58 protein-coding genes and 2 pseudogenes (2 of these 60 only partly in view) are annotated in these 57671 nt (G+C 44.6%); 27 read left to right on the top strand and 33 right to left on the bottom strand.

Translation table 11 applies throughout. From position 1 onward, the window contains the following. From mtnN to DXX93_RS02535, 4 genes are all read left to right on the top strand, one after another. Positions 1–627: the 3' portion of a 5'-methylthioadenosine/S-adenosylhomocysteine nucleosidase gene (mtnN, locus tag DXX93_RS02550; RefSeq protein WP_116006669.1), read on the top strand. The gene continues 84 nt to the left of window position 1, outside the view; 627 of the gene's 711 nt are visible here — the last part of the coding sequence; the start codon falls outside the window, past its left edge; the stop codon is at positions 625–627. Further along, entirely contained in the window at positions 627–1598 is a 972-nt protein-coding gene (locus DXX93_RS02545) for a cobalamin biosynthesis protein CobD/CbiB (RefSeq protein ID WP_116006668.1), read from the top strand. The genes mtnN and DXX93_RS02545 overlap by 1 nt, the downstream gene beginning before the upstream one ends. Before the next feature lie 128 nt (positions 1599–1726). Beyond that, entirely contained in the window at positions 1727–2116 is a 390-nt protein-coding gene (locus DXX93_RS02540) for a rhodanese-like domain-containing protein (protein ID WP_116006667.1), read from the top strand. A gap of 28 nt (positions 2117–2144) precedes the next feature. Continuing rightward, positions 2145–2771 carry a trimeric intracellular cation channel family protein gene (locus DXX93_RS02535; RefSeq protein ID WP_116006666.1) on the top strand — a complete coding sequence of 209 codons (627 nt, stop codon included), beginning with the start codon at positions 2145–2147 and terminating at the stop codon, positions 2769–2771. Between the two features lie 36 nt (positions 2772–2807). On the opposite strand, the gene DXX93_RS02530 is transcribed toward DXX93_RS02535, so the two are convergent. The 4 genes from DXX93_RS02530 to tyrS all read right to left on the bottom strand — a co-directional run bounded on the left by DXX93_RS02530 (position 2808) and on the right by tyrS (position 5875). Further along, positions 2808–3131 carry a ribonuclease E inhibitor RraB gene (locus tag DXX93_RS02530; RefSeq protein WP_116006665.1) on the bottom strand — a complete coding sequence of 108 codons (324 nt, stop codon included), beginning with the start codon at positions 3129–3131 and terminating at the stop codon, positions 2808–2810. 140 nt (positions 3132–3271) lie between these two features. Beyond that, positions 3272–3901 carry a hypothetical protein gene (locus DXX93_RS02525; protein WP_116006664.1) on the bottom strand — a complete coding sequence of 210 codons (630 nt, stop codon included), beginning with the start codon at positions 3899–3901 and terminating at the stop codon, positions 3272–3274. Next, complete coding sequence (locus DXX93_RS02520) at positions 3894–4391, bottom strand: DUF4136 domain-containing protein (RefSeq protein ID WP_181902120.1); 498 nt, start codon at positions 4389–4391, stop codon at positions 3894–3896. Before DXX93_RS02520 ends, DXX93_RS02525 begins: the two co-directional genes overlap by 8 nt. A gap of 284 nt (positions 4392–4675) precedes the next feature. Beyond that, on the bottom strand, positions 4676–5875 hold the full coding sequence (gene tyrS, locus DXX93_RS02515; RefSeq protein WP_116006662.1) for a tyrosine--tRNA ligase: 1200 nt from the start codon (positions 5873–5875) through the stop codon (positions 4676–4678). Positions 5876–6042: 167 nt separating this feature from the next. Between tyrS and DXX93_RS02510 the strand changes: the two genes are divergently transcribed. From DXX93_RS02510 to bfr (DXX93_RS02485), 6 genes are all read left to right on the top strand, one after another. Then, positions 6043–7482, top strand: a complete 1440-nt coding sequence (locus tag DXX93_RS02510; RefSeq protein ID WP_441351379.1) for a peptidoglycan DD-metalloendopeptidase family protein — start codon at positions 6043–6045, stop codon at positions 7480–7482. Positions 7483–7494: 12 nt separating this feature from the next. After that, positions 7495–8679, top strand: a complete 1185-nt coding sequence (locus DXX93_RS02505) for an anhydro-N-acetylmuramic acid kinase (RefSeq protein WP_116006661.1) — start codon at positions 7495–7497, stop codon at positions 8677–8679. A gap of 233 nt (positions 8680–8912) precedes the next feature. After that, a complete protein-coding gene (locus tag DXX93_RS02500) occupies positions 8913–9104 on the top strand; it encodes a hypothetical protein (RefSeq protein ID WP_116006660.1) in 192 nt (63 codons plus the stop codon). Positions 9105–9390: 286 nt separating this feature from the next. Next, positions 9391–9585 carry a (2Fe-2S)-binding protein gene (locus tag DXX93_RS02495; RefSeq protein WP_116006659.1) on the top strand — a complete coding sequence of 65 codons (195 nt, stop codon included), beginning with the start codon at positions 9391–9393 and terminating at the stop codon, positions 9583–9585. Positions 9586–9717: 132 nt separating this feature from the next. After that, positions 9718–10182, top strand: a complete 465-nt coding sequence (gene bfr, locus DXX93_RS02490) for a bacterioferritin (RefSeq protein ID WP_116006658.1) — start codon at positions 9718–9720, stop codon at positions 10180–10182. 9 nt (positions 10183–10191) lie between these two features. Then, positions 10192–10659, top strand: a complete 468-nt coding sequence (gene bfr, locus DXX93_RS02485) for a bacterioferritin (protein WP_116006657.1) — start codon at positions 10192–10194, stop codon at positions 10657–10659. Between the two features lie 78 nt (positions 10660–10737). Here the strand turns inward: bfr (DXX93_RS02485) and ssb are convergent, their stop codons facing one another. Together ssb and DXX93_RS02475 are read right to left on the bottom strand one after the other, a co-directional pair. Beyond that, entirely contained in the window at positions 10738–11448 is a 711-nt protein-coding gene (gene ssb, locus DXX93_RS02480; protein ID WP_116006656.1) for a single-stranded DNA-binding protein, read from the bottom strand. A 202-nt stretch (positions 11449–11650) separates the two neighbouring features. Next, entirely contained in the window at positions 11651–12061 is a 411-nt protein-coding gene (locus DXX93_RS02475; RefSeq protein ID WP_116006655.1) for an acyl-CoA thioesterase, read from the bottom strand. A gap of 184 nt (positions 12062–12245) precedes the next feature. On the opposite strand from DXX93_RS02475, the pseudogene DXX93_RS02470 reads away from it, so the two are divergent. Together DXX93_RS02470 and DXX93_RS02465 are read left to right on the top strand one after the other, a co-directional pair. After that, a pseudogene (locus DXX93_RS02470) lies at positions 12246–12701 on the top strand ((2Fe-2S)-binding protein); the annotation flags it as partial. Positions 12702–12898: 197 nt separating this feature from the next. Continuing rightward, positions 12899–15154, top strand: a complete 2256-nt coding sequence (locus DXX93_RS02465; RefSeq protein ID WP_116006653.1) for a xanthine dehydrogenase family protein molybdopterin-binding subunit — start codon at positions 12899–12901, stop codon at positions 15152–15154. An 82-nt stretch (positions 15155–15236) separates the two neighbouring features. On the opposite strand, the gene DXX93_RS02460 is transcribed toward DXX93_RS02465, so the two are convergent. Then, on the bottom strand, positions 15237–16448 hold the full coding sequence (locus DXX93_RS02460; protein WP_147302629.1) for an iron-containing alcohol dehydrogenase: 1212 nt from the start codon (positions 16446–16448) through the stop codon (positions 15237–15239). 490 nt (positions 16449–16938) lie between these two features. On the opposite strand from DXX93_RS02460, the gene DXX93_RS02450 reads away from it, so the two are divergent. From DXX93_RS02450 to DXX93_RS02440, 3 genes are all read left to right on the top strand, one after another. Next, positions 16939–17682 (top strand): SDR family oxidoreductase, encoded by a 744-nt coding sequence (locus DXX93_RS02450; RefSeq protein ID WP_116006650.1) that lies wholly within the window; start codon positions 16939–16941, stop codon positions 17680–17682. 14 nt (positions 17683–17696) lie between these two features. Beyond that, the gene (locus DXX93_RS02445) at positions 17697–18305 is read left to right on the top strand and encodes a 2-hydroxychromene-2-carboxylate isomerase (RefSeq protein ID WP_116006649.1); all 609 of its coding nucleotides are present in this window, start codon (positions 17697–17699) and stop codon (positions 18303–18305) included. A 168-nt stretch (positions 18306–18473) separates the two neighbouring features. After that, positions 18474–19319: an esterase/lipase family protein gene (locus tag DXX93_RS02440; RefSeq protein ID WP_116006648.1), complete on the top strand. Its 846-nt coding sequence runs from the start codon at positions 18474–18476 to the stop codon at positions 19317–19319. 226 nt (positions 19320–19545) lie between these two features. Here DXX93_RS02440 and DXX93_RS02435 read toward each other — a convergent pair whose 3' ends face one another. The 3 genes from DXX93_RS02435 to DXX93_RS02425 all read right to left on the bottom strand — a co-directional run bounded on the left by DXX93_RS02435 (position 19546) and on the right by DXX93_RS02425 (position 23807). Continuing rightward, positions 19546–20838 (bottom strand): OmpP1/FadL family transporter, encoded by a 1293-nt coding sequence (locus tag DXX93_RS02435; RefSeq protein WP_116006647.1) that lies wholly within the window; start codon positions 20836–20838, stop codon positions 19546–19548. Positions 20839–21397: 559 nt separating this feature from the next. Next, on the bottom strand, positions 21398–22303 hold the full coding sequence (locus DXX93_RS02430) for a LysR family transcriptional regulator (RefSeq protein ID WP_181902119.1): 906 nt from the start codon (positions 22301–22303) through the stop codon (positions 21398–21400). A 277-nt stretch (positions 22304–22580) separates the two neighbouring features. Next, the gene (locus tag DXX93_RS02425) at positions 22581–23807 is read right to left on the bottom strand and encodes an NADH:flavin oxidoreductase/NADH oxidase family protein (RefSeq protein WP_116006645.1); all 1227 of its coding nucleotides are present in this window, start codon (positions 23805–23807) and stop codon (positions 22581–22583) included. A gap of 295 nt (positions 23808–24102) precedes the next feature. Here DXX93_RS02425 and DXX93_RS02420 point away from each other — a divergent pair, with 295 nt between their 5' ends. From DXX93_RS02420 to DXX93_RS02410, 3 genes are all read left to right on the top strand, one after another. Beyond that, positions 24103–24564 carry a hypothetical protein gene (locus DXX93_RS02420; RefSeq protein WP_116006644.1) on the top strand — a complete coding sequence of 154 codons (462 nt, stop codon included), beginning with the start codon at positions 24103–24105 and terminating at the stop codon, positions 24562–24564. A gap of 48 nt (positions 24565–24612) precedes the next feature. Then, complete coding sequence (locus DXX93_RS02415) at positions 24613–24999, top strand: tautomerase family protein (protein ID WP_116006643.1); 387 nt, start codon at positions 24613–24615, stop codon at positions 24997–24999. A 338-nt stretch (positions 25000–25337) separates the two neighbouring features. Further along, complete coding sequence (locus tag DXX93_RS02410) at positions 25338–26108, top strand: substrate-binding periplasmic protein (RefSeq protein WP_116006642.1); 771 nt, start codon at positions 25338–25340, stop codon at positions 26106–26108. 118 nt (positions 26109–26226) lie between these two features. Here DXX93_RS02410 and DXX93_RS02405 read toward each other — a convergent pair whose 3' ends face one another. From DXX93_RS02405 to DXX93_RS02395, 3 genes are read right to left on the bottom strand one after another with little or no spacing between them, the layout of a single operon-like run. Beyond that, the gene (locus DXX93_RS02405) at positions 26227–27129 is read right to left on the bottom strand and encodes a bile acid:sodium symporter family protein (protein WP_116006641.1); all 903 of its coding nucleotides are present in this window, start codon (positions 27127–27129) and stop codon (positions 26227–26229) included. 25 nt (positions 27130–27154) lie between these two features. Then, on the bottom strand, positions 27155–28798 hold the full coding sequence (locus tag DXX93_RS02400; RefSeq protein ID WP_116006640.1) for a GMC oxidoreductase: 1644 nt from the start codon (positions 28796–28798) through the stop codon (positions 27155–27157). 13 nt (positions 28799–28811) lie between these two features. Beyond that, positions 28812–30251 (bottom strand): coniferyl aldehyde dehydrogenase, encoded by a 1440-nt coding sequence (locus DXX93_RS02395; RefSeq protein WP_220347591.1) that lies wholly within the window; start codon positions 30249–30251, stop codon positions 28812–28814. 584 nt (positions 30252–30835) lie between these two features. Here DXX93_RS02395 and DXX93_RS02390 point away from each other — a divergent pair. Continuing rightward, on the top strand, positions 30836–31162 hold the full coding sequence (locus tag DXX93_RS02390; protein ID WP_116006638.1) for a DUF1330 domain-containing protein: 327 nt from the start codon (positions 30836–30838) through the stop codon (positions 31160–31162). A 149-nt stretch (positions 31163–31311) separates the two neighbouring features. Here DXX93_RS02390 and DXX93_RS02385 read toward each other — a convergent pair whose 3' ends face one another. Continuing rightward, positions 31312–33249, bottom strand: a complete 1938-nt coding sequence (locus tag DXX93_RS02385) for an acyl-CoA synthetase (RefSeq protein ID WP_116006637.1) — start codon at positions 33247–33249, stop codon at positions 31312–31314. 576 nt (positions 33250–33825) lie between these two features. On the opposite strand from DXX93_RS02385, the gene DXX93_RS02380 reads away from it, so the two are divergent. Further along, positions 33826–34629, top strand: a complete 804-nt coding sequence (locus tag DXX93_RS02380; protein WP_116006636.1) for a substrate-binding periplasmic protein — start codon at positions 33826–33828, stop codon at positions 34627–34629. 142 nt (positions 34630–34771) lie between these two features. On the opposite strand, the gene DXX93_RS02375 is transcribed toward DXX93_RS02380, so the two are convergent. Genes DXX93_RS02375 through DXX93_RS02365 form a run of 3 tightly spaced genes read right to left on the bottom strand, consistent with a single transcriptional unit; the run spans position 34772 to position 37014 of the window. After that, on the bottom strand, positions 34772–35554 hold the full coding sequence (locus tag DXX93_RS02375; protein WP_116006635.1) for a TIGR04219 family outer membrane beta-barrel protein: 783 nt from the start codon (positions 35552–35554) through the stop codon (positions 34772–34774). Positions 35555–35557: 3 nt separating this feature from the next. Continuing rightward, a complete protein-coding gene (locus tag DXX93_RS02370; RefSeq protein WP_116006634.1) occupies positions 35558–36544 on the bottom strand; it encodes a DUF2333 family protein in 987 nt (328 codons plus the stop codon). A gap of 14 nt (positions 36545–36558) precedes the next feature. Further along, entirely contained in the window at positions 36559–37014 is a 456-nt protein-coding gene (locus DXX93_RS02365; protein WP_116006633.1) for a copper chaperone PCu(A)C, read from the bottom strand. Positions 37015–37082: 68 nt separating this feature from the next. On the opposite strand from DXX93_RS02365, the gene DXX93_RS02360 reads away from it, so the two are divergent. Further along, positions 37083–37823 (top strand): enoyl-CoA hydratase, encoded by a 741-nt coding sequence (locus tag DXX93_RS02360; protein WP_116006632.1) that lies wholly within the window; start codon positions 37083–37085, stop codon positions 37821–37823. 35 nt (positions 37824–37858) lie between these two features. Here DXX93_RS02360 and DXX93_RS02355 read toward each other — a convergent pair whose 3' ends face one another. The 9 genes from DXX93_RS02355 to DXX93_RS02315 form a co-directional block, all read right to left on the bottom strand. Next, the gene (locus DXX93_RS02355; RefSeq protein WP_116009804.1) at positions 37859–38200 is read right to left on the bottom strand and encodes a hypothetical protein; all 342 of its coding nucleotides are present in this window, start codon (positions 38198–38200) and stop codon (positions 37859–37861) included. Positions 38201–38322: 122 nt separating this feature from the next. Continuing rightward, entirely contained in the window at positions 38323–38535 is a 213-nt protein-coding gene (locus DXX93_RS02350) for a PspC domain-containing protein (RefSeq protein WP_116009803.1), read from the bottom strand. A gap of 160 nt (positions 38536–38695) precedes the next feature. After that, complete coding sequence (gene pspA, locus DXX93_RS02345; RefSeq protein WP_116006631.1) at positions 38696–39361, bottom strand: phage shock protein PspA; 666 nt, start codon at positions 39359–39361, stop codon at positions 38696–38698. Between the two features lie 11 nt (positions 39362–39372). Then, positions 39373–39687, bottom strand: a complete 315-nt coding sequence (locus tag DXX93_RS02340) for a hypothetical protein (protein ID WP_116006630.1) — start codon at positions 39685–39687, stop codon at positions 39373–39375. Between the two features lie 489 nt (positions 39688–40176). Further along, complete coding sequence (locus DXX93_RS02335; RefSeq protein ID WP_116006629.1) at positions 40177–41025, bottom strand: sulfurtransferase; 849 nt, start codon at positions 41023–41025, stop codon at positions 40177–40179. A 238-nt stretch (positions 41026–41263) separates the two neighbouring features. Beyond that, on the bottom strand, positions 41264–41452 hold the full coding sequence (locus DXX93_RS20745; protein ID WP_116006628.1) for a hypothetical protein: 189 nt from the start codon (positions 41450–41452) through the stop codon (positions 41264–41266). A 2-nt stretch (positions 41453–41454) separates the two neighbouring features. Further along, positions 41455–41736: a hypothetical protein gene (locus DXX93_RS02325; protein ID WP_116006627.1), complete on the bottom strand. Its 282-nt coding sequence runs from the start codon at positions 41734–41736 to the stop codon at positions 41455–41457. 266 nt (positions 41737–42002) lie between these two features. Next, on the bottom strand, positions 42003–42989 hold the full coding sequence (dusA, locus tag DXX93_RS02320; RefSeq protein ID WP_116009802.1) for a tRNA dihydrouridine(20/20a) synthase DusA: 987 nt from the start codon (positions 42987–42989) through the stop codon (positions 42003–42005). 146 nt (positions 42990–43135) lie between these two features. Next, complete coding sequence (locus DXX93_RS02315) at positions 43136–44017, bottom strand: LysR family transcriptional regulator (protein WP_116006626.1); 882 nt, start codon at positions 44015–44017, stop codon at positions 43136–43138. A gap of 230 nt (positions 44018–44247) precedes the next feature. Between DXX93_RS02315 and DXX93_RS02310 the strand changes: the two genes are divergently transcribed. Next, positions 44248–44622, top strand: a complete 375-nt coding sequence (locus DXX93_RS02310; RefSeq protein WP_116006625.1) for a YybH family protein — start codon at positions 44248–44250, stop codon at positions 44620–44622. 101 nt (positions 44623–44723) lie between these two features. Here the strand turns inward: DXX93_RS02310 and DXX93_RS02305 are convergent, their stop codons facing one another. From DXX93_RS02305 to DXX93_RS02290, 4 genes are all read right to left on the bottom strand, one after another. Next, the gene (locus tag DXX93_RS02305) at positions 44724–46457 is read right to left on the bottom strand and encodes an alkaline phosphatase D family protein (RefSeq protein WP_116006624.1); all 1734 of its coding nucleotides are present in this window, start codon (positions 46455–46457) and stop codon (positions 44724–44726) included. 381 nt (positions 46458–46838) lie between these two features. Beyond that, positions 46839–47945 (bottom strand): NADH:flavin oxidoreductase, encoded by a 1107-nt coding sequence (locus DXX93_RS02300; protein ID WP_116006623.1) that lies wholly within the window; start codon positions 47943–47945, stop codon positions 46839–46841. Positions 47946–48127: 182 nt separating this feature from the next. After that, complete coding sequence (locus DXX93_RS02295) at positions 48128–48751, bottom strand: TetR/AcrR family transcriptional regulator (RefSeq protein ID WP_116006622.1); 624 nt, start codon at positions 48749–48751, stop codon at positions 48128–48130. Positions 48752–48819: 68 nt separating this feature from the next. After that, positions 48820–49746 carry a LysR family transcriptional regulator gene (locus DXX93_RS02290; protein ID WP_116006621.1) on the bottom strand — a complete coding sequence of 309 codons (927 nt, stop codon included), beginning with the start codon at positions 49744–49746 and terminating at the stop codon, positions 48820–48822. Between the two features lie 198 nt (positions 49747–49944). On the opposite strand from DXX93_RS02290, the gene DXX93_RS02285 reads away from it, so the two are divergent. Beyond that, positions 49945–50472 carry an NADPH-dependent FMN reductase gene (locus DXX93_RS02285; RefSeq protein WP_116006620.1) on the top strand — a complete coding sequence of 176 codons (528 nt, stop codon included), beginning with the start codon at positions 49945–49947 and terminating at the stop codon, positions 50470–50472. Positions 50473–50801: 329 nt separating this feature from the next. Here the strand turns inward: DXX93_RS02285 and DXX93_RS02280 are convergent, their stop codons facing one another. Continuing rightward, positions 50802–52007, bottom strand: a complete 1206-nt coding sequence (locus DXX93_RS02280; RefSeq protein ID WP_116006619.1) for a helix-turn-helix domain-containing protein — start codon at positions 52005–52007, stop codon at positions 50802–50804. Positions 52008–52262: 255 nt separating this feature from the next. Between DXX93_RS02280 and DXX93_RS02275 the strand changes: the two genes are divergently transcribed. After that, the gene (locus DXX93_RS02275) at positions 52263–52943 is read left to right on the top strand and encodes a DUF2306 domain-containing protein (RefSeq protein ID WP_116006618.1); all 681 of its coding nucleotides are present in this window, start codon (positions 52263–52265) and stop codon (positions 52941–52943) included. 23 nt (positions 52944–52966) lie between these two features. Here DXX93_RS02275 and DXX93_RS02270 read toward each other — a convergent pair whose 3' ends face one another. Further along, a complete protein-coding gene (locus DXX93_RS02270; protein WP_181902118.1) occupies positions 52967–53833 on the bottom strand; it encodes an SDR family NAD(P)-dependent oxidoreductase in 867 nt (288 codons plus the stop codon). Positions 53834–54175: 342 nt separating this feature from the next. On the opposite strand from DXX93_RS02270, the gene DXX93_RS02265 reads away from it, so the two are divergent. Both DXX93_RS02265 and DXX93_RS02260 read left to right on the top strand, forming a co-directional pair. After that, positions 54176–55915, top strand: coding sequence for an RluA family pseudouridine synthase (locus DXX93_RS02265; protein WP_116009800.1), 1740 nt, complete (start codon positions 54176–54178; stop codon positions 55913–55915). A 76-nt stretch (positions 55916–55991) separates the two neighbouring features. Beyond that, the gene (locus tag DXX93_RS02260) at positions 55992–56534 is read left to right on the top strand and encodes a hypothetical protein (RefSeq protein WP_116006617.1); all 543 of its coding nucleotides are present in this window, start codon (positions 55992–55994) and stop codon (positions 56532–56534) included. 171 nt (positions 56535–56705) lie between these two features. Here the strand turns inward: DXX93_RS02260 and DXX93_RS02255 are convergent, their stop codons facing one another. Continuing rightward, positions 56706–57326: a LysE family translocator gene (locus DXX93_RS02255; RefSeq protein ID WP_116006616.1), complete on the bottom strand. Its 621-nt coding sequence runs from the start codon at positions 57324–57326 to the stop codon at positions 56706–56708. 330 nt (positions 57327–57656) lie between these two features. Between DXX93_RS02255 and DXX93_RS02250 the strand changes: the two are divergent. Beyond that, positions 57657–57671: pseudogene (locus DXX93_RS02250) on the top strand (LysR family transcriptional regulator) (it continues 843 nt past the right edge of the window).

The raw sequence follows: 57671 nt of genomic DNA, 5'->3' as shown, positions 1-57671 counted from the left end.
GGTGGTTTTGAATTTCACGAAGGCCAATTAAATGGTCGTGACGTGGTTATTGTTCAATCGGGTATCGGTAAAGTAGCCGCGGCACTTGCCACCGTATTGTTAATTGACAAATTTGCCCCTGACTACGTCGTTAATACCGGCTCTGCAGGCGGTTTTGAACAGTCGCTCAAAGTGGGTGATATCGTTGTCAGCTCAGAGGTACGCTACCACGATGTAAACGTCACAGCGTTTGGCTACGAGATTGGCCAGTTACCTGCCAATCCTGCTGCTTACATTCCACACCCTAAACTGGTTGATGCCGCCAAAGCCGGTATTGAACAGCTTGAGAACATCAATACATTGGTTGGCCTGATCACCACAGGTGATACCTTTATGACGGCTGACGAAGATATTGCCAAAGCGCGCGCAAACTTCCCATCGATGGCGGCAGTGGAGATGGAAGGGGCAGCCATTGCGCAAACATGTCATCAATTTGGCGTTCCATTTGTCGTGATTCGCTCGATGTCTGATATTGCTGGTAAAGAATCACCAACATCCTTTGAAGCCTACCTAGAAACCGCGTCGGTGAACTCTTCCGAGCTAGTGGTGAATATGATCAACTCATTAGAAGGCGAAAGCTTGAACTAATGACTTGGTTGACTGCACTGCCGCCACCATTTGAAAGCCTTTTTTTACTATTGGCGGTTTTGTTAGTTAAGCGTGTGCTGCAAACCATTGCGGCGCACAATCCATGGCAGTTTTTTCAATTCTTTTGCTATCAACTTGCCAACAAAGTGAACAAAGTGGAAAACGGACAAAGCCAGCAAAGCATTTCTGGCTTTGTTGCCGTTGTTGTTACCTTTACGCCTTTGTTCGTTATTCTCTGGTTGTTTGCCGATTTCGTCGCTGTACCACACCTTTGGCAAGCGCTACTCCTCTATTTCGCATTGGGCTCACTCACCTTAGTACCAACAGCTAAAAAAATTATTAAAGCGCTCAGCACTGGCGACAATTACAAGGCCAAGCAAACGCTCAAACCGCTGGTGTTAAGGGAAACTGAACAACTGTCTGCTATGGGGTTGTCAAAAGCCACCATTGAAGTGCTCATCGTCAAGCACATGCAGTTAACCGTGAGCGTGATACTGATTTATCTGGTCGCTGGTCCGCTTGCCGCCGTCAGCTATCGTTTGTTGCTCGAAATGCATTACGCGTGGAATCCCAAGCGCCCTAACATGGCTACATTTGGCGGCTTTGCCAATGCGCTGTCGCAAGTGCTTACCTGGTTACCTAGTCGACTCTTTTTGCTGGCGGGTCTACTGCTGTCTTTTGGCCAGCAATCAACCTTGTTGTGGCGCTTGACCTTGCCAAAATTTTTCCAATTGAACAACGATGCGCTGATCCAGTTTTTCGCAATCGCATTAAACATTAAGCTTGCCGGTGTCGCGATGTACGATGGCAAAAAGCTCAGACGTACTGAGTTCAATAGCAAAGGCAGAGCGCCTGATCGCAACGCCGTGGCGCAAAGTTATCAATTTATTGGCCGTATCAATACGCTACTTGTTGTACTCGTTATCAGCTACTACGTGTTAAGTTGGGCGGCATCACAAACGCTCACTTAATTGCCTTAACCAATACGAATTGCCCTGCTCAAACTGCCAGCTGACATTGAATTCATCACTATAATGAATACCAATTGGGCACGAACTCTCTAGCAACGTCCCCTTTAACTACACCGTCAGGAGCCAAAATGAATAAGTTAACCTCTATCTTCCTTATGTTGGTCAACAGTTTAGCCTTTGCATCCGACAGGCCAAGTGTCTCTCAAGCGCATCTGCTAAGCCTTATCAATGCACCTTACACAACGGGCTACACTTTGTTAGATGTACGCAGTAGTGAAGAATATCAAAGCGGCCATATTCAATCGGCAATTAATATCAGCCACATGACCCTAAGTGATGAGCTCGCCAAGCTGCCCAGCAACAAAGACGCCAATATTATTGTTTACTGTCGCTCTGGACGCCGCGCTGGTATTGCCGAACAAATACTGCGAAACAAGGGTTATACCAATGTTTGGCATTTAACCGGTGACGTTGTCGCTTGGCAAGCGAGCGGTTTGCCGCTAGAGACTGAAAATTAAGTTGGTATTAATTGGTATAAGTTAAGCGATGAACGAGTTGTTATTCTGGTCTGATATTTTCGGCACTGTGGTCTTTGCGCTCTCTGGCGCGTTAATGGCAGGTCGATTTAAACTCGACCCATTTGGTGTGATTGTCTTAGCAGCGGTGACCGCCATTGGCGGCGGAACGATCCGCGATATTATTTTGGGTGCACCCGTATTCTGGCTCGCGAATAGCTATTACCTGTGGGTAATATGTTTAACCGCGCTGCTCACTATTTTATTTATCCGCCGCCCGAAACGCATACCGACGCGTTTTTTACTTATTGCTGATGCGTTTGGGTTGGCGTTGTTTGCCGTCGTCGGCACGGAAAAAGCGTTGTCATTGGGTGCGCCCATTCCGGCTGCCGTGGTGTTAGGCACCATTACGGGCGTTGCTGGCGGCATGATCCGCGATGTGCTCTGTAATGTGATTCCACTGATTTTACGGCAAGAAATCTACGCAACCGCTGCCATGCTAGGTAGCAGCTTATTCGCGTTGCTTTCTTGGTACGGGGAAGATCACGCCTTAACCTTAGTGCTTGCCATGACAACCACGTTAGCATTGCGCTTAGCGGCCATTTATTGGCGAGTCTCCCTGCCAGCATTTCATATTCGCGATAAAGAGCACGAATAATACAAACCTAGCCCACTGTCGTAGCCCAAAGTCGTATTAGGCTTCGATACCCCAGCCGTCATTGTAACCTTTAAATTTTGCCGCCAATTGTTCGAATTCGGCTTCTTGTGCGACGATGCCATCGTAACTAGGCACCATGCAAACAGTGCAGTCAACATCCCAAATATTGGGGGTTTCATCTGGATGAAGCACCACTTGCATGGTTGGCGCTGCCGACTTTAAATGCGCAACCAGCTGCTCAGCCTGCGCTTTTTCTTCAAATAGCTGAAAGAAGACAACGTCATGCATTTCGCTTAAATCAATACCTGCTTGTTGCATTTCGCGCAGGACATTACCCGTATCATCATTGGGAAAAGACATAGTAGTGACACAATTAACAGAAGATGCTCGGCATTATACCCAAGCTATTTGAAGATGCGAGTAACAGTTAGTCGCCAATAGCGCTATCAAGCTTGATATAGAAGTGTTTAAACACCTCCTTGGCTATTGAATTGGGCTATCTATTGAATTGAACAGATATTGTGATGGCATGTCAGCGATAACTCGCTAATGCGCTCCTCGCATTCATTGTCCGTTTTGCTGAACGCCTGAATAAACTCTTGGCGACTCAACATGCTCTTACCTATCGTATTCACGGCGATCACACAGCCAAGATCGATAGATTGGGTATCAATAAAGTGGCATTGGTTGACGTTCTGGCAAACCAAATTATTCAGTATGATATTTTTAGCCTGATCTAATTGTTGCAGCCGAGCAATATCAATAGCGAGCTGTTGCTTGATTTTAGCCTGCACTTGGCGCTCTTTTTCAGCAGCCTGTTTTTGATCAGCTTGTAGGGTACTTCCAGAGGCTAACGCTGACAGCGGCGTTAACTCTCTGGCAATGCTCGCCTCACTGTCACGCACATCGTTAAGTGGCGTTTGCTTGACCTGAGCCGCTTGCTCCAATTCCGCTTTTAGCGCACGTGTTTTGCGCTCATTTTCTTTGAGCATATAACCCAAGGCAAGTAACACGCTCGCTAATATGGCAAGGACAACGCAGGCGATTATCAACCATTTAAAGATGATTTGAGAAATACTCGCCTGCTTGATATGGCGTTGATAGCCAGTAGGCTCTGACGACTTAGGCACTGTGGTTAGCCAAGGGGTTTATTTGTCCAAACTGCTTGAGCATCGCAGCGACCGCGTATTGGACTTTATTGTTGACTTCCAAACTCGTATCCTTTTCGCGAATACCCAGTGGATAGCTTGCCCGCCAAACTGAGCGCCGATGTTTCGGTTTGACCACATCAATCACTAAACTGCCGGGGGGAATATCGAGCCGAGCAGCTCTCGTGCCTGTTTTACTGTTAATTAAGCAATACGAACAATAGTTAACCCCGAGATTATAGGTTTTAAAACTGCGTTGGCTTTGGCGCACGACATAATAAGTAACGATCACATCAGCTTGTGTGCTGTCTTTTAACGTTAGACCATGATTATCCATCGCTCGCTCAATCGCTAATTCAATACCGTTACGCATGCCATCGCTCACTAACTGCCAGTCACTAAACTCGTCATCGCGCTGATACAAGCCATAAGATTTCACTTGGCTAAAGTCGAAAATTGGCTGGTATTTCACAATGGCAACTTTAGGTTGCGAACTGCAAGCAGTTAACAACAAAAAAGCGCTAAGGCAGCATAAGCGGCGAGCAAACTTAGTGAAGTGAAAAAAGCGTTTAAGCGAGCTGATTCGCATAGATTAGTTTTATTATTTAACGATTCTTGTCAGTTAGCCTACCGAGTGACCAAGAAAATACAAGCATAAAAAAGCCAGCAAGTCGCTGGCTTTCATTGAGGTTATTTGAGCTTTATTCGCTTTGGCTAAGCCGAAGTGACTAAGCCGAACTGATTATGCAGAAAAATTTAGGCAGTAGTTACACGGGCAAATTTGCGCTTACCCACTTGGTAAACTGCGGTTGTCCCCGCTGCAATTTGCACTTTGTTATCAGCAACTTTCTCGCCATCAATTTTCGCAGCGCCTTGCTTAATCATACGCATCGCTTCAGACGTACTGGCTACCAAGCCTGCTTCTTTAAGTAAATTAGCAATAGCAATCACGCCATCAGTTGTATCAATGGTTAGCTCTGGCATTTCATCTGGCATTGCACCTTTTTGGAAACGGTTGATGAACTCTTGGTGAGCTGCATCAGCCGCCGCTTGATCGTGGAAACGTGCGATAATTTCTTTCGCTAGCTCGATTTTCACGTCACGCGGGTTCGCGCCATCTGCGATTTGCTGTTTGAAGGCGTCGATTTCTTCAATCGGCTTAAAGCTTAGTAAGTCGTAGTAGCGCCACATCAGATCGTCAGAAATTGACATGATCTTACCGAACATTTCCGTTGGCGTGTCAGTGATACCAATGTAGTTACCCAGAGATTTAGACATCTTTTGCACACCGTCTAAACCTTCAAGTAATGGCATCATCAATACCGTTTGTGGGCGCTGGCCTTCCACTTTTTGTAGTTCACGCCCCATTAATAGGTTGAACTTTTGATCGGTACCACCAAGCTCTACGTCAGCTTCAAGGGCCACAGAATCCCAACCTTGAACCAGTGGGTACATAAATTCGTGAATGGCAATTGCTTGGCCGCCTGCATAGCGCTTTTTGAAGTCGTCGCGCTCCATCATACGCGCTACAGTTTGGCGTGAAGCCAGTTTTAGCATGCCCGCAGCACCTAATTTTTCCATCCACGTTGAGTTAAATTCAACGCGCGTTTTGGCCGGGTCAAGAATTTTGAACACTTGCTCTTTGTAGGTTTCCGCATTGGCCAACACATCTTCTTGCGTTAACGGCTTACGCGTGACGTTTTTACCCGTTGGATCGCCGATCATACCGGTGAAGTCACCAATCAGGAAAATAACTTCATGGCCAAGCTGTTGGAACTGACGCAATTTGTTGATCAATACCGTATGACCTAAGTGCAGATCTGGAGCCGTTGGATCAAAGCCAGCCTTAATCTTTAATGGTTTACCTTGCTTGAGCTTTTCTAATAGCTCATCTTCTAGCAAAATTTCTTCGGCACCGCGTTTAATTTCCGCAAACGCTTGGCTGACATCGGTCATGTAACTCGCTCCACATCGGTCAAATATTTCATCAATAAGTCGCCGATTCTACTGTAAATTAAGGGCTGGATAAAACCCTGTTACTGTTTAACCTACATTTTTTTGTTATAGTGACCCCACTGTTTTCACCTCGGATTGATGACTTGAGTAGTAGCCAATTGAAAAATATAAAAAATTTATATTTATCTCTGCCTAAGCAGCACAAGGTAGTGATCAGCGTTGTATCTTCCCTGCTGGTCCTGTCGTTACTGCTTCCGTCGGAAAAAGCCACCGCCAGTAAACAAGCATCCGCATTGGAAGTGGGTAAGCGCTATCAAGTCACTGCTCAAGGTGTGACTCAAGTTGCGAAAAGCGAGCCAGTTGCCCAATTAACTCGTGACGAAAACCTCGCAACCCACAGCGAAAACAGCGTAAAAAATCAACAAAACAGTGATGTAGACACACTTGCTAACAATTTAGTCGAGCCTGTTGAAGCAGCTGAAAACTCAAAACAAGCCCAAGTAGTAGCGCCAGTGCTTAATTGGCAATCAGCAACCGTTAAAAAAGGCGACTCGTTAGCCAAAATATTCAAACGTGCAGGCTTGAGCGCCCGCACTACTTACGAAGTAGACAAAGCCGCCAAACAGTTAAAGAAAATTAATGTTGGCGATACCTTGCGCATTGGCAAAGACGATCAGGGCGAGCTTGTGTCATTGGCTTATCCGCTGTCGCGCATCAAAACCTTATATGTCGATTTAGTTGACGGCAAATATCAAACCCACACAGAAGAAAAAGCCGTTGAAGTGCGTGAAACCTTCGCACACGGTATTATCAACTCCAGTTTTTGGAATGCTGGCATCAGCGCGGGTCTTGACGATAACCAAATTATCTCGCTTGCCAATATTTTCGGCTGGGATATCGACTTTGCGCTAGATATTCGCAAAGGTGATAGCTTCCACGTGGTGTATGAAAACCGCTATGTCGATGGCGAGTACATCGGCCCAGGCAAAATACTCGCGGCAGAGTTTGTCAACCAAGACGAAGAATTCAAAGCCATTCGCTTTACCGATGACGAATACTACACACCAGCAGGAAAAAGCATGCGCAAAGCGTTTTTACGCGCGCCAGTGAACTTCCGCTATATTAGCTCGAACTTTAAACCTCGTCGTTTTCATCCCATTCAAAAACGTTGGAAAGCCCATAACGGCGTCGATTATCGCGCTTCAACTGGCACTCCGGTAGTGGCTGCTGGCAACGGCAAAGTTACGCATTCGACGTACAACAAGTACAACGGTAATTACGTGTTTATTCAGCACGGCGATGGCATTGTCACTAAATACTTGCACTTTTCTAAACGCGCGGTGAAAAAAGGCCAGCGCGTTAAGCAAGGGGAAGTCATTGGTTATGTTGGCTCAACCGGGATGTCTCAAGCACCGCACTTGCACTATGAGTTCTTAGTTAACGGTACGCACCGCAACCCACGCACGGTGAAATTACCGGATGCTAAACCTATCGCGAAAAAGTACAAGCAAGCCTTTGCTGCTGTCGCCGAAAAGCGTATTCAAGAGCTAAACGGTTCAAAACAAGCGCTACTGGCAATGCAAGGTAATCGCCAGAACAATGGCTAACAACAGGTTTTCATGGCGACGTACTACATTGGCTTAATGTCTGGCACTAGCGCCGACGGTATTGATGTTGCGCTAGTCACTTTCAATGACGACAAAAGCGGTAAAGAAACGAGACCAAGATTAGTCGCCAGCCATTACCAAGCATACGACGAGCAAATTAAGGCGCAAATCACCTCACTTTATTGTTCGGGTAGCGACGAAATTGAACGCGCTAACCGACTGGACAAAGCACTAGCCCAGCGCTTTGCCCAAGCCGTTGAGGAATTATTGCGTGTAGCCGATATTAGCGCTGATGATGTGATTGCCATTGGTAATCACGGCCAGACAATTCGTCACCGCCCTTCATTGCCCAATCAAGCAGAAGCTTTTCCGTTTACCTTACAAATAGGCTGCAGCCAAACACTTGCGTGTTTAACAGGCATTCCTGTTGTCGGCCAGTTTCGAGTGAAAGACATTGCCTTAGGTGGGCAAGGTGCGCCGCTGGTTCCACCGTTTCATCAATTTGTGCTGGCAAGCACACCAGCAGCGCAGCAAGCCAATGTCATCGTTAACATTGGTGGTATCGCCAACCTGACTTATTTACCAACGAAAAGCCAACACGTGCTTGGCTATGATACCGGCCCCGGTAACTGTTTACTGGACGACTGGTATCAGCACCACCACAACCAAGGGGGTTTTGATGAAAGCGGTGCATGGGCAGCATCAGGCCAATGTAATGACGAGCTGCTAACCGCACTGCTTAGCGATGCCTATTTTAGCCAACCTGCACCCAAAAGCACTGGCCGTGAGGTATTTAACCTAGCTTGGCTCACTCAACATTTAACGGGTCGCGAACTCAAGCCAGAGGACGTTCAGGCGACACTGCTTAGTTTTACCGCGAGAACCATTGCTGACGAAATTCAACAGCTAACGGCTACGTCACCTTGCCTCAACTCACATCAAAAAAATGCTGCTAAACTTCCTAATATTTGGTTATGTGGCGGTGGTCGACAGAACCCCCCCTTAAAGAAAGTACTAGCCGAACAACTGAACGCTACTGTCGCACCAATTGACGCATTGGGTATTGATGGCGACCAACTCGAAGCGATGGCGTTTGCTTGGCTTGCTTACGCGTTTACACAGCAATTGCCCAGTAACTTACCAGCGGTAACTGGCGCCAAAGCCAGAACCACGCTAGGCGTGCTTTTTACGCCATAACGCTTCGCACTATTCGCTTCATTCACTTCACCGCCGACAATTAATCTCACAGCAGTGATTCGACAAAAACTCGCGCATGAGAGCTAACTTCGATACTCAATGACGGTTTGTCTTGTAGTGGTCAACTAAAATTGACCAACACCTTATTAACGAAATATGTGATCTGGGAACTATTGTCAGAACGTTCAATCTAAGGATCTGCGGTATATCTCAACATTCTTTTAGGAGGAGCGATGGAGTTTAACGATATTCATATTGGCATGAAGTGCGGAAGTAAGAAAGGAAGTGGCACCGTAACATGGATAGACAGCTCTACACGTACCGTTTACATAGCTGACACTGAAAATAATAGCAGTATTGAAGTTAATTTTGAGGATCTTATTGAAGACCCTCAAGCACATAACAGGCAGGATATTTACTACTAATAAGGTAAACACGGTTAAAACAAAAAGCCCGTTGCCCATCAAAGTAACGGGCTTTTTGCGTTATGTTTTACACTGGGCGATTTCACCGTTAGCGTAACGCATTGACCCAGCTTTGAGCTATTCACCTGAGCTCTTCTTCCCCCACAGATAAAGCCTGCGAAAAAATAAAATCCTTTACGGCTAATACCTTAGCAAATTGCTCGGATTTATCACTTGATCACAAATTAAATAATAACTATTATCACTTACGTTTTTCATACATTCCCAGTGATTTTAAGAGGTACTGATGTACGTTTGTATATGCAAAGGCATTACAGATAAGCAAATCAAACAAATGGTTATCGAGCGTGGTGTGGGTTCAATTCGCGAACTTAAACAGCAACTTGATATTGCCTCCCAATGTGGTACCTGTGTAAAACTCACTCAACAAGTGATTGATAATACAATCGTTGATGAAAGCCTATTTAAAGATGTAGGCTAGCAAAAATATTTGCTATCAATAAGCTAATTGATAATCATTATTTTTAACAACTCATTGAGTTTGTTAGTTTTTTTGCTTTTCACGCTAACCTCACTATACTGATATTGCCCTATATATGTAACGGACAATATCATGAAATCGCATACCAACATTATCGCGATGTTAAACAAGGTATTAACGACCGAGCTCACCTCGATCAATCAGTACTTTTTACATGCGCGAATCTATAAAAACTGGGGCTTTAGTCAACTTAACGACAAGTGCTATAAAAAGTCGATTCTTGACATGAAGCAAGCAGACAAGCTTATTGAACGCATTCTCTTCCTCGAAGGCTTACCTAACCTGCAACAGTTGGGTCAATTAGCCATTGGCGAAGAAACACCGGAAATGCTCAGTTGTGATTACAAATTTGAAATTAGCCAGCGCGCAGTATTGCAAGAAGCCATTGCCTTGTGTGAAACAGAGCAAGACTTCGTCAGTCGCGACATGCTAACTGAAATTCTTGAAGGCGAAGAAGAGCATATCGATTGGATCGAAACCCAAGAATACCAAATCGAAAATATGGGATTAGAAAAATATCTACAAGCACAGCTTTAGGAGACAACAATGAAAGGTGATAAAGCAATAATCGACAGCTTAAATGACCTGCTTGCCTATGAGCTTGCAGCCATGGATCAATACTTCATTCATTCAAGAATGTACCACGACTGGGGCTTTCACAAGCTCTTTGAACGCATTGATCACGAGTTTGACGACGAAAAAGGTCATGCATCTCTACTGATTGAGCGAATTCTCTTTCTTGAAGGCACGCCTGACATGGTCAAGCGCGAAGGTTTAAAGATAGGCAAAGATGTGCCAGAAATGCTCGCCAGCGATCTGCGCGTTGAATACGCCGTTGATGAAAAGCTCAAAGAAGTAATCGCCCTATGCGAGAGCAAGCAAGACTATGTAAGCCGCGATATGCTGCAAACGCTCATTAACGATACGGAGTCAGATCACGCGTTCTGGCTAGAACAGCAACTTGGCCTGATTGATAAAATTGGATTAAGTAACTACTTACAATCGCAAATGTAAAGCTGCGAGAAGTTGAGAATCAAAAATGCCCGCTTGATACGCGGGCATTTTTATAGACAATTCGTTATGTCGAATTTGCTAGAACGGAATATCGTCGTCAAAATCGATAGTTGGTTCTTGTGGGTTTACCTTAGGCGCTGCTGGCTGTTGTGCTGGCTGCTGAGGTGCTTGGTTAAAACCACCTTGTGCTTGGCCTGGCTGCTGAGCAGGCGCTTGATTGAAACCGCCCTGCTGTTGAGGGGCTTGGTTAAAACCACCTTGCGGCTGACTTGGCTGCTGCGCTGGTGCTTGGTTAAAGCCACCTTGCTGCTGCGGAGCTTGGTTGAAACCACCCTGCTGTTGAGGGGCTTGGTTAAAGCCACCTTGCTGCGCTGCTGGCTTAAAACCGCCCTGCTGCTGAGGTGCTTGGTTGTAACCGCCTTGCTGCTGAAAACCACCTTGACCTTGGCCACGAGAATCTAACATTTGCATGTCGTTAACGATGATCTCTGTCGTGTATTGATCTTGGCCTTGTTGGTTTTGCCATTTACGCGTTTGTAGGCGACCTTCTAAGTAAACCTTTGAGCCTTTTTTCAGGTATTCACCAGCAATTTCAGCAAGGCGCTGATACATGACAATACGGTGCCACTCGGTTTTCTCTTTTTGTTCACCTGTTTGCTTGTCTTTCCAAGTTTCACTGGTTGCAACGGTAAAGTTAGCCACAGCGCCGCCGTTTGGCATAAAACGAACTTCTGGGTCTTGACCCAAATTACCTACAATAATTACTTTATTAATACCACGACTGGCCATGTATATTTCCTATTCAATATCTGACAGTAAGCAACACGTACTGACTATAAAACCATCGTTATTCGCTCACAGGCGCACGATAGAAAATTGATCATCTGAGCTGATCGATTCTACCACTGTGTGGCTCGATGCAACAGTAAAAGATCTTTATCTGATCTAAAAATCTTGCCCCCCAATAATGATCATTACTGCCAAGCCAGAGCTAGCTAGCGCCTGGTGAAGACTCGACTATATGCTCGGTTAATAGCAGACGAATATTTTCCGGAATAGCCGCTGATTTTTGCTGTTTAAAATCAAAGTGCACCATGACCGCCGTGCCACTGGCAACCCGCTGACCGTTTTGCCAAAGCTCTTGGTAAACATCAAATGAAGAGCCACCAATTCGGCTAATTGCGGTGCGCACTTCCATGGTCTCGCCATAATACATTTGCGCTTCAAATGAGACATCAATTTTGGCCAAAATAAGAGGCCAGTTTGCGGTATCTAAGGTTGGCGTAAACAGCCTAAATACAGGCGTTCTCGCGCCTTCAAACCAAATGGGAACTTTTGTGTTGTTAATGTGACCAAGCGCGTCGGTGTCACTAAAATGCGGCGTAAAAGATTCCGTGAACATTGTCATCTCATGGTTATTGCAAAACGCTTATATTAACCAAATTGAGACAATACGCTAGCAACGAGCAAAAACTTCAAGCCAACTTTGCTATCAGTAAATAAAAAAAGGAATAACACGCACCAATTAAATATCTCTATAATCAAAGAAAATCGAACGAATTCCCCCGAACTGGCTGAAAAACACGATGATCAAGTTTGAAATTAACGGTAAATCCACAGCACTCGATGTTGATCCTAACGCCCCTTTACTTTGGGTGGTGCGCGAAGTCATTGGTCTAACTGGGAGTAAGTTTGGCTGCGGTATGGGCTTATGCGGTGCATGTACCATGCATTTAAATGGTGAGCCTGTGCGTACATGTGTACTGCCAGTGAGTGCAGCTAATGGTCAAAGGGTAACGACAATTGAAGGGATTGCTGATGGCGAATCACTGCACCCTGTGCAACAAGCTTGGGTCGATGAAAATGTACCACAATGTGGTTATTGCCAGTCAGGGCAAATCATGTCGGCGCTGGCGCTATTAGAGAAAAATACCAATCCGAGTGACAAGGATATTCAAGCCGCGATGGCAGGTAATATCTGTCGCTGCGGTACTTACCCAAGAATTGAAAAAGCCATCAAGCGAGTGATCAGCAACGGGCAACCTTTGCCGCAAAGCTCGCCCAAAGAGTCAGCTGTAAATACTAGTGCTGCAGTAACCCTAGCAAGCAATGCAACTAATGCAACCCAAGCAACTAATGTAACCACAGCTAGCAGTGGCGTCGAAATATTTGAGCCTGCTAAGCGAGAAGTGCCTAGCAAAGCTGATACAGGAGTAAAAGCTACAAGGGAGGCAGTGTAATGACTATTACTCGTCGTGGCTTTCTCAAATTAAGCACTAAGCTTGCCGCAGCATCCAGCGCCAGTTTAATTGTTCCCGTATCAGGTTGTGCGGCAAAACCACATGCCATTGCGCAAACAAGCAGCGCCAGTTATCAAGATGAAGGCTTTATTCAAATTCTCGCCACAGGTGAAGTACATTTTGTGTTGCCACGCGATGAAATGGGACAAGGTATTTACCACGGGTTAACCACATTAATTGCCGAAGAACTGGCACTTGCTCCTGAGCGCATTAACGTGCATTTTGCCCCGGTTGATAAAACCTACACCAATACTGGTTACAACATGCAAGGTACTTGGGGCAGCAGCAGTATTCGCGAGCATTACCTGCCGCTTCGTCAAGCCGCGGCAAATGCACGAGCAACAATACTTAAAGCTGCCAGTACTCAACTTAACACGCACCGAAATGCGCTAGCCCTTAACGATGGTTTTGTTGTTTTCCAAGACAACAAATACCCGATGGGTGATTTTATTCAAACTGCTGCGCAGCTATCTCCCGTTGATGATGCGCCACTTAAAGCCGCTAATGAATTCCAGCACATTGGTAAACACAGCAAACGAATCGACATTACAGCCAAAGTCACGGGGCAAGCACACTATGGTATCGATTTGGGCGAAAATGTGCCTAATTTACATCGTGCAACCGTCATCCATGGGCCAAGCATAGATGCAACCCTTGTTGATTTTGATGCCAGCAAAGCGCTTGCGCTAGAGGGGGTTACCGATGTTGTCGCGGTGCCTACAGGTCTCGCCATTGTTGCTAAACACTACTGGCAAGTGCAGCAAGCGATCCCTTTGATAGAGATCAACTGGTCACAAGGGGGGTTAGCGACATTCAATAGCAGTGAGTTACCGCAACACCTAACGCAAAAGCTATCGCAAGAATCCGGTATTAAAGCATTTAAACAAGGTGATGGTGCAGATGCCCTAAACGACGAAACATACCAAGCATTGAATCATCACAGCGCCACTTATTTCGCACCTTATCTTGCCCATATGACCATGGAGCCAATGAACTGCATTGTGCATATCAATAATGAGCAATGTGATATTTGGGTTGGGACGCAAGCGCCGGAGTTTGCTCGCAATGGTGTCGCGGATCTGCTGGATCTTGATCGCGACAAAGTTACCTTGCATAACCAATTTATGGGGGGCGGTTTTGGCCGACGTGTTGGCGTAGATTATATTTTGGAAGCTGCTCACATTGCCCGTCAAACCAATAAACCGATTCAACTTATTTGGTCGCGCACCGAAGACTTGCACAATGACTATTATCGACCGCCAGCACTTATTCAGTATCAAGCCAAAGTTGATGACCACGGCTACTTAAAAGTCCTCAGTGGCCGACGAGCTGGGCCTAATATTTTCCCCTATGTGTTGCCCGAAGCTTTACCTGCGGTGCTGCCGGCATTTGTCCCTTCGGGTGTTTCCGCTTGGCTGGCAAAACGCGGCGGCGATGTGATCAACAACTGGAAGAATGAAACCTCCAGCGTTGAAGGGCTATTTGAAGACTACTTGCCTGAGCATTGTGAAATTCGCAACGTCACTTACGATCCTGGCATTCGCACGGGCTACTGGCGCGGTGTAGGCCATTCACTTAGTGGATTTTTTAAAGAAACCTTTATTGATGAGCTCGCCTATCAAGCCGATCATGACCCTGTCGAGTTTCGCTTGAAAAACTTAAAAGATGAGGGGCTAAAGCACGTGCTCAGCATGGCTGCACAGCATGCTAATTGGCCATCTAAATCAGCATCAACTAGCCCAGAGTCAACTAGCATTAGCAAGCGCGCGCTAGGTGTTGCCGTGCATCGTTCATTAAAAACCGCAGTGGCACAAATTGCTGACGTTTCAGTTGAGGCAGATAAGGTTATTGTTCACTCGGTTACCTGTGTTATTGATTGCGGCGTCGCGATCAACCCTGACGTTATCAAAGCGCAGATGGAAGGTAGCATTATTTTTGGTATGTCGGCGGCATTGAACAGCCAAGTAAAGATTGAGAATGGCCAAATAGCACAAACAAACTTCCACGATTATCCGATCATGCGTTATCCGCAAACACCGCAAATTAACGTTTATATTGTGCCGTCAACCAAGCCACCTACAGGCGTGGGTGAACCGGGTGTGCCCCCTATCGCAGCGGCTATTGGCAATGCAATTTATGCGGCCACTGGCAAGCGCCTTCGTTCATTGCCACTAACGCTTAACGAATCTGTATAAACAACTTCCCGATAAAAAAGCCCGTGAATCAACCGACTTTGATTCACGGGTTTGTCTTCTAGTTGCGCTATTCAACTAAACGCTAGGCAAAAACAACATTGCGCTCGCCATTGACAATAGCTTGTAGGATCGTTTTTACGTTGGATGCCTTCATCACTTTAGGGACAGCGTAAGACTGATTTGCCTCTGACAAGGCATCACACGCAATGGCATCAAAATCACTGTCTTTTAGGCCCTCGAGTGTTGCCGGAATTTGCACTGCTTCTGATAGCTCATCAATACGCTTGATAAAATCTGCCGCAAGCACTTTTTCATCTAACGATTTTGGCGGTGTGGCTAAAGCACGCTCTAGTTCGGCAAAGCGCGATTGACAAACACTTTGATTGTAACGCAGTACTTTCGGCAATATCACCGCATTAGCTAGGCCATGCGGAGTATTGTAATGCGCGCTAATTTGATGAGAAATAGCGTGTACATAGCCAAGGCCGGTTTTACTAAAGGCATAACCCGCTAAAAATGACCCCAGTGCCACCATTTCTCTGGCGTGTAAATCGCTGCCATCCTGGTAAGCAATAGGTAAATACTTCACCAATAAACGAATAGCAGAAACGGCGTCACGCTCCGCATCACTAAATTTTACGGTTGAGGTATAAGCCTCAATTGCATGCGTTAGTGCATCCATGCCAGTTGTTGACGTCATTTCGGGTGGCAAGCTGGCAATAAGCTCAGGGTCTAACGCTGCCGCCACTGGCACATATTCAGGGTCAATAAAGAACTGCTTTTTATGGGTGCTGGTATCCGAGATTACCGCAACCGAGGTGACCTCAGAGCCTGTGCCTGATGTACTCGGCACGGCATAGAAAGGTAACGGCGCATTTTTGACTTTCAGCATACCGATCAGCTTGCTCGACACCGCACCATTGGTTAACGCCGCGCTGACCACTTTAGCCGTATCAATCGCCGATCCACCACCGACAACCAACACGCTGTCACATTTATTGGCGATCGCTAAACTCAAGCAATCTTCAACAATTTTAAAGGTGGGATTTGCCGCAACACCATCAAATACTGACACTTCGCAGCCCGCTTTGGTGAAGCTTTCAATAGTGCCTTGTATGGCACCATTGGCATGAAGAAAACCATCAACAATGATTAGTGGTCGTTTGTGACCATTGACCACCATTAATTCCGTTAACTTAGCCGTTGCTCCTTGCCCTTGAAATAGCGTTGGTTTTTTCGTTGGGAAAAATGTCGAAAGACACTTAATCGCATATTTATTAATCGTTGAACGCACACCTATTCTCCATTGTCTCAGTCGGTATTAAAAATAATAACAACTCTGTGTTGATGCCTTATAAAGCAAAGCTTGATGTACTCGCCAACTCACCTAATTTTCCTTTACAAATCATATATTTTCTTTATCACTATCGTGAAAGATTACGCATTTTATAACCTTGATGCTTGCACTAGTTGGTTCTCTACACGCTTTTGGTATGAACCAGACATTAGCACGTTAAGTGCTAACCTTCGCAATTTGAGTAATTACTCAGTTTTTCTATATAAACCTGTGCACAAAAAAAACGCAAGCGATATTTATTAACCCCTATCAAAAAATGGAATAGCTATTTCTTATATAAACAAGTAATACTTAAACTGTGCCAATGACTTGCTCAGTTTTAAGAGCTAAAACTCGCGTTAAAAAAACTTTTCTGAGTACCGTTTGGCACAACAAGGAACGACAAAAAAGTAACAACAAGAAAAAATAGCAACAGGAGTAATATTTAATGTCATCAACAGCAGAAAAAGTCGCGCTGATTGTCGGGGCTGGCGACTATATTGGTAGCGCGATTGCTAAACGCTTCGCCCAAGAAGGTTATCTCGTTTGTTTAGGGCGCAGAAAAGCAGAAAAACTTGCGCCACTCGTCGATGAAATAAGCAAACTCGGGGGCAAAGCAAAAGCCTTCGCTTTAGATGCTCGCGACGAAGCTAATGTGGAACAAGTATTTGCTGAGATTGAAAATACCGTGGGCGAAATCGACGTGATGATCTTTAACGTGGGTGCCAATGTTCAGTTCCCAATTCTAGAAACCACGTCACGGGTATTCCATAAAGTTTGGGAAATGGCCTGTTTTGCGGGATTTTTAAATGGGCGCGAGGCAGCAAAATATATGGTGCCAAGAAAACGTGGCTCCATCTTTTTCACGGGCGCAACTGCCAGTGTTAAAGGCAATGCCGGATTTGGTGCATTTTCAAGTGCCAAGGCAGGTCTGCGCTCACTCGCACAAGCCATGGCGCGTGAATTGGGCCCTCAAAATATTCACGTTGCTCACTTGGTCATTGATGCTGGTGTAGATACCGAATGGGTACATCAGTTGATGAAAGAGCGCGGTATTGACGAGAGTTCACTGCCAGAAGACGGTTTAATGAAGCCCGAATCAGTCGCACAAGCATACTGGCAGCTGCATCAGCAATCTCGCGATGCATGGACCTTCGAGCTTGATATCCGTCCATATGCAGAAAAATGGTAAGCAAGGAGCAACTAATGACCACGAACGTCGAATTTCACTTTGATTTTGGTAGCCCTAACGCCTACTTAGCCCACCTGCTAGTGCAAGAATTAGCACAGAAAAAAGCCGTTACGTTTGATTATACACCGGTACTACTTGGTGGTATTTTCAAAGCGACTGGCAATACCTCGCCGTTTCTGGCGAATCAAAAAATAAAGAACAAGTTTGCCTATATGCAGGCGGAGTTACGCCGATTCTTAACACGTTACCAGCTAGCCGATAAGTTTAAACTCAACCCGCATTTTCCAGTTAATACCTTGATGATAATGCGCGGTGCAATCGCAGCCCAAAGCCTTGGCGAGGAAGTGTTTCAAAAGTACGTTAATACCATGTTCGATGGTATGTGGCGACAAGGCTTAAAGATGGACGATGCGCAAGTATTGGTAGAAGTGTTATCTGCCGCCGACTTGCCCGCTGATGAGATTATGACGCTGTGCCAAAGTGATGAAATCAAACAAAAGCTGGCAGCAAACACGCAATATTCAGTGGATAAAGGCAGCTTTGGCGCGCCGAGTTTTTACATCGAAGACGAATTGTTCTTTGGTAAAGAAACGGTAGCGGAAATAGCCGAGCGCTTATCGTGATTATTAAGCAAGTTACCCGCGAAACCGACTAATTACGCGCTTGGTGCGGCTGACTTTCTAGTTTACGAGTATAATCAAATCACTAGCGTGACAATATTGGTTCAGCACAGTAATCACGTACCAACATTGATTAAATTTTACCTTAACTAAGAAGGAAGTCAGCCACTGATGAGCAGTCTGTTATTTTATTTACTCAGTATTTACCTGCTAGCCTGCGTTATTATTCTGGCCTTGTGTTTTCGCTCCGTCTACGCACATCAGCGATTAGGCATCAGTTACCCGAAATTAACACTGCAAGGTTTTTGGCGTATTCATCTCGAAGCAATGACCAGCTCCGCCAAACTCGTGTGGTGGGCATTAACTAAACACGACAAAAAAGACCCGATTAAAATCAGCAAAAACCACCGCCCTTATATTTTGTGTGTGCATGGTTTTTATATGAATGGCAGCTGTTTTTATGGCTTGCGCAAAACGCTGTCGGCACAAGGCTTTGATTCTTGGGGCATAGACATGGGCAAGCCTTATATTGCGCCACAAGTGTATGTCGAACGTTATGCACAAGCCATTCAAGAGATCATTCGTATCGATCCCGAGCGCAAAATAGTTGTCGTCGCCCATTCCATGGGCGGCTTGATCACCCGTTTAGTGCTGCAACGCCACCCTGAACTTGCACCTCACATTGGGCTAGTGATCACCTTAGGTAGCCCACATCTAGGCACGGCCAGTGTGACCCGTTTTGCTCTTACGTGGACGAGAAAAATGTTCTATAGCAAAGGGAATTTCATTACGAATTTACCGAGCTTTGAGGAGCTGATTCCCAGTACTAAAGTTATCACGATCGCCTCAAAACAAGACTTAATCGTTTACCCATATACCTTCAGTCATTTACCCGGCACTCAAGCTATTGATTTAGAGTGGATTAGTCACGGTGGCTTGCTCACAAAACAAGATTGCCAAGCGATGGTGGTAGATTTGCTCGACCAAGAAGCGGACACTATTGGTGACCGATTCTAACTGACAAGCGCTAATCAACAAGTAAGCTATGCTGTCGGTTTTTGATTAGCATTGTTCGACTGATAATTGCTAGCAAGTAGCAACAAAAAGCATAAAAAAAAGCTAGAAGACATACTAATGTATCTGTCTTCTAGCTTTTATCGTTTCAATAGCACTCGATTTTGAATCGACTAGTGCTTTAACTTATTTTTAAAATGCAGGTTTAAGGTGCCGATTAAAATGCTAATTAAAACGAATAGTTAACTTGTGCACTCAGGATAGTTGCATTTGAGCTTTGCGTAGCATTCAGCGTAGAGCTGATCGGGCCAACGGCACGAGACTCAGAAAGGCTCACTTCACGACCATAAACTTTTAATAAAGAGAAGTCGATCGTTGTTGACTCATCCATAGTGTAGGTTGCACCAGCACTGAACCATTGACGATCCGTATCTGGAATGTTTAGTGTGCGATGTTCAGTGACTGCGGCACCTTCATCGTACGCGTAACCGGCACGAACTGTCCATGCGTCAGATAATTCGTAAGTTGCACCTAAGCTTAGCTTCCAGTTATTTTCAAAGTGCTCTTCTGCAATAGGGAAAATAGTACCGTCTGCTAAATCCGCTTCTAGTACATCAAAGCTGCTCCAACCAAACCAGTTAGCGCTTGCTTGAATTGATAACGCATCAGTAATTTGTTGGCTGATCGCAAGTTCAGCAACTGCAGGTAAATCCAGATCAACCGTACCTGACTGATTTGCACTTGCAATCACTTCTGATGATAAGTCACCTGAAACTGCTAACTTAGTTTCAGAGCGGTAGCTTAAACCAATGTTAGTTGAGCTTGTTGGCTTCCAAAGTACACCAAGATTCCAGCTATAACCCCAATCATCACCTTCCATTTGTGCAATTTGAGCACCTGCAGGTACTAAACCGCCAACGGCATCAGAAATAACGTTAGAAACAGCAGAGCCTAATTCAGCTTCAACAAAGCTTGCCGTAACACCTAAGCCCAAGCTTAACTCGTCTGACACTTGATAAGCGATAGTTGGGTTGATGCCTAAGCTAGTGATTTCAGCTCTGTCACCGAAGTGTAACGCGTTAAAGTCTGAATCAAAGTCAGTTGATAAACCGAAGTTAGCAAATACGCCAATACCCGCAGACCATTTGTCATTTAGCGGCTGTACGTAGAAAAATGCAGGAATAACTGCGCTTGGACTAACGTCGTCATGTGATGCGTCATGAGTCACTGTGCCAGCGGGAGTGCCGACAGTTACCGTGCCGTCAATATCAATACCTGGATCAATGTAGCTGGCAAAAGCACTGAGTTGAGCCTTGTCGAATTCAGTAATTGCGGCAGCGTTTGAGTATAACACTGTCGCGTTTTCAGCAAGTGCTGCTTGACCAGCAAACGCACGGCCTAAGCCGTTAGCACTGTGCTCGTGCAGATAGAAACCCGCTGCTGTTGCAGAAGTAGATAATAAAACGGCTCCAACTTGTAAGCCCGCTGCAATAAGATTTAATTTAAAAGATTTGGTTTTCATTTATTTAATAATAACTCTTTCGTGTTTTCTAATGGTTACATCAACCTGATGGCGGCAACCTCGTTGAAAAGCAAAGTACTCGTTAGAGTCGCAAACAGTCCATTCACACGCTAGATAACCAGCGGCTCACTTTGCTTAACGATGGATTTAGCGAAATGTTTGAAAAGAAGAGGTATGTGTACTGCAAGCCAGAAAAATCCGGCTTTCACTGAGAGAAAAAGTATGCGATACAACTAAAAAACTTCAACATACGACGCCAAAAAGCGGAGCATTCTACCCCAGCTGCACTGAGTAATGAAGCCATACCAGTTGAGCATTGGGTAAATGCTGATAAAGATGGCGAAGAAAACATCGATTCTCGCCATAAATTCCACGCGGGGATGCTATGCGAAATTTATGAATCTGAACAATAAATTTATTTCACAACAGCTATAAAAGATTTTGATAAGGAAAGGCGTCAACAACGAACAATCGCCTAAACATTGCTATGCTAGCGCAGTAGACCTGCAGGGCTTTAGCCAAGCTGAATTTACTTGACTAAGCGTTTGATTCGATATGATTAATTATCTTCGCCACCCTCAGCGAGCATATATTGCGAGAATAATTCGACCACTTCTTTAACCACAGGGATCAATAAATTTTCTGGTTTTAATAGGCAGCGGCATTGCCAAAAAACTTCCGTTTGAAAATCGAGTTTTACTAATTCGCCGCTGGCAAACTCTTTATGGAATAGGGTCTCTGGACCAGCCGTCACATAATCAGAATTGGCGACGATCGTTTTAGCCATATTGTAATTATCGCAAATGATCACGGGATCCAGTGGTCGTCCGCGCAGTAATTCCGTCACTTGGCTACCTAGGCTTTTCGGGATATTGGGCGTGATGGATTTGTATTTCATCAGCACCTCAAGGCTGACATTTTTCTCTTTCGCGAGTTCGTGATCTTTGCGCACAGCGGCGACTAACTTGTCGTAATTCATGAACGGCGTAATAAATTCACTCGGTACATCGTTCCCTGCAAATGGCCCAATCGCGATATCAATTTGGCTTTTCTTTAGCGCATCAAGTAAACCTTCTGACGACATAGTGACCACAGAAATTTTAAATTTGTAATCTTGCTCGGCAAAATCTAATAACGCTTTAGGTAAAATATCTTGCTCAATAATAGGCCCAACACCAACGCGCACGGTGCCGCCAACTAAATTAGCCATTAACTCCAGCTGGCGCTCGATAATATCGAGCTGACTTTTTAACTCATCGCCCTTTCTTAACAGCAAGCGAGCAGTTTCTGTTGGGATCATGCCGGCGCTATCGCGGAAGAACAATTCCATATTAATTTTCTGCTCTAGACGACTAACTTTTTTGCTTAAAGTGGGTTGTGAAACGCTCAATAATTCAGCTGCTTTATTGATACTACCAACCTCACTGATCACCTTGATCATGTGGATATCTGAAATATCGATCACATCAAATGCCTGTTGTATATAATTTTTTATGCCCGCTAGCATAGTATGTGGCTAATAGAATGTATAGGAATAACGTATATAACGAGGCGCTATAGCAAGTAATGTTTGCGCTACATCAATGGCGAGTTATAAACAGATAAGCGCTGATGAACGGTGGGAATTCTAAGTAAATGATAAAAATTCAGGGGTCTAAAAATAGCAATGGGCAAAGGATTTGTCATCCTTTGCCCACCTTCTGACTGCTTGCTTTAAAGGTTTAGTAGGCGCTTTATTCCTACTAAGCGCGAACGCGCTTAACGGTTTGACCGCGTTTCCAGAAGTTAAATAGTACCGCGATCACTGACCAAATACCTCGCACTTTGGTCTTTGGACTTTTGCCATCACCCATACGGCGAATGTTGTCGGTGTACCAGCTAATTTCCATGATCGCCATTTGATCAATTTTCTTGATACCCGTGGTGATTGGCTGAACCGTTGAGACAAAACCTTGACCGTTAAGGACTTTATTCGCTAAATCAGGGTCAACAGCTAGTGGGCGTGCAATACCGACCACGTCAACCGCGCCTGAATTAACCGCTTCTTCCATAGCTGCTTGGCTTCTGAAACCGCCGGTTACCATGATTGGTGCAGAAACGTTTTCTTTTAATTGCTCAGCAAACTCTAAGAAGTAAGCTTCACGCTTTTTCGTGCTCTCTTTCAGGTTACCTTTGCGGTTTACTGGGTTCTCCCAGCTACCACCTGAAATTTCAATCATATCGATACCAAGCTCATCTAAGCATTTACAGACTTCAATTGACTCTTCTTGCGTGAAACCACCTTTTTGGAAGTCTGAAGAGTTTAGTTTGATACCAACAGCAAAGTTTTTACCTAGCTTAGCGCGAATGGCTTTGTACACTTCAGTCACGAAACGCATTCTGTTTTCTAAGCTACCGCCCCATTTATCTTCACGTTTGTTGTGATTTGGTGACAAGAATTGGCTAATCAGGTAACCGTGTGCACCGTGCAATTGAACACCGTCAAAGCCCGCTTTTTCTAAAATGCTCGCGGTGTTAGCAAAACGCTCGATAATATCTAAAATTTCTTCTTCAGTTAGCTCACGCGGTGGGAAGAACATATCGCTTGCTAGTGGTACAGCAGATGGTGCTACCGGGTGACCGTTTAAGAATTTAGGGGATTGCTTACCCGGGTGGTTTAGCTGCGCCCAAATTTGGCCACCTTTTGACTTTGCACCACGAGCCCAAAGCTCTAGTAAATGCATGTCGCGCTCATCTTCAACAGCAACGGCTAATGGTTCGTTAGCGTGGCGCTTATCGACCATTACGTTACCCGTCACTAATAGACCTGAACCACCTTCTGCCCAAGTACGGTATAAGACTTCAAACTGTCTTACTACTCGGCCATCGCCAGTTGCCATGGCTTCATTCATTGCAGACTTACAAATTCGGTTTTTAAGAACAGAACCTGAACGTAGTTTAAGCTCTTCTGATAGTGGAGTGTTTGACATCTTAAATCCATCTTACCTTGGGGTTTAACGTGCCACGATAGTACTTAATAAAAATTACGCAAGGTAATGAACTTATTTTTGCTGCGTTATGAAAATTTTGAATGGCTAATTTTGACATTCTTTAGCGGGTCTTTTTTAGAGTTATTACTCTATGAAATATCCATATATCAAAAGCTTATATTCGATAAATTATTAAGGGTGAGTAAATTTTTTCACTGTTCGAAATTAAGTTTCCTTACCTATGATGTAATCAAACAGTAATTTAAACATTGATATGTTTTAGGTGGATTTGTAAATGAAAACGGTTCGAGTAATTTGCTCAATACAAGAAGGTTCACTTGGCTATAACAATATTAAGCAACTTGAAGCAGTGATCTCGAGTACTTATAAGGCCCACTTTGGTGCCGATTATCGCCTGGTATTTGCTTGGTTAGACTTGCCTTATCGTCAATCATACATAGCCGGTAAGCTGTCTTGTGCATCAACCGTGCAGTTACCCGTAGAAGATGGTATGCCAGCCGACAAACGTCATCCATTTATGAGTGAGATTTGTGCGAAGTGGCAACATATTACTGGCTGTAATAAGAATGAAATCATCCTAGTGTCGCCAGACATGTCAGCGTACGAACAAATGCACGAAGCCTTTGATGCCCGTGTTGATGAAAAGGTACGTAAGAAAACTAAGCTGAAAATGATGTTGCGCTTAATTGTTGGTTATTTCAAAAAGGGTTATCTGACCACTAGTACAGACCTTTAACCCATCTACAATTTTAATAGCAATACTAAATATTTGAGGGATAACACTATGCCACTTTATACCGTGTCAACGAAAAACCCGCTACCGGAAGCGACGAGAGAAAAGCTCGCCGTGTTAATTATGGATGTTCATTGTGGTATTACCGGTGCGCCAGAAACCTTTGTTAATGTCACATTTGCACACAACGCCACTTTGCAACCACGCGCGACGGTTAATGTCTTAGGTGCGGTGCGAAAAGGCCGAACGCCAGATATGAACAACACGCTTTCGGCAGATATGACACAGCGCATTGCTGCTTTACTTGAATTAACTCCTTATGAAATTGATCTTTCATTGCACGAAGTGCCCGCCCAATGGGTAATGGAAGGTGGTGAAATTCTGCCAGAGCCAGGTGAAGAAGCACTTTGTGAATGGCTGCAAAAAGAACACGCTTAGCCGTTTTTTTTAGACGGAACACAACATAATACCAAGATTTTCCAGCTTTGCTTTGTGGCAATGCTGCGATACTTTGTGCAATATTAGTACAGCTGGAAAACACAATTCTTAAACATTCGCGTTTGTACATTACTACTGGTACTGAGACAATTGGGTTTCATCGCGAATGTCGTTATCAGAAATTTCTGCTCATTAACCTGTTTTGATCAAAGTCAGGCAATATAGCGCAGCTATAATTTCTCTCATACAGTTTTATTTAAGAATAAATAGCCAACGGAATTAGGCAATTAACCCTTAATTACCGAGCTATTTAGCCATTAAAGTGTTGTAGGAGTAGAATGAAACGAGCGGTTTATCCCTTAATTCTTGCCGTAAGCTTATTTACGTCATATAGCCAAGCCAAGGCGCCCATCACATTTGCTGGCGTACTCGCTGAGAATATTCAGCAACACGACAAACAAGGTTATTTGGATAAGATCTATCAAGAGATTGCCAGACGAGCGAATGTAACGATAAATTATGACGTCATGCCGATGGCGAGAACCATGAGTTTATTCGATCATAAAAAAGTCGACTGTATACTGCCCGGCTCTTCTAATCGTTACTTTGATCGAACCAAACAACACGATATTGTGCGCTCTCAGGCAATATCTGCCCTACTGCTCTTCAAGTTTACCTTTGAGCGCAATCAAGCACTATTAGCTGCTCAAGACTTGGCTGACATTAATATTGGCTATGTGCGCAATATCAAAATGTTTAACGCACTCAATATGCCGCCATTTGATAACGCGACCCATATTGTTGCCAGTCATCACAGACATTTATTTGATATGCTTCACTTTGGGCGTACTGAGCTAATTGTCGGCTGGTATCCAGTCATCAATATGCTGGCAACAGCGCGTAATAGCGAACCCGTAAGCTTTGACGCAGAGCACGTATTATCCACCGATTATCTGGTCGTCTCATGCCATCGCAGTGACAAAACCCAAGCCTTTATCGCGACCATTGATAAAGCCATTAATAGCATGTGGCAAGACGGTACGATGGCTGCTATGCACCCTAACGATACTCGCCATTTAAAAGCATTGTTCCCACCGCCAGCAATGTAAATTGAGTTTATTAGCTGTTATTTAGGATGAGAAATTCAATAAAAAAGCGGCGTTACTTTTAGCAAGTAACGCCGCTTTTTGGCTCAATAAGGCCGACTAAATAATTGCGATGACTTAGCTATTTCGAAGCAACGGCACTTGCACCAGTAACGTTATTTTCCTCACCCCAATTTCTAAAGATAAAGATAAACGGCAAGGCGACAAAGTACATAGTGATTGAGTAAACAGCCGCTGGTAGCGCCAACTCTGTGATGGCTAAATCGGCATCGTTAATGGTCGCAGCGATGGCAATGGCTAACGGGCCATTTTGAATACTGGTTTCAATGCCTAAGGTCTTACTTTCTTTCTTGTTCAGCGCAAACAGACGGCTGACGATGATACCAATCACCATCATGATAAATGGCAAGAACAACAGACCGCCGCCAATCACCGCAAAGCTATCAACTAAACGATCAAACGAGTTAGCAATTGCCAAGACGACAATAATAACCCAGAGTACGATGGCAGTTTTCTCTAAGCCGCCTTGGATCGCATTGGCAATATTTTCCTTAAAGTGGCGAATCAACACGCCTAATAAAACCGGGATTGTGGTGATTAGAAAGGTCACAAACGCTAAATCAAACAGCGAGAAAGTCACCGACTCTTCACCTAAAAAGTGTTTCATTGACATGGCAACAAGCACTGGCACCGTCATAAATGCCAAGACACTGACCACGGCAGTTAGCGAAACCGACAAAGCAACGTCCGCTTTTGATAACTTGGAAATAATGTTACTTGTCACCCCGCCTGGGCAAAAGCTTAGTAACATTAAGCCCGCGGCAAACACTGGCGGAAAATCAAACAAGTACGCGGTACCAAACGCAAGTAAAGGCAAAAGCACCACTTGGCTAAGCATAGCGACAAAAAATACATAGGGTCGCTCAATAACACGCTTAAAGTCTTTAACTTCAAGACCAATGCCAAGCGAAAACATAATGATCCCTTGAGCTACAAGTAATGCAAAGGTAATTGCTGATTCCATAGTAATTTACTTCTTTTTATATTAATTAGTGATCAGCGCGTGCCGATGGGCTAAGCGCTATCTTTTTTGTTGAGTTTTTATCAGGAACATGGCTCATCGCCCATTCACTTAACGCCGTGATGCTAAGCGATGGATTAACACCAGGGTTTGCAGAAATCGCAGAGCCATCACACACATACATATTGTGGTAGCCAAACACTTCCGCTTTGTCATTGATAACGCCTTCATCTGCGCTTGCCGCCATCACCGAGCCACCGAGAATATGGGCTGTCGATGGTGTACCAAAAACCGCTTCGGTAATACCAGTACTGGATTTACCATCAACAATCTTTTCTATTTTTTCAGTGATCGCCGTTGATTCTTTGATATAACGCGATGGCGCTGGGCCTTGACCTAAGTTACTGGTGAGTCGCCCACCCAGGCCACGTTTTAATGACAAGGTACTGTCCAAATGTTGCATAAACAGCAAGATAATCGACTTTTTGCTCCAGTCTTTGGTAAACAAGACTTTCAAGTTTTCTTTCGGCTCAGTCACCATCAACTTAACGAAAGAGGCGGCACGGCTTAAAATCGTTCGGCCAACAACATTAGGGGCATGTAAGAACTTCACCACGCTTGATTGCGCGTTATAGTTTATCGGCTCTAAGTGACTGTGATCATCGGTATGTAATACTGAGCCAATTGACACCCCTTGGGCAAAGTTAATGTCTTCTTTGAACGAGGTTACTGTGCTTATCGTCTCGTTATTGGTGCGAATATCTTCGCCCACTTTGTCAGACAAGCCTGCCAGTGAGCCTTTTTCTTTCAATTTTAATAGCAGCGGTACAGTGCCCAGCACGCCACCAGAAAAAATCACGCCTTTGGCGCGTACCACATGGTTTTTCTTGAAACTATAAGGTTTTGAGCTTTTAAACGAGACAAAGTAGCCTTCGCTGCCATCTTTCTTACCCGCAGGGTAAATATCATGCACTTCTTGCTCGGCGACAATCTCAGCACCTAACTTTTGCGCGAGGTAAAGATAGTTTTTGTCGAGCGTGTTTTTGGCGTTAAAACGACAGCCAGTAAAGCAGCTTCCGCATTCGATACACCCTCTGCGCTCTGGCCCCTCGCCATCAAAATAAGGATCTTTGACGAAAGATCCATGATCTTTTTTGTCGGAAAAGAATATGGCAACACGCGATGGGTGAAACTCATCCTCTTTGCCTAAGTCTTCGGCAAGTTCTTTGATCACTAAATCAGCTTGCGTGAAGTTGGGGTTGTCTTGCGCACCCAACATACGCAGCGCTTCTTTGTAATAAGGTTTAAGGACTTCTTCCCAGTTTTGTAATTTTGCCCAAGAGCCGGTATTAAAAAACGCTTTTTTCGGCGTCGGTAATGTCGCGCCATAGGTATGAGAGCCACCACCTACACCCACACCGGAATAAACGGTGATATGCTTGAGCACGGTCATTTTCATAATGCCGCGCAAGCCTAACAGGGGCATCCACAGCCAGCGTTTTAAATCCCAAGCGCTATGGGCGTAAGTGCTATCTTTGTACCAGCGACCTTTTTCAATCACTAACACTTTGTAGCCTTTTTGACTCAACCTTAGTGCACTAACTGAGCCACCAAAGCCACTACCGACTATTACGTAATCGTAATCCGTCGCCTTTGTTGTATGCTTTTTCATGTATTGCTCCAGACTAACGAGTTAAGTGTTTAAATTTAAACCATAACATTTTAGTAAGTAATTTGTGGACAGGGTTGTTCCACGGTGGAGCAATAAATTTAATGCTGTCGAAGCGGCCTTTAGTCACCACAGTTTTGGCTTTACTGAAATTCACAAAGCCTTCTTTGCCGTGGTAATGACCCATACCTGACGGACCAATTCCACCAAATGGCGCATCGTCTGCCATAACATGACTCAGGGTGTCATTTAAACAAACGCCACCCGAGTGGGTGCGCGCAAGCATTTTCGCCGCGCGTTCTTTATCCCAATCAAAATAGTAAAGCGCGAGCGGGCGAGCGCGATCATTAACATAGGTAATCGCTTCTTCAATATCGTCGTATGCTTTGATCGGTAAAATTGGGCCGAAGATCTCTTCCTGCTCAACCAGCATCGATTCATTGGTATTGAGCACCAACGTCATTGGCATCTTACGGGTGTCTTCGAAGGTTTCGTCTTCTGGGTTAATCGTGATTAACTCAGCGCCTTTTTCTTTCGCGTCATCTAAATAAGACTTTAAACGCACGAGCTGACGGTCACTAATAATCGCGGTGTAATCATCGTTAGCGCGAATACTTGGGTAGGCCTTGCTCATTGCTTTGACAAAGGCTTGCGCAAAGGCATTCACTTTGTGTCTTGGAACAAAAATATAATCCGGTGATACACAAATTTGACCAGCATTCATCCCCTTACCAAACGCGATGCGTTGCGCCGCTTCTTCAATTGGGAATGAATCATGGATAATAGTCGGTGATTTACCACCTAATTCTAGTGTGACGGGGGTTAGATGCTCAGCCGCCGCGCGCATCACAATTTTTCCAACCGACGTTGCACCAGTGAATACCAGATGATCAAACGGCAGTTTAGTAAAGGCTGAACTGACATCCACTTCGCCAGTAAATACCGCAACTTGGTCTTTGCTAAATACTGACTCAAGCATACGTTGCACTAAGTCGGCAGTGCGCGGTGCAAATTCTGACATTTTAATCATCGCGCGGTTGCCGGCAGCGAGTGCTGAGACAAGTGGCGATAAACCAAGAAATACAGGGAAATTCCACGGAACGACAATACCCACGACACCGACTGGCTGGTAAAGCACTTCAACCTTAGCTGGCTGTAACGTTAATGGCGTTTTTCTTTTGCTTGGCTTCATCCAGCGCTTCACGCGCCCTTTGCTGTATTCAATCGCATCAAGTAAGGGAAAGATCTCAGCAAGTAAAGTTTCAGCCTCTGGTCGGTTGCTAAAGTCCATGCTAATGGCTGAAACAATTTCATCAGTGTGTTCCATTAACACCGACTTTAATTTATTCAGGTTATCAATGCGCTCTTGCGCACTGGGCATTGGCTGGTGAAGAAAAGACGCTTTTTGCGCCACTAACTGCGCTTCCAAATAACCAAACTCAGTGTTGGTATTCATGTTTTCAACAGTCCCCATAGTTCCCCCTGTTATAATTTTGTATTTAGCGGGCGCATTCTGTTTTAGTTTTTATTATTAAATACGCACTGATACCAATTGAAATAAATACTTAATCATTCAGCGAGAATTAAAAGGCTTAGAGGCAAGGCATTGATTGCAGAGAATGGTCGCTCCCCTTTTTCTACATGAGAAGCAAAATCAATAACGCAGCATATGAGCCTTTTAAACTCGCCCTTAGGGAGCGTGTCAGCATCGCGATAACTGCGCCAAATTTATTGGATGTAGAATAACTATATCGGCACAAATTTGGCTTGTTCTCCCACCGCTGACAGCGCTCTGAATTGGTCAATTATTTAATTCACTTGGTATTACCATAAAGTTGTACGCGTTTAGACTATTAAAAAGTGCATAGTGTGAATAATTATTTGATTGTCTAAGGGTTGTTAATATTTTGCATAGCATTGAACACAAGACTTGCATAAAAAAACACCAAGCTGCACTCTAAGCAATTAATAACTGACTCAAGATAAATAACAACTGACCCAGAAAACTGACTAATAATAAGCACAAAGAAGGAATTAACCATGGCGGTATACGCACTAAACCTGTTTGATTTAGCCGACAATGACGAATACCTAAAATATGCGAAGCGCTCGGCAGCGGAAGTTGAAAAGCACGGCGGTAAAGTACTAGCACTGGGCAAATATAACAGTGCACTCGTCGGCGATATAGAGCCTAGAACCGTGATGATTTTAGTGGAATGGGAGTCCAAAGATGCCTTTGATCATTATTGCAATGATCCTGAGTTAGCCGATCTGCACCCGCATCGCGAACAAGGCACTAAGAACTACGTTTGGCACTTGTTTGATAAGCTCGATGGTTTAAAGCCGCTGTTTTATCCACAAGCCTAATCTCAATTGAACTAACACCAATTGAATTAAGAAAGCCATAAAAAGCCCAACTGAATCCAGTCGGGCTTAACTCTGTGATCCATCGTTTAACGCTAGGCTAAAGCAACTCACGCCAAGCCACATATTGTCGCTTGGCGCACCGGGCTATATTAGTTACACGATGATTTGAAGGTGTATTCGCCTAGCTTCTTAACAAATGCAGCTTTCGCTTCACCATCACACTCACCTAGCTCGATACTTGCTAAAATACCGTGTTTCGGATCTTGCGCAACCGAAACACTTGCTTGAGTTTGCGGTAACATCTCACTTGCTAGTGCGGTAATACACTTGTCAATTTCTTGCATTTCCAGTTGAGGCTTAAATACTTTACCTACCGCCGTCACCGGTAATTGTTCTACGATGTGAATTGCTTTTGGAATCGCCGCACGCTCGGAAATTTCAGCAGCAGCAAAGCTCAGTAGCTCCTCTGGATCTAGGCTGCTTGGGTTTTCCACCTGGACATAACAAACAGGTACTTCACCCGCATGTAAATCAGGCTTACCAACAGCAGCAGCTAAGTTGATCGCAGGGTGTTTACACATTGCCTCTTCGATTAATTTCGGCTCAATATTGTGACCCGCGCGAACAATAAGTTCTTTCTTACGGCCTGTTAGCCAGAAGTAGCCTTCTTCATCTTGGCGCGCTAAATCACCGGTGTTTAACCAGCGATTGCCGTCTTCATCATAAAGCCATAAGCCTTTATTTTGGTGCTCAAGTTGGTAACCCAAAAATACGTTCGGGCCGCGAACAGCTAACACGCCAATTTCATCGGTATCGCAGTAACGCGTGATCTTGTCACCATCGATATTGACGGCTTTCATTTGCTGGTACGGTAAACGAAGACCAATGGAACCAACTTTTTGCTCACCATGGAATGGGTTTAAGCTGCTCACACAAGTGCCTTCCGTTAAGCCATAACCTTCCAGAATTTTAATACCTGTGGTTTCTTGGAAAGACTTGAAGGTTTCAACAGGCATAGGCGCTGCACCACAAATACCGAACTTGAGTGACGATAAATCTTTACCTTCAATTGGGAAGTTCATCAACGCGGAGTAAACTGTTGGTACGGCACTAAAAGTTGTGACTTTGTGATGTTCAACGATGTCCCAGAAATTAGGGATAACATTCGGCTCGCGGTAGCCTTGCGGCGTTGCAATGACCACAGTACCGCCAACGGTAAATGGTAATAAGCCAGTTACCAAAGCGCCATTAACGTGGAATAAAGGTAAGCCACCAAGTACCACCATTTCCTCGTTAAGCATTTGCGAGTTAGATTGCTGAACCGCTTTTACATTGCTTAATTCATTAACATGGGTACGACGCGCAATTTTAGGTAGCCCTGTAGTACCACCCGTACAGTAAAGCGATGAAATAGTTTCATCTGTGTATTCGCGCGTAAAGTTTAATGCTTCCCCATTTTGCTCAGCGATAGCTGCGGTAAAGTTATGGTAGGTTTTACCTGCTGGCAGACTAATTGCGCCGCGCATTTGCGCTTGCATTGCTTGTGCTGGCTCTGCCATTGGCCCCGTCACATGGTGTGCGATATCAATACCAATCACATGCTCAGTATGAACAAGCTCAGGTAATAGCTGTTCAAGCTTAGGCCACAATTCAATTTGGTGCATCGGGTTCATGGTAACCACAGCTTTCGCTTGCACTGAGTTAATTAAATCACCAATTTGCTTGGGCTCAAGCAGCGGGTTAATGGCCAAAATTTGGCATCTCGCTTCACCACCCCAAATCACATAATGCGCTTCTGGTGTATTCGGTAAAAAGAACGCAACGACGTCATTTTCAGTCAGACCAATTGAATCAAAGAAGTTGGCAGCTTGGGTAATTTTGCTGAGTAGCGTTTGGTAAGAAATATCGTGGGCGTTGTTGTAGGCATCACCCTGTAAAAAGAATGAAATGGCCGTTTTGTCAGGACGCTGAGCGGCGCTGTGTTTAATCGCGTCATAAGTGTTGTTAAATTCACTATGACTCGCCCCCGGATTTGCTTGCTCTAACGACTCGACATCATTTAGTGTCTTTATATTTATAATAGTCATTTCTATATTACTTCCTTAAGCGGTAAAAACTTATCACGAGCTTTCATAATTAGAAAAGGTAACACCGGACAGTAATTGAGGAGCCAGCCAGTAGTAAGTGAAAATACTTTGTAGGCGATACTAAAAATTCGAATAGGCGTTACTGTCCTTAGCCTGTAGCCGATCCTAACAGCTGTTCTATACTAGGGGGCGAACGTAGAAAAGGTCAACCACTTCTTCAACGTACCATTGAGCTAGTCTCCATATAGCTATCATTCACTGACTGACATGCCGACAAAACCAAAGCTTTTGATTTCAATGATAAAAGCATCCACAAGCGTACTGATTCGCGATAATCAGCCAACAAATATTAAAAAATCTCACAAATGATGAAGGTATGATAATCACGACTAAAGCCCATAACCCATGGCTAACAGGGTATTCAATAACAGACTGTATTAATATGTAACTACCCGTTCTAAAAAACATTAAAACAGTGTAATTTTTGTCCAACATACGGTAGGATGCGCGCTCGCGATAATTGAGTGCCCAAATCGTACTCTTTTTCATCAACATTAGACGTAATAGGTGTTTTGATTGAACTTGGTAAAATTAATTTTTGCTTTGCTGTTGTCCATTATGGTGTTGCCAACAACACAAGCTGCGTCTTGCCAATCAATCACGGTTAGTGCACATGAAAACTACCCGCCTTTTCACTGGTATCACGAAGGCCAGTTCTATGGCGTCACCATAGATATCACCAAACAACTGCTAGAGCGTTATAAACTAAATTATCAGGTCAGTTCACCAGTACCGTGGAAGCGCTTATTAGAAATGGCCAAACATGGCCATACTGATTTATTGTTAGGGTTAAAGGATACCCCTGCACGCCGTGAGTTTTTGAACTTTACCAGTGCGCCCGTGCTAAATAATCCCGTGGCAGTATTTGTTAAAAAAGGTGAAGAATTTTCATTTACCAGCTGGCGTAGCTTAATTGGTAAAGTGGGTAATATCAATTTGGGTGATAGCCATGGTGAAGAGTTCGATGACTTCGCTAAACAATACCTTAATATTCAGCAAGTCAAAGGCTTGGCGCAAAACTTTCAAATGGTATTGCGTGGCCGCGCAGACTATTTTGTTACTGGCTATTATCCGGGGATCTCTTACCTGTCCAACAGTGGTTTAAAGGATAAAATTGTCGCCATCACGCCTTTTGCCGTAGATGGCTATATTCATTTTGGTTTTGTGAAAGACTCGAACTGTGCGTCGATTATTGCGCGCTTTAACCAAGACCTGGCTGGATTGGCTAAAACCGAAACAATTGAGCAGCTATTTGAAAAGAACTTAAAGCTATGGCAGGCCCAGCTCAACGGTAGACACCAGAGACAACAGCTGTACTAAAGCATTGCACTAAGCTAGGTTAATACGTCGCAGACAAATTGAATAACAAATGTCAAAACGCGACACTTTTCACACCAAAAAGCCTTACTGAGTAAGGCTTTTTATCTATTTAGCTTAACGGCGTTATCGGTCAATCGATAAACTAGAAGTGAACAGTCACCCCTGCAAATACCCCGTCAAATTCAAGATCTGAGTACAGGTCGTCGAGATCATCAAGCTCTAACTTGACTGAACGATAACCGGCTTGCACGTTGACATCGATAGCAATGTTGTCCACCACGGCGTAATTCACGCCTAACTGATAGTCATACAAGGTATGATCATCAATCGATAAGAAGTTGCCATTGGCAAACAAACTTAGGCCTGTAAACATTAAACCGATTTCAGTCGATGCATACAGCATAGGTACAATTTCAGAGGTATTTATTGTACCTTCAATGGTATTGCTCACCGGGTTACCACTTGAATCGTTGCTGGTCACTTGCGAGCGCAAGGTGACATCGCCGTCAAAATCGCGCGCTGTTAAGCCAAAGTCAAAGCTAAACACCCCATTGTCGAACAATTCATAATAAAGCGTGTAGTCGATGTAACTGACGTCAAAACTAGCCGCGACTTGCGCACCAGAGGCAAAGTTTTGATCATCAAATTCTAGCGGCTCAGTGATTAGTGTTGAGCCTGTTGTATCGAGTGTTGTGCTGTCAATTCGCATATTAGGGATCAGTGGGATCGGGTGCTCAACCGCAATAAAGTAGCTACCTTGTTGCTCGTCACCTAAATTAAAATCTCGCTGCTGACCACTCTCACCAAAAATACCTTCGGCCGCGTTATCCCAAATTTGAGCGCCAATATAGAGGCCGACGACATCAGCATGCGCCGCAGTCGACATTAAGCTTGCTAATCCAGCGGCGACTAATGTTTTTTTCATGATTTACCCTTGACTCAATAATTCATTTAAATCGATTAACGCAGCGTTTGCGCGAGAAATATAGTTCGCCATCACTAGCGAGTGATTTGCTAAGAAGCCAAAACCATCACCGTTTAAAATCATCGGGCTCCAAACGCTTTGCTGGCTCGCTTCTAGTTCACGAATGATTTGCTGCAAGCTTACTTTGGCATTTTTCTTCTCAAGTACATCACTGAAATCAATTTCTATTGCTTTTAAGAAGTGCAGTAGTGCCCAACATGCACCACGCGCTTCGTAAAATTCATTGTCAATCTGCCACCAGCTGGTTTTAATGGCGATGTTGGGCGCAGAATATGTCGATTGTTGAGCGACGCTATCGCCAGCTAAATCAGTGTTCACCACTTCGCGGCCAACACTTGCACTTAGGCGCTGCGAATAGCTACCTAAACGTTTTTCTACCTCACTTAACCACGCGCGAAGGTTGTCGGCGCGCGCATAAAATTGAGCGCTTTGTGTTGCAGGGTCCGCCAGTGCAGAGCGGTAAGCGTATAGTTCGGCAATCGCTTTGCTGTATTCACTTTCAGCTGATGGCACTGCCCAGCTAGTGTGATCGATATTCAGTTGCGGCTGCGCATTTTTTAGGTGCTGATTTTCTAGCGATTGTGATTGTGAGCGGCTTAACTCTTGGCGCATAACAAGCGCCATATCACGCACCATTTCTAACACTCCAAACTCCCATGATGGAATGTTATCCAGAAATACCGACGGTGGCAGCACGTCATTGCTCAGGTAACCACCTGGCTTATCTAACAAAGTTTCAGTCACGTTAATTAATGCTGTTGTCGTGGTATAGCCAACGACAGGCGCAACATTTTCTGCACTCGCCGCTTGGGTCACACTCGCCTTAATATCAATGGTGTCTGGCTCAAAACTCCAATACACACCGATTAAATAGAACAGAAAAAAAACACCGGCAACACTTGCTAGTACAGTTTTTGTTGAAAAATTCACGCTATCTACCTTCCTTAATGATGATGTTTTGCTTGTTTTATACTTCTCACAGGCATAGTGACATCAATTTTCTGATTATCTTCAAATGCTAATGTCATTGTTACCTGTTGGCCTGCTTTTAGTGGCGCGGCTAAATCGAAGACCATCAAATGTAAGCCCATTGGCTGTAATACTGCCTGTTCACCAGCGCCGATAGTAATACCTGCTACCTGCCCCATCTTCATCATACCATCGTGCATGGTGTGCTCGTGGATCTCAATCGTTGGGCTAATACTACTTGTCGCCGCCACGAGTTTGATCGCTGCGCTACTTTGATTATTAATGGTCATGTATGCTGAAGTTACTGAATTTCCGGGAATAACTTCACGCACGTAAGCCTGGCTAATCTCAATGTCACTGGCTTGGACAAGGCTGGTAAATGCCGCGCTCAACAGCGATACAGCGATTAGTGCTTTACTGAAAAATCTCATCTTTGCTATACATCCTTTTCAAGAACGATTATTGTTGCTCCATCTTATTGTAACTAAGCTGCCCCTAAATGGATAACTTAATTCTTTCGAACATTTCAAATGGTGTGTTAACTATCACCTTGAATAATTTAGAGAAAAAAAACTCACTCACCACCGCTATCTATAACAGCTTAACTCAGCTATTTAGCGAAGCGAATAGTAATGACGACATTCGCTGTTTGTTATTGCAAGGCAACAATGAGTGTTTTTCCGCTGGTAATGATCTGGCCGACTTCCTTGCTTGCCCAGACGGTGAAGAACCAGCCGCTTACAATTTTGTCCGTGCATTAGCTGACTTTACCAAACCGATTGTGGTTGCTGTGGCTGGCCCTGCTATTGGTATTGGCTCTACGTTACTGCTGCATTCCGATATCGTTATCGCCACCGACAACGCTAAATTTGGTATGCCATTTAGTAAGCTAGGGCTTTGCCCAGAAGCGGGCTCTAGTTTGTTACTTACGCAACTAGTCGGTCATGCCAAAGCATTTGAATTAATGGTATTAGGCGATATTTTCGATGCCGATACGGCATTATCACTTAACTTAATTAACAAAAAAGTGGCGAAAGATGAGCTATTGCCTACAGCCCTTGCATATGCGGAGCGCATCGCCAGCTTACCTGCCGACGCCGTGATGAGTTCCCGTTTGCTGATGAAGCAAGCCAACGCTAACTTACTAGAAGATGCGCTACAACATGAATTTCCGACCTTTGCCCGCTTGATGCAAACTGACGACTGTAGAGCCATACTCAACAAGTTTTTAACGAAATAAAGCTTATCTACCCTATGCTCAGTGCGCGTATTTTTCTAACTGTGCACTGAGCGTTTATCATCACGCATTACCAACCAAATAATAAAGGCGACGACCAATACCGGCCAAAACACGCCAATGGCTGCTAACCCTAGCGCGCCAACCACTAATAACCCGACAAATAGTATCGAGCCAAACACCGTCAGCACAATGGCCATGGCAACAATCACCAATACCACTGCAGTTAAAGCGGCAAAACTAATGGCTTTTAGTGGCTCAATTAACTCATCCCCCATGTAAACATCCACATCAAACAGATCCAGTAAACTGGTGCCAAGTACATAAGTAAGAAACAAGGTAGCGACAATGGCTAACACGAGTGATTTGAAAAAAGACATGCTCCGCTCCTCGGGATATGCAATAAAGTGAAAGGTGAATTCTTCGCTGTTAACGTGGGGCATTCACCTCCTTGTGATTAAGTTTATACGCGTCTCAAATGTAAGCACTTAGGGTTCAGGTATTATGCTCTGGTTGGCAGCAACAAAGCGGCAACTAAGTAAGCAACACCGGTTGCCACAGGAAAAGTAATTAACGCCAGAATTACCGCAACGCGAATCCCCCAACGTGGCCAGTTGTAATAGCGGGCCAAGCCAGCACAAACACCTGATACTTTTTTGTGTAATACGTCTTTGGTTAACTGCTTTTTGGTTAAGTAACTCGCCTTATAACTCATAACAAACCTCATTTATTCATTAACTTGTGGCAATGGTATTGGCTACCGATATTGACCAAGGCTGCGCCGATGGCAAACGCGGCGACAGGCATTAGACAAATCGTTAAAAACATTGAATAAACGTCCATGTCGGTCTGCTCCTTATCTATCCGCTATGCGCCTAAGCGGCACTGCGCACTTTTTGCTTTAACGTAGCCAGCTCTTGGTCGATGTTTTCATCGCTTTCTAGTTCGCGGAACTGACTTTCCAAGTCTTGCTTTTGTGTCATGTCGTAAGCTTCAATTTCAGCTTCAACACGTTCAATCTTTTGTTGATAACGCTCAAAGCGGTTGATCGCTTCGTCAATATTGTATTGCTCAGACTTTTCACGCACTTTCAACCGAACTTCTGCCGATTCTTGGCGTAACAATAATGCCTCTTGGCGGCGTTTAGCTTCTGCCAGCTTTTGCTGTAAACGTTGACCATCTTCTTGAACGCTCGCTAAAAACTCACTTAACTTTGCTTCTTCTTCCGCTAAGTTTGTCAGCTGCTGTTGCAACTTGTGCTTTTCAGCTAAGGCACTTTTAGCCAAGTCGTCACGACCTTTACTAATTGCCAACTCTGCTTTTTCTTGCCAGCTTTGAGCGCTTCTTTCTAGCGATGCCACTTGGCGGCTCAAGCTTTTCTGTTCAGCGATGTGCTTGGCAGCGGTCGCGCGCACTTCAACGAGCGTTTCTTCCATTTCTTGAATGATCAAACGGATCATTTTTTCTGGTTGTTCTGCCTTATCTAACATGCTGTTGATATTGGCGTTAATAATGTCGGCAAATCGTGTAAACATTCCCATGAGATCATCTCCTACTCTTCTTCACTAGATTCAGCTTTTGGTTCATTTTCATTGTCACTATCATTGCCATCTGCAGTTGTTGCGACTTGTATTTCTGCGCTCGACCAACTAAACGTTTGCTCTACCGAAAACTGCGCAATGTTGTCTGCGATTGACTGTTGTAGTTGCTCACCTAAGTTGGCAACCACTTGCTTTCCTTGCGCTACGACGAACTGAGTGATTACTTGCTCAGTTGATGTTTCAGCCGCGTGAGCGGTTTGTGCAGTGGCAGCCACAATAGACATCGACATGACTGAACCAACTAAAATGTTTGTAAACTTGTTCATCTCACTTTCCTTTTTAAGCTAATTTAACCAGCAGTGATTGCTGCGTTTGTAAGAGTTATTACAAGTGATGTGCCAATCGTGAACAATATTTTAAACCATTGTTTTTAAAGGCTTTAAAAAGCAAACATTAAAAACCATCAAGACCAAGACATAATATGTCAAACGACAATTTAGTTTATTTAACCAACGATATGGCGAAAAAAACCAACTTAAAAATAGCGCTACAAAATGCATTTCGGTATGTGACCGCTCAACGAAAAAATTAAGCAACGTGAAACCCTCTAGGGCGGTTCAGTAATTAAACAAACGAAAAGCGAGTCAGTAAGGAATAGATGGACGGAAAAATGCAGAAACCAAAAGAAAGCGAAAGCTATTAGCAAGTAAGCGATAACACAAAGCGTTTTTCTTTATAAACAATACGTATAGACGACAGATATACAAAATACATAGCGATACTTATTAAGTACCGCTTTGTTCGTCTAGCTCTCGTTAAGCTGTCGTTACAGGCAGGTCAGTAAGCGCCCCCCACTCAGCCCAAGAGCCATCGTAAACGGTAGTTTCTTTATATCCCGCGATGTCGGCAGCCAAGGCGAGAATGCAGGCGGTAATGCCCGAGCCACAGGTCATGATCATCGGCAATTTATTAGGGTTCAGCTGCTCAAACTTTAACGCGAGTTGCTCACTGTCGAGTAAAAGACCATTTGCAATTAAGGAAGTAAAAGGGAGTGACTTGGCCTCGGGCATATGGCCTACACGCACGCCCACCCTAGGCTCTGGTGTTTGACCAAAAAACCTGGCCGTTGCTCTGGCATCCACAATAACATGTGATTTTTGCTCAATAGCCTGACCCACAAAGTGATGATCAACAAACATAGCGTCACAATAGCTAGCACCAAACGTGCCTCTGCTCGAGGGTTCACTGTGTTCGACACTTTCCACAGGTAAGTTGCGCTTGAGCCAATGAGGTAAACCGCCATCGAGCACACTCACGTGTTGATGTCCCATTGCCGTTAGCATCCACCACGCTCTGGCAGCAGAGAACAGCCCCAAATCGTCATACACGACAAGGTGTTCGTCACCAGTAATACCCAGTGATTGCGCTGCTTGCTCAAATGCTTTGGCGCCCAGCATGGTATGAGGAAACTGGGCGTGGTGATCGCAAAAATCATGCTCAATATCCATGCGCTTAGCACCGGGAATCACGGCCGATGGCCAGCACTTTTTGGGCTTACTTTGTGGCGCAACTGGCGCCATACTGGCATCAAAAATTAATAAGTTTTGTTGCGTTAAATTGGCATATAAAGCTTCTGCGCTGATCAAAGGCTGATGAGTAAACATGATTTGCTGAGCAATAAAGAGAACTTGCTTTCAAGCTAGCCTATCGCCAGCGCTATGTACAGTTGAACACAGAGAAAGTTTTACCGAGAAAGCTCGAAGTCAGTTGCTGGATAGCAAGTAGAAAAAGAGAAAAGAGAAAAGAGAAAAGAGAAAAGTTAGCTTAACACTATTGGAATAAAAGTAGAGCAAGGTTGCAAACTAACGGAGTAAACCAAGTGCTAAACAATGTTACCTTGCACTAGCTGATTTTTGATTCAGTCAACGGCTCAGCCAAGCCTGACCGAAACAAACTACGTTCGGTTAAGCCATTTTTTGACGAGTGATGTTCAAATAAACGCACAATCAATGATGTCATCAGTACAGCAACCGCTGGTGCCATCATTACGCCGAATAAAGCAGAGAAACTCAACATAGGCATATACCCCATTGTTACTCGGCAAACTTTGCAACGCTTGCTTGATCATCTTTAGCATTCACTTGCTCAGCCTTAGCGATCATCGTTTCATTTAGCTCAACCACAGGTAACTGCATTGCGCGTAGTGTAAATTGAATATCTTGATTGACTTGCTCGGCGACCATTTCGCTAACTTGAGCGTTTTGTTGCTTGATTAGCTCAGCTGCCACAGTTTCAGCATTATGCGTTTCACCGGCAAATGCGCTAGCACCAAAAAGTAGACCGATAGTAGCTAAGGTAGTGGTTAGTGTTTTCATGTTTGACTCCAATCTTTCCATTTGTTTAAGTAAAAGTGTTAACCAATGACTGCGTTATTAGTTAAGTTGCATTTACCTTTACAAAGGTTGTGCCAGACAATGAAAAAAATGTTATGTGATTGTTATATAAGAAAATTTAGTTTTAACTTTCGTTACAACATGAGGTGGACTTCTTAAACTTTACTCCATCACTTAGTGAAATCCACCAATTATTAGTATAAAAATTAGCTAATTTGCTCAATCGTATGTCGACTACTGAGCAACCGCTACGCAGTAACGACTACATCCTCATTCACCAGTTCAAATGCACGGCGTAATACATCGCCTGTTTCGCCCGCCAACATGGCATTTTCACTCAAGTAGCGACGGAACTGCTTTGCCCCCGGTAAACCATTGCACAAGCCCAACATATGGCGTGTGACATGCGATGCTTTGGCTTTATTTCCGCCCGCAACATGCTTATCAATGTAAGTGGCCATGTGGTCGATAACCTCTGCACGCGAAATCACAGATTTCTGCTCGCCATAAATCACTTGATCCGCCTGAGCCAGCAGGTAAGGGTTTTGATAAATTTCACGGCCGATCATCACACCATCAATATAGTTCAAATGTGCCAATGACTCTTCATAAGTTTTGATCCCACCGTTGATCGAGATCGCTAAATGGTTGAAGTCTTTTTTGATGCTGTAAACACGGCTGTAATCTAATGGTGGAATATCGCGGTTTTGCTTGGGGCTAAGACCAGATAGCCACGCCTTGCGAGCGTGAATAATAAAATGCTCACAACCTGCCGGTTCAATCGTCGCGATAAACTCTTGTAGAAACTCGTAACTATCTTGATCGTCAATACCAATGCGAGATTTCACGGTAATTGGAATATCGGCGGCATCTTTCATCTGCTTAACGCACTCAGCCACTAACGCAGGTTCCGCCATTAAACAGGCGCCAAAACGTCCATTTTGCACGCGATCAGACGGACAGCCAACATTGATATTGATCTCATCGTAGCCCAATGCTGCGGCACGCTTAGCACACTCTGCCATGGCCTGAGGATCACTGCCGCCCAATTGCAATACCACAGGATGCTCTTCTTCGTTGTAACCGAGGTAGTCCCCCTTGCCAAAGATAATCGCACCGGTAGTTACCATTTCGGTGTAAAGCACTGTATTGCTTGACATTAAACGGTAGAAATAACGACAGTGGCGATCTGTCCAATCGAGCATAGGTGCCACAGAGAGTTTATGAGAGGTCATGAAAAGAGAAACGCCTTTACAATAGAGAGTTAAATCACGCGTGCGAAGTGCCGCCACTAAACCGCCAATTATACGAGATTTGGCAGCGCTAAACAAAGCTGTTCAACTAGGTAGCTAAACGCTTGAGCATATCAAAATATCTTCAATCAGCCGCTGGTTTGTGCCGACAACTGGCTAAACTGCTCCTCAATCGCATTGATACAAACGCTGATACTGGCGGGTAAATAGTTGTCGTAAGTGTGGAGTGCGTAAACTCGATTGCTTGTCATGGAAAAGCTTGGAAATGCCTCGACCAAGAGTGGTTTGAGTTGGCAAAAATGAAAATCCGGTACTAAACCTATGCCAGCGCCTTGCTTGATTAAGGCCAAACAGGCATAGAATGAGTTAGCGCGGCACTGCGCGGTCGCTTGATAGCTGATTTGATTGCCTTCTGAATCATGCAGTTCATGGGTGATATGCTGAGGTTGCCAGGTATTGGCAATATAACTTGCCTGAGTTGCTTCTGTCTTCGCGAGTAGTCGCTGAGTGCCGCATAACACATCGCGAAATTCACCAATTCTGCGCTGCTTGATATTACTCACCGGTGATTCACCCACCCTGATCGCCAGATCAATATTATCTGTCATTAAATCAAGCTGGCTATCTGCACTAATCAGCTGAGGTTGTAATTGCGGATATTGGTGTACTAACTTGCCAATAGCAGGGGCAATTACCGCATCCATCAAGGCGTTGGGCGCGGTGATCGTCACCTTGCCTTTGGGCACATTAGTGGCGTCTTGTGCTTGTTGCCAAGCAAAATCACTAAGGCGATTGATTTCCTGACAAGATTGATAGAAGGCTCGCCCAGCACTCGTTAAGGTGTGTTTTCGTGTGCTGCGCTTAATCAATAAAACGCCTAATTCACTCTCCAACGCACTCAAATGTTGGCTAACAACAGACTTTGAGAGATCCAACGCGGCTGCCGCCTCAGTGATCGAGCCTGCTTCAACAATCTGCGCAAATATCGACATATTACGCAACATTTTCATCAGTTAGCACCTTTCGTTTTTATCATCTCTTGTTGTTTGTTATCTATTGTTGTTTGTTATCTATTGTTGTTTGTTATCTATTGTTTAGTTTTTACAAACTAACTTTTCTATTATCTTTGTTTTTCAATGTAATTAGAAATCTTATTATCACCTAATCAACACCACATGCCATTTACCGAGCCTGATGACATGCGGATTAATTCAATCACAGTAAACAGCAGAGACATATCATGACAGATCAAGAAACTTTGGCCTTGTGTAAAGCGGGTATCAACGCTTGGCAAACCGCATTTAACAATCAAGACGCTGCGGGCTGCGCAGCACAATACACCGAAAACTGCGTAATGGAAGCTAAGCCTATTGGCACGTTTACTGGCCGACAAGCGATTCAGGAGTGTTGGCAAAACATCATAGATCAGGGTTTTAAAGACGTGGTTTACTCAAACGTAGAGTGGCAGCCTGCTCAAGATGGTGGCTATATTCTGACCTCAAGTTGGCAAATGAACAAAGCTTATGGCGTTGTGCATCGTGAACACTGGGTGGTAGAAGCAGACGGTCAAGCTCGCTTAATCAGCGATTCATTTGAAATTCAAGGCGAAAGATAGCCAAAGGTTTGAAGGAAGAAACTAAATGCCAGCCTAAATATGACGATTTAAACTGGCATTGGCGTGATTTTTAAAATTGGCGAAGTGAATTCAACGCGTCACTAGCGTTGAATCACATTACTGCCTGCGGCCACCGTTAAGGTATTGCTGCGACTCGCTACTTCTTGGTAACTATTGCTTGCCACCGTATCAACATGAACCCATTCGGTTGTCGCCGCTTGCTCTGTAAAAGTGACGACCATATAACCGCGATTGGCGATATTAACGTACTGCAAGTCATCAACGAGTACTTGTAAGGCTTGCTCTGCTTGCGGCACAAAGGCTTCTGGTATGCTCAAAAAGCTCTCTAAGCCCGGTGAACTGACACCTGCGGTAGCAAACTCAACACCCACGCTATTCCCTTGGCGATCTTTGAGGTTGTTCGCCCACGCATTGTGGGTATCGCCCGCCAATACAATCAGGTTTTGATTGAGTGCATTCGCTGTGCCTAACACCACTTCACGCTCTACCGCATAGCCATCCCAAGCATCTAAGTTATATGGAATTTCAACCGCCACGCGCGCACGTTCAGCATCAGTCACTGTTGGATCGCCCGCACTAATACGACCTTTTATTTGCGCCAGTTCGCCAAAAGTTTGCAGCAACGCTGGTGAAGGGTTAGCAAAACCTGCGAGTAGCTCGGCAGGTACGTTCATTCGTCCCATTAAAATTTGCTGACCAAGCACCTGCCAAGTTGCAGAAGAAGCTGTTAAGCCCGCTTGTAACCAGCCCAATTGCTCTGCCCCCAATAAACTGCGATCAGCACTCATGGCGGCGGTAAAGCCAGCGGCATCTAATTGGCCTGTTGTTGGATCGATAAAGTCTTGATACGCCAACTGCTCATCACGTGCCAGTAAACGCGTGTCGAGCATATGTAAATTGACTAAGTCACCAAATTGGAAGCTGCGGAAAATGCGCTCGTAGTCGCTTGCCGTCATTGGGCGAATTGGCAACCATTCAAAGTAGGCTTGCAAGCCTGCTGCTTTGCGCACTTGGTAATCGCCTTCACCATCATTGTGGTTTTCTGCACCATCACGCCACGCATCATTGGTAATTTCGTGATCGTCCCACACCGTAATAAACGGTACTTGCTGGTGCAATTGCTGTAAGTCCGGGTCACTGCGGTACAAGGCATAACGCTTGCGATAATCTTCCAGGGTAATACATTCAGTATTGTTGTCAGCCGGTAAAGGGCGACCGATTGCAGCGGCATTTTGCGTCGCAAAACCACCATCGCCATATTCGTAAATGTAATCCCCTAAGTGAATAACGGCATCAAGATCGTCTCGTTTCGCGGCGCTGTTGTAGGCGTTAAAGTGGCCAGCAGGGAAGTTAGCGCAAGAAAACACCGCCAATTTTACTTGTGAAACAGCGCCAACAGGCAATGTTTTTGTCATACCTACAGGTGAGAAGGTTTCACCCGAAGCAAAGCGGAAATAGTATTTCGTGTTGGCAGCGAGTTGCTGAAGATCAATTTTTACAGTGAAATCAGACTCAACTTGCGCGTCCGTTGTACCATTGTGAACTAAATCATTAAATTCGGCATCAGTAGCCACTTGCCAACTGACGCTCACGCTATCGACCGCAGATAAAGGCGTAACACGCGTCCAGATGATGACCGCATTATCGAGTGGATCACCTGAAGCGACACCATGATTAAAGGCGACAGGGATGATCGGCAATTCAAGTGCCTTATCGTCATCATCCGAACACCCCATTAAACCTGTTGAAATAACCGCAGTGCCAAAGCCTGCCATTGACGCTTTGATAAAAGCGCGGCGTGTAAAGTTACTCATTATTATTAATTTCCCACTACATTTTGTTTTTTTAATTCGTTAGCACAGAGGCTAAGGGAGCCTTTACCATAACGCACCCTACACCACATGTTAAACTTTTGTTAAAACCTTAATGCACTTTTATGACGAAAACGTGAAAGTGACGAGATAAATTCAAGAAATTAATATGACAATTCAAGATGATAGCGATAACAAAGTGCTGATTTAGCACAGCGAAAGCTAATAATAAAAGTACAAGTTATCGACAAAAAAATAGCGAATGCTGACCCATTCGCTATTACAAAGACACGGTTAGCTGGCATTTAAAAGCTGCCTGCGCACCTTATTTTTAACTAAGCGAGCGCAACCAAGTCGCCTCGCTCAGACGAGTTGCACAATAAACTATACCAACTCCGCCAGTTGGGCTTTATCAAAGGCTTTTAAGCTCTCGTACTCACCTGCTTTAACCTTATTTACCCAATCTGGGTTAGAAATTAACGCTCGACCAACGGCCACTAAATCAAACTCCTGGTTTTCCACACGTTCAATTAAGTTGTCTAGGCTAACGGTTTCTGCGTCTTTGAAGTTACTGGTGCCATCTTCTGGCAAGAAGTCTTGATTTAAGCCCACGCTACCCACCGTAATCGTCGGTTTGCCCGTGACTTTCTTGACCCAACCAGCAAGGTTTAAATCACTGCCTTCAAACTCCGGCTCCCAGAAGCGACGCTGTGAACAATGGAAAATATCGACACCTGCATCCGCCAGCGGTTTCAAGAAAGCAGCTAATGCTTCTGGTGTTTCCACGAGTCGTGCACTGTAGTCTTGCTGTTTCCATTGTGACCAACGGAAGATAATCGGGTAATCATCGCCAACCGCAGCGCGCATTTTCGTCACTAACTCGATAGCAAACTTAGAGCGACCAGCTAAATCACCACCGTATTCGTCAGTGCGCTGATTCGTCCCTTCCCAGAAGAATTGATCAATTAAGTAACCGTGTGCGCCGTGAATTTCAACGGCATCAAAGCCAATGGCTTTAGCATCAACTGCTGCTTGCACAAAAGATTGGATCACTTCATCAATGTCTGCTTGTGTCATCGCGTGACCCGTTTGCTTGCCCGGAAATGCCATGCCTGACGGGCCATAGCCAGGTAAATCGCCACCCGGCTCAACACCTGGCTTGCGAATCGCGCCAACATGCCATAGTTGCGGCGCAATTTTACCGCCTTCGGCGTGTACGGCATCCACCACTTTTTTCCAACCTGCCAGTGCGTCATCACCCGCAATAAACGGCACATTAGGGTAACCGGAAGCCGCCTTGTGACCAACGCACGTACCTTCTGTAATAATCAAGCCAACGCCACCTTGTGCGCGGCGACGATAGTATTCAACGACTAAATCATTAGGGACATTGCCCGGCGAGAAAGTGCGGGTCATCGGTGCCATTACCGTACGGTTGGCTAAAGTCATTGGCCCAAACGACACCTGTTCAAAAAGTTGTGCATTACTCATACATTGTTTCCTTGTGTGAACTTACTTTTTACTATTTGTGAATTGCCTGAATAATTCGTGCTCTGCCAGCAATGTCCGCTGGCTTGTTGTTATTCACCGCTTAACTTATCTCTTAACTTACTTCTTAACTTACCTAAAGGTCAGTTAGCGGATTAAAATTTTTTACTTGTCTTTGCTCGCCTTTACTTGCCACTAGACGCCGCTTGCGCTAGCTCACTACCATGCACTGCGCTGCGGCCAAGTAGTAACGAAATTTGTGCCATGGTTTGTTCAAAAATATAATCGCCATGTACGCGCGAATATTGCAATGCGCCTTTACACGCAATCACCACTAAAATAGCTTGGCTTTTCACATCACCGACAAAATTAAACTCGCCATTTTTGCGACCGAGCGCTAGCACTTGGGTAATAAAATCAAGTTCGTGCTCGTCTAATACTTTTAACGCGCTTTGCATTGCTGTTGGCAAGGACGTAACGTCAACTTGCAAACTACTCAACGGGCATATTTTATTCTTGCCACACGCGTACTTGAGCATGGCATGAACATAGCTATCGAGCTTTTCGGATGCGCTATTGTCGGCCGCCAGAATTTGGCTAAATCCCACCTCGTGCCAATCTTGTATTGCCTGACACAAGGCAACACCTAAATCTTCTTTTTTAGCAAAGTGATGATGAATACTGGCTTTGGTTATTGACAAGCGATTGGCAATATCCAAATAGCTGAAGTTTTCAAAACCTTGGGTTTGCAGCAGCTCTAAAGCCACTGACACAATTTGCTCTTTGCGATTTTTTGAACGAGTTTGCATTAACTCACCTTAACTTACCTCAGGGTAAGTTAGCAAGGATAAATATTAATCAGTTGGCTTTGCTGCCATCAAGGCAGAGGGTGCTGAGGGCTGCATTCAACCAGCAAGTCAATAAACGCCCTAACCTTAGGCGACAAGTGCTTGCGCGACGGGTAGACCACAAATACGTCAATATCGGTTGGCGGATAATCGGTGAGCAATACTTTTAGTTTGCCATCATCCAATGCCTGCTGCATGGTAAAAGCTGGCAAACGGCAAATTCCGTGACCATCAAGCGCCATGGCTAACTCCATGTCAGAGTTGTTACACATCAGCGTTGAACTGACTTCAACACTTACGCTTTGGCCGTTTTCGCGGTGATAAACCCAGCGAGTCGGTTGCTTTAAATTGGTGTAACACAAACAGCTGTGTTGTTTCAGCTCGTCAGGGTGTTTTGGCTCACCTCGGCGCTTGATGTAATCGTGGGAAGCGACGGTATAAGATTTACTGGTCATAATTTTACGGCAAATCAAGCTGGATTCGTCCAGCTGGTGTGTTGCCCGAATGACCGCGTCAAAGCCATCTTGAATCACGTCCACCTTGCGATCGTTAAGGTCCAGTAATAATTCCACTTGTGGATACTTGCTCATATAACGCGACAAAATAGGTTGCAAATAGTTATTGCTCAGTGCCACTGGGCAACTAATGCGCAATGTGCCGCGCGGTGTGAGATCGTCTTGGCGCACCATGCCTAACGCCTGTTCACCGTCTTGCACTAACTGCTGACACTGTTCGTAGTACAACTTACCTTCGGGTGTCAGGCTAAGCGAGCGTGTGGTGCGATTGATCAATCGAACGCCTAGCCTCGCTTCGAGCTTATTAATTTCTTTACTGATGTATGAGGTTGAGTGGCCCGTTGCCTCAGCGGCTGCGGTAAAACTGCCGCTGTTTATTAATTGGGTAAACACCACAACGCCGTCAAATAACTTAGTGCTTATCGATAGATTAGAAGCCATTAGGAAATAGTCTTTAAACTTTTAGATGATTAATTAACAAATATAAACAATATAAACTCTATTTCAAATTAACGAAGTGCCAACTTAGTTAACCGAATAAATCGATAATCAACAAGGCGGCACGTTAACGCCATAAACCACACAAGTGCTGCTAGCGACTAGCAGCAGGTAACAGCAACAGAAAATTGAGGATTCAATATGAAAGTTTTAGCCTTTGCCGCCAGCAGCAGTACCAAGTCAATCAACAAAGCCTTAGCAAATTATGCAGCATCATTAGTGTCTGGTGCAGAATTTGAACTGCTCGACATTAACGACTACGAAATGCCGCTGTTTAGCCAAGATCGCGAAGAGGAGTTAGGCCAGCCGCAAGCGGCGAAAGATTTTTTCGCTAAACTAGGCGAAGCTGATGCCATTATTATTTCACTGGCTGAGCACAATGGTAGCTATACCGCAGCCTACAAAAATTTATTTGATTGGACATCGCGCATCGACCAAAAGGTCTTTCAAAACAAACCTATGGTTTACCTAGCAACGTCGCCAGGCCCCGGTGGTGCAGCCAGCGTGTTAGCAGCGGCCACTAACTCTGCGCAATACTTCGCTGGTGATGTAAAAGCGTCGTTATCCATTCCAAGCTTTTACGATAACTTCGATATGGAAACGCAAAAATTGACCAATGCTGAGTTAGATGCTCAATTAAAAGCAGCAGTCGCACAGCTGACCGAATAGTTGGCATCGTAGTAAATAGCCCAGCGACTTAGCCACTCACGAAGACATAGCTAAAAATAAAAAGCCCTCAAGAAACAGCAGTCAGTTGGCTGCTGTCTGCTTTTACTCGCAACGGTATGAATGGTTGTGCTTCTATTGCACTATACAGTAGTGGCTCTGCGTTAGTGGCAGCTAGGTTGTGACAAAAGCACCTCGCCCAACCTGAACTTGATGCGGTATCGTTTACTGGGCAGCTTAATCATCCACGTGCAATCTGTTATCGATAACTACCGCCAGAGATTGGGCACCTATAAAGTCACTAGTTAATGATAAGGAATGCGAGAGCTCGATTATTTAGCAATCGCTAAATGCGCTGATTTACGATATTGACTTGGAGTTTGCTGCGTCTCTTTTTTAAAGGCGGTATAGAAAGAAGATTTAGCATTAAAACCAACCGCCATGGCGATATCGACAACAGTATCACTCGTTTGTTTTAGTTTCTGCTTGGCCGCGTCAATGCGATACTTATTCACGTAATCGAAAAAACTCGCCCCCAGTGCTTCATTAAGGGTTTGGGAAATATAATTGGGCGAAGTATGAATATGGCTGGCCAGTTTTTGCAGTGATAAGGAGGAGTCTAAATATAGCTGGTCTTGTTGCATCGCCTGTTCAATTTTAGCAGCGATAGCATTTGCTTGTTCATGCGTTAACGCTGAACGCTGGTATTTTTCTTGTTGCGGCTCACTGCTTGTTAATACTTCTTCAACGGCTATTTGGCTTGTGTAAAGCTCTTCAAACCCCGGTTTTTGGCGTAGCCCCCACAGTGCAATGCTCCATACCATAATCAATATAATACCGCTGGCAATGTTGGCGTTTACTTGGGTAGCAAAGATAAAGTTGTCTAACAAAATATTAATCGCATTCGCCAACCAAACCACACCGACTGCCAGCAATAACCAGCTTAACCAGCGAATTTCTTTGCTGTCGGTTGTGGCAAAGAGGTGTTTCAAGTGCTGTCGATATCGAGTAAGCCTTTGCACCGTTTGATAAAAGTAAAAGCCCGATTGCAGGATCCAAGTAAGCATTAACAATAAAGTCGCAATCAATAAGATAACCACTGTCACTCGCATCGATACAGATAAACTTTTAATGACATTTTCGTTGCCCAGTACCAGCAACTGGTATTGCGCCTCTGTGGGTACAAGCAATGCGATAAATGAAATCATTAAACCTAAAGCACTCGGTATAAAGTGCCCTTTTCTCACTTGCCGCCAGTGCCAGGGGGAAGTGGCGGTAATACCACAAACATAACACCAAAATGCGGGAGCAATTAACAAAATTGCTGGCAAGGAAAAAATTAAGACAGGAATTTGTAATGAGGGTAAAACAGCGACGATCGTCGGTTGCGATATCACTATGCCAATTGCAGCTAAACAAACCGCTAGTGGCAGGTATGCTGGTCGTTCAGGCGAGCGTAAAACAGACAAATTGACACTAAAGGCGATGATCGCTAGTGTGAAAATATTGAAAACTAGTTGCGCAGATATGGCTGCCATAAATTCCTTTCACAACTGATAAAGCGACTATAGTTCACCGACAGTTGATAACTGTCTGCTTACTTGTTTTATGTCCGGCTTGAGTGTCCGGACTAATCGGCCGAACACCAAAAACGTCCGAGTTATCAAGATCGGACGCATCTTTTCAACCATTCTACATAATCAATTACATCTTAACCACACGCGTGCGTTTGATGGTTAGTACGCTCAAATAGCCTCACATTTCGACAAGAAAAATGGATTGGAAAACGCTTTATGGCATCGACACAAAACTACGCGCAGAATACGCTTAAATTCAACTGGCCAATAGTTGGTTCGTTACTTTTTCTCACTGGCCTTGCTGGCTTACCCGCGATAGCAATTGTCACGCTCTCCTTAATGGGGCCAAATGCAATAACGGGGATTTCCTCGCTACTCAATCAAGTTTACTTTGAAACGCCTGCTGCACTTTATGTTCATGGTGGGGCTGGGATCTTGTATTTTCTCACGATGCCATGGCAATTTTCACCGAGAATTCGTCATAAATACCCCGTCTGGCATAAAGTCGCAGGGCGGATCGTGCTCATATCAGGGTGTGTAATGGCGGTTTCCGGAATCTGGCTGCATCAAGTACTGTCGCCACATGAACAAGGTGCGCGTTTTTATAGTCTAATTTTCACCAGTGGCATGATATGCGTCGCTTTTGCTATGGCAATTAGCCAGATCTCTCAGCGCAAGGTTCAAGCGCATCAACGATGGATGGCCAGAGCCGTTGCGCTGACCTTAACAGCAATTACGCCGCTATTTGTCGATCTACTGATTTTGCTCTTGTTTAGTCATGTCGACACCATTTACGATTTAATCGTCAAGCTGCACTTCGACTATGGCCGATTGTTGGCAATGGTCATTAATTTAACCATTGTCGAGATTGCGTTGAACAAGCGCTTCAAGCATTAATGGCTAATTGAATGGGCTAAAATTTACTTCTCAGCTTGTTTTAGCGCTAAATTCCGCGCCTTGTATTTAGCTTTTAAACGGGCGCCTTTGCGATACATAGCAGGGCGAAGTTTAGCTCTGAGCCATGGCAATAAATACGAGAGTGTGGTCAGTAAGCCGCCACTTGCTGGTAAACAGACTTCACGCTCTTGACCTTGTGCCACCGTCAGTACCGCATCTGCGACTTGTCGGGCACTGCTCATTTCCTGTGAAAAAACAATGTCTTCCACTTGATCAATATTCGACATAATAAAGCCCGTATCAATCGGCCCCGGCGACACCACACCAACATGAATATTAAACGGCTTTAATTCGTCACCCAGTGCATAAGTAAATGAGCGTAAACCCGCTTTGGTCGCGCCATAAGCGGCGCCACCTTGCAGTGGCATGCGGCCAGCAAGTGAGCCTACATTAACAATCGCCCCGCCGCCATTGGCTTTCATATACGGGATCACTTGCCTTGAAAATACCAGCGGTGCACGTAAATTCACATCGACCATCTGTGCAATATCTTCCGGCGCAATACCAATGGCATCGCCACGTTGGTGATAACCCGCGTTATTGACCAATACGTCGATACGACCAAACGTTTGCATCACACTTTCTAACAAGGGTTCAAATTGGCTCAGATCATTAACATCTAGGGTTTGACTCATCACCTTAACCTGCGCACTTAACTCTTGTGTGATGTCATCCAAGGCTTGCTGGCCTCGTGCAATTAATACTAAGTTCGCACCTTGTGCCGCAAACACGCGTGCGGCCTCAGCGCCAACGCCCGCTGAGGCACCAGTGATCAATACGGTTTTGCCTTTCATGGCGTCGTTTATTGCGTTTTCTGGTGTCTGTTGCATATCCTTTCCCCTGTCACTTTTCTCTTTTGTTGCCGTAAACCTTCGGCGTAATTATTCTTGTTATTGTCAGTAAGTTCAGCGTCGTTTGGTTTATTGTCGTCCATTATGGCGAGTGGCATTACTAACATCAGCATTCACATCGCCAGCTGCACCAGTAACAAAACAAACACGTTTTCGATACAGAATCGACTTATTAAAAATTTCAATCACTTTAACAAGATAGCGAATAACTGGCCACTATTTAACCAGCATTGAGCTGCCTTTGTATTAAGCAGGCTGATCTCTGTTATAGATGCGGGTAAAATAGTGCTTTGCAGTGTTATCAATGAGCGAGCATTTCCTTTGTCTGTTAAGCCTAGCTACTTTATTCCGTTTCAATCTTCGCTCGGTACGATAGCGCCACCGAAAAAGTTCACTTACCCATTTTGCTATCAACCGCATCAACTAGCGATATTAGCAGCCCAGCAACTGCAAACTGCACTCAGCGACACTCAGCCACTTGCTAGTGAACAAGCAGGTAAAATGTATGGGGTATTGGTGGTCAGAAATCACGCCGATCAGCTAGGTTTTCTGGCGGCTTTTTCTGGTAAAGAGTCACGCGAAGAATCTGTTAACGCCTCAGCAAATGCGAGCCGACCATCAATCAACTTTGTGCCGCCGGTCTTTGATGCCGAGCGCCAAGATGAATTCTTTGTGGGTAAGCAGCGCGAAGTGAATGAAATAAGTGCTGAAATCGCGACGCTTTCCGCCACCAAAGTGGTGAAGATGTTGCAACTCACCGCAGATTCAGAGCAAGCCACAGCAGATTGGCAAATTAGCCAATTACAGCAACAACACAGAGATAATCGCCAGCACCGTAAACAACAGCGCCAGCAACTGGAAACGCAGCTGACGCAAGGCAAATTATCGCCAGCGCAAGCAAAACAAGCGAGCATTGAGCTTTCGCGCCAAAGTGTGACAGATAAAAAAGCACTGGCTGCGCTAAAAGCCTATTGGCAACAACGCATTGAATGCGCCAATTCCACCTTACAGGTGAAACTAGACAAAATTGCCGCCCTTAAAAAAGCCCGGCGCAAGCTGTCAAACATGTTGCAAAAGCGGCTATTTAAGCAATACAAAATGCTCAATAGTAAAGGGGAATATGCTGATCTCATCAGCTTATTTGCCGACACTAAGTCACCAACACCACCCGCTGGCAGCGGTGATTGCGCCGCGCCGAAATTGCTGCAATATGCCTTTGAACATCAGCTAACGCCCGTGTGTATGGCAGAATTTTGGTGGGGCCAACAACCTAACTCAGAAATTCGCAAACACGGCCATTACTACCCTGCTTGCCAAGGAAAGTGCCAACCTATTCTCAATTTTATGCTGCAAGGCGTTGCACTCGATGACAACCCTTTACTGATCAACCCCGGTGCCGAAAAGCCTTTGCCCATTGTCTATCAAGACGAACATTTGGTCGTGGTTAACAAGCCCGCTGGTTTGCTTTCCGTACCAGGTATCACGATTAGCGACTCTGTCGCAACTCGTATTAAGGCGCAATTTCCCAATGCCAGTGGAGGGCTGATATTGCATCGCCTCGATATGGCGACCTCGGGGTTATTGGTCTTAGCACTCAATGAAAGAGCCCATAAACACCTGCAAAAACAATTTATCAATAAAGTGATTGAAAAGCAGTACGTGGCGCTTTTAGCGGGAAAACCATTAGACGCCAATCAAGAAGCTAATCAAGAAAATATGAGCGGTGAGATTCATCTGCCGTTAATATTAGATATTGACGACAGACCGCGTCAAAAAGTGTGTTTCAACGACGGAAAACGGGCAGAAACGCGCTGGCAGGTGCTCGGGTATGAGCAGAATGGCAACAGCACACGAACGCGTGTTCAACTCACTCCGGTAACTGGTCGCACCCACCAACTGCGCGTTCACTGCGCCCATCCAGACGGCCTGAACGTGCCGATTGTTGGCGACGAACTTTACGGCACCAGCGATAAACGCCTACACCTTCACGCCCAGCATTTGAGCTTTTTACATCCGATTTCTCAACAACGATTATACTTTGAGGCGGCTCCTGATTTTTAATTGGTGCACTGATCTTTCTGCTCAATACCAAGGTACTAATGCGTACACTTGATGGATCTGGTATTGAGCGCAGTTTATGAGCATCGTGGATATCACCCAAACCTACCCAATTTTGCAAGACAAGCACCTCTACGCGCAATCAGGATTATCGCTCGTTACCATCTACGACGATAACTGGTTTGTGCGCAACGATTACGATATTTTATCGCGCGGGCAACGTGATTATTTGCAAACTTTTTTCCATCAACAGGGCTTCCAGCAGAAAACCGGCAAAGTAATGGTCTGTGATGAGGTTGAGCTGCATTTCCCCGATCCCAAACGGGTGCTGGCACTGTCGAGCTATTTTCCTGAAATGCTTATCCCCAATAAGAAAGAGCTTATTGCCGTAACGCCAACCACATTTGCCGAAGCACTATTTCATCAAATAGTGGCGAGCGGCACTGACTCGTTAGACAGTATCAAATCGCTGATCGACAAATGCCCATACAACATCGAGCTACTGCGTGATATTAGCTACCGCACCGCCATTGAAGCCATCACCAAAGCATCGTTTGATGAACTGATGCGCTACCAACAACAAGTGATTATTAAAAAATTTAAGCGTAAAAAGGCTTTGTAATTATTGCCAACCAGCAATTACAAACGTAGCACATTGGCCCCCCGTAATTCTTGGTCGCTCAAACCACTTTCTACATTGCCATAACAAGGGCAGTACCTGAACAGCGAACATCGAATTTACGAACTTAACAAACGCTTATTTAACAACAACTTAATATAAAATCGGCTTGTCTTAATGACCTGTAGAAGAAAACACAAGTAAACCGCCCAGTGGTGCCAATACACAACCAATCGCTCGGTTGACTTGTTGTTGGTGTCCCAACATTTTTTGTCTTAGCCTGTTGTTAGAAAAAAACAAACCAACCAGTGCAAACCAAAACCAATGAGCCACCGTCATAAACACACCATAGGCATATTGTTGCATCATAGGTGTGCTTGGGCTGACAATTTGCGAGTAAGTACTCACAACAAACAAGGTGGTTTTAGGGTTCAACGCGTTGGTAAAAAAGCCCGACTGCAAAGATTTCCAAACGCTGAGCGTCGAAGCACTTTTTGTTAATCCTCCAGCCTCTACCGGCTTGCTGGTAAATGTTAAGTAACCGATGTAAATCAAGTAGCCAGCACCTAGTATTTTCAACAAAAGAAATAAACCCGGCTGGGTCGCAATGACAAAACCAATGCCAATCATGGTATAAAAAACATGAACTTGTACCCCTAGACCAATCCCCAAGGCAGTTAAGAGTCCCGCTTTTCGACCATATAAGTAACTGTTGCGAGTGACCAGCGCAAAGTCGGCTCCCGGGCTGATAACCGCAAGAAAAGTAATTAGCACCACTGCAATAATTTCCGTCATTTGATTATTCCTCTAAGCTGCCACAATACGCGTGTTGAACGTGGCATAAATACCTCATTCACCGGATAACACGTCAAAATAATTGAGTATATAACACAGTAAATTTATTAATAAATTCGCCTATTCAGGTCTACCATCAATTCCATAAACTAGTTAGAATCGCGACAACCGATAACTCACAACTTACTTTTTAATGCATTTATTACATATTCTTATGCATAAAAAATAGGTATTTTTTAGAATTATTGACGATCTGAACAATTCAAGTATCTTAGTGTTCTGGTTAGAAATAAATCGATAAATACTCAACTAAACTGTGAGAAAAAATCAATGAAATTACCACAA

The organism is Thalassotalea euphylliae (assembly GCF_003390335.1).
GTDB classification, from domain to species: Bacteria; Pseudomonadota; Gammaproteobacteria; order Enterobacterales; family Alteromonadaceae; genus Thalassotalea_F; species Thalassotalea_F euphylliae_B.
This window is presented reverse-complemented; position numbering and strand designations above follow the sequence as displayed.

Excerpts from the sequence above, each read along its gene's own strand:
- DXX93_RS02300 (WP_116006623.1), bottom strand. The coding sequence starts at position 47,945 with ATGAGTAATGCACAACTTTTTGAACAGGTGTCGTTTGGGCCAATGACT.
- DXX93_RS02270 (WP_181902118.1), bottom strand. The coding sequence starts at position 53,833 with ATGCAACAGACACCAGAAAACGCAATAAACGACGCCATGAAAGGCAAA.
- DXX93_RS02445 (WP_116006649.1), top strand. The coding sequence starts at position 17,697 with ATGACCACGAACGTCGAATTTCACTTTGATTTTGGTAGCCCTAACGCC.
- DXX93_RS02255 (WP_116006616.1), bottom strand. The coding sequence starts at position 57,326 with ATGACGGAAATTATTGCAGTGGTGCTAATTACTTTTCTTGCGGTTATC.
- DXX93_RS02535 (WP_116006666.1), top strand. The coding sequence starts at position 2,145 with ATGAACGAGTTGTTATTCTGGTCTGATATTTTCGGCACTGTGGTCTTT.
- dusA (WP_116009802.1), bottom strand. The coding sequence starts at position 42,989 with ATGACCTCTCATAAACTCTCTGTGGCACCTATGCTCGATTGGACAGAT.
- DXX93_RS02290 (WP_116006621.1), bottom strand. The coding sequence starts at position 49,746 with ATGGCTTCTAATCTATCGATAAGCACTAAGTTATTTGACGGCGTTGTG.
- DXX93_RS02335 (WP_116006629.1), bottom strand. The coding sequence starts at position 41,025 with ATGTTTACTCATCAGCCTTTGATCAGCGCAGAAGCTTTATATGCCAAT.
- DXX93_RS02260 (WP_116006617.1), top strand. The coding sequence starts at position 55,992 with ATGAGCATCGTGGATATCACCCAAACCTACCCAATTTTGCAAGACAAG.
- DXX93_RS02545 (WP_116006668.1), top strand. The coding sequence starts at position 627 with ATGACTTGGTTGACTGCACTGCCGCCACCATTTGAAAGCCTTTTTTTA.
- pspA (WP_116006631.1), bottom strand. The coding sequence starts at position 39,361 with ATGGGAATGTTTACACGATTTGCCGACATTATTAACGCCAATATCAAC.
- DXX93_RS02350 (WP_116009803.1), bottom strand. The coding sequence starts at position 38,535 with ATGAGTTATAAGGCGAGTTACTTAACCAAAAAGCAGTTAACCAAAGAC.
- DXX93_RS02305 (WP_116006624.1), bottom strand. The coding sequence starts at position 46,457 with ATGAGTAACTTTACACGCCGCGCTTTTATCAAAGCGTCAATGGCAGGC.
- DXX93_RS02315 (WP_116006626.1), bottom strand. The coding sequence starts at position 44,017 with ATGAAAATGTTGCGTAATATGTCGATATTTGCGCAGATTGTTGAAGCA.
- tyrS (WP_116006662.1), bottom strand. The coding sequence starts at position 5,875 with ATGACCGATGTCAGCCAAGCGTTTGCGGAAATTAAACGCGGTGCCGAA.
- DXX93_RS02450 (WP_116006650.1), top strand. The coding sequence starts at position 16,939 with ATGTCATCAACAGCAGAAAAAGTCGCGCTGATTGTCGGGGCTGGCGAC.
- DXX93_RS02475 (WP_116006655.1), bottom strand. The coding sequence starts at position 12,061 with ATGTTCACGGAATCTTTTACGCCGCATTTTAGTGACACCGACGCGCTT.
- DXX93_RS02360 (WP_116006632.1), top strand. The coding sequence starts at position 37,083 with ATGGATAACTTAATTCTTTCGAACATTTCAAATGGTGTGTTAACTATC.
- DXX93_RS02365 (WP_116006633.1), bottom strand. The coding sequence starts at position 37,014 with ATGAGATTTTTCAGTAAAGCACTAATCGCTGTATCGCTGTTGAGCGCG.
- DXX93_RS02415 (WP_116006643.1), top strand. The coding sequence starts at position 24,613 with ATGCCACTTTATACCGTGTCAACGAAAAACCCGCTACCGGAAGCGACG.
- DXX93_RS02390 (WP_116006638.1), top strand. The coding sequence starts at position 30,836 with ATGGCGGTATACGCACTAAACCTGTTTGATTTAGCCGACAATGACGAA.
- DXX93_RS02375 (WP_116006635.1), bottom strand. The coding sequence starts at position 35,554 with ATGAAAAAAACATTAGTCGCCGCTGGATTAGCAAGCTTAATGTCGACT.
- DXX93_RS02395 (WP_220347591.1), bottom strand. The coding sequence starts at position 30,251 with ATGAATACCAACACTGAGTTTGGTTATTTGGAAGCGCAGTTAGTGGCG.
- DXX93_RS02495 (WP_116006659.1), top strand. The coding sequence starts at position 9,391 with ATGTACGTTTGTATATGCAAAGGCATTACAGATAAGCAAATCAAACAA.
- DXX93_RS02325 (WP_116006627.1), bottom strand. The coding sequence starts at position 41,736 with ATGAAAACACTAACCACTACCTTAGCTACTATCGGTCTACTTTTTGGT.
- DXX93_RS02310 (WP_116006625.1), top strand. The coding sequence starts at position 44,248 with ATGACAGATCAAGAAACTTTGGCCTTGTGTAAAGCGGGTATCAACGCT.
- DXX93_RS02465 (WP_116006653.1), top strand. The coding sequence starts at position 12,899 with ATGACTATTACTCGTCGTGGCTTTCTCAAATTAAGCACTAAGCTTGCC.
- DXX93_RS02295 (WP_116006622.1), bottom strand. The coding sequence starts at position 48,751 with ATGCAAACTCGTTCAAAAAATCGCAAAGAGCAAATTGTGTCAGTGGCT.
- DXX93_RS02410 (WP_116006642.1), top strand. The coding sequence starts at position 25,338 with ATGAAACGAGCGGTTTATCCCTTAATTCTTGCCGTAAGCTTATTTACG.
- DXX93_RS02425 (WP_116006645.1), bottom strand. The coding sequence starts at position 23,807 with ATGTCAAACACTCCACTATCAGAAGAGCTTAAACTACGTTCAGGTTCT.
- DXX93_RS02530 (WP_116006665.1), bottom strand. The coding sequence starts at position 3,131 with ATGTCTTTTCCCAATGATGATACGGGTAATGTCCTGCGCGAAATGCAA.
- bfr (WP_116006658.1), top strand. The coding sequence starts at position 9,718 with ATGAAATCGCATACCAACATTATCGCGATGTTAAACAAGGTATTAACG.
- DXX93_RS02385 (WP_116006637.1), bottom strand. The coding sequence starts at position 33,249 with ATGACTATTATAAATATAAAGACACTAAATGATGTCGAGTCGTTAGAG.
- DXX93_RS02280 (WP_116006619.1), bottom strand. The coding sequence starts at position 52,007 with ATGGCAGCCATATCTGCGCAACTAGTTTTCAATATTTTCACACTAGCG.
- DXX93_RS02285 (WP_116006620.1), top strand. The coding sequence starts at position 49,945 with ATGAAAGTTTTAGCCTTTGCCGCCAGCAGCAGTACCAAGTCAATCAAC.
- DXX93_RS20745 (WP_116006628.1), bottom strand. The coding sequence starts at position 41,452 with ATGGGGTATATGCCTATGTTGAGTTTCTCTGCTTTATTCGGCGTAATG.
- DXX93_RS02440 (WP_116006648.1), top strand. The coding sequence starts at position 18,474 with ATGAGCAGTCTGTTATTTTATTTACTCAGTATTTACCTGCTAGCCTGC.
- ssb (WP_116006656.1), bottom strand. The coding sequence starts at position 11,448 with ATGGCCAGTCGTGGTATTAATAAAGTAATTATTGTAGGTAATTTGGGT.
- DXX93_RS02405 (WP_116006641.1), bottom strand. The coding sequence starts at position 27,129 with ATGGAATCAGCAATTACCTTTGCATTACTTGTAGCTCAAGGGATCATT.
- DXX93_RS02540 (WP_116006667.1), top strand. The coding sequence starts at position 1,727 with ATGAATAAGTTAACCTCTATCTTCCTTATGTTGGTCAACAGTTTAGCC.
- DXX93_RS02435 (WP_116006647.1), bottom strand. The coding sequence starts at position 20,838 with ATGAAAACCAAATCTTTTAAATTAAATCTTATTGCAGCGGGCTTACAA.
- DXX93_RS02355 (WP_116009804.1), bottom strand. The coding sequence starts at position 38,200 with ATGTCTTTTTTCAAATCACTCGTGTTAGCCATTGTCGCTACCTTGTTT.
- DXX93_RS02340 (WP_116006630.1), bottom strand. The coding sequence starts at position 39,687 with ATGAACAAGTTTACAAACATTTTAGTTGGTTCAGTCATGTCGATGTCT.
- bfr (WP_116006657.1), top strand. The coding sequence starts at position 10,192 with ATGAAAGGTGATAAAGCAATAATCGACAGCTTAAATGACCTGCTTGCC.
- DXX93_RS02275 (WP_116006618.1), top strand. The coding sequence starts at position 52,263 with ATGGCATCGACACAAAACTACGCGCAGAATACGCTTAAATTCAACTGG.
- DXX93_RS02505 (WP_116006661.1), top strand. The coding sequence starts at position 7,495 with ATGGCGACGTACTACATTGGCTTAATGTCTGGCACTAGCGCCGACGGT.
- DXX93_RS02500 (WP_116006660.1), top strand. The coding sequence starts at position 8,913 with ATGGAGTTTAACGATATTCATATTGGCATGAAGTGCGGAAGTAAGAAA.
- DXX93_RS02420 (WP_116006644.1), top strand. The coding sequence starts at position 24,103 with ATGAAAACGGTTCGAGTAATTTGCTCAATACAAGAAGGTTCACTTGGC.
- DXX93_RS02400 (WP_116006640.1), bottom strand. The coding sequence starts at position 28,798 with ATGAAAAAGCATACAACAAAGGCGACGGATTACGATTACGTAATAGTC.